The organism is Flavobacterium sp. (assembly GCF_040402955.1).
Taxonomy (GTDB): Bacteria; Bacteroidota; Bacteroidia; order Flavobacteriales; family Flavobacteriaceae; genus Flavobacterium.
The window spans coordinates 115343-173013 of sequence record NZ_JBBALQ010000003.1 but is presented as its reverse complement, the minus strand read 5'-3'; the positions used below and the strand labels follow the sequence as shown (position 1 = coordinate 173013).

General features: G+C 30.9%; 48 protein-coding genes and 1 other RNA gene (2 of these 49 running past the window's edge). 25 read left to right on the top strand and 24 right to left on the bottom strand.

Annotation, left to right across the window (positions count from 1 at the left end; translation table 11 throughout):
• Together ABWP78_RS03050 and ABWP78_RS03045 are read right to left on the bottom strand one after the other, a co-directional pair.
• On the bottom strand, positions 1-579 hold the beginning of the coding sequence (locus ABWP78_RS03050) for an MFS transporter (protein ID WP_353169020.1). The gene continues 714 nt to the left of window position 1, outside the view; 579 of the gene's 1293 nt are visible here — the first part of the coding sequence; its start codon is at positions 577-579; the stop codon falls past the left edge of the window.
• Positions 580-636: 57 nt separating this feature from the next.
• Positions 637-1452, bottom strand: a complete 816-nt coding sequence (locus tag ABWP78_RS03045) for a M48 family metalloprotease (RefSeq protein WP_353168907.1) — start codon at positions 1450-1452, stop codon at positions 637-639.
• Between the two features lie 96 nt (positions 1453-1548).
• On the opposite strand from ABWP78_RS03045, the gene ABWP78_RS03040 reads away from it, so the two are divergent.
• The 4 genes from ABWP78_RS03040 to ABWP78_RS03025 are packed head-to-tail and all read left to right on the top strand — an operon-like array spanning position 1549 to position 4903.
• Entirely contained in the window at positions 1549-2412 is an 864-nt protein-coding gene (locus ABWP78_RS03040) for an alpha/beta hydrolase (RefSeq protein WP_353168905.1), read from the top strand.
• Positions 2413-2466: 54 nt separating this feature from the next.
• Positions 2467-3315, top strand: a complete 849-nt coding sequence (locus ABWP78_RS03035; RefSeq protein WP_353168902.1) for a transketolase — start codon at positions 2467-2469, stop codon at positions 3313-3315.
• Between the two features lie 4 nt (positions 3316-3319).
• Positions 3320-3949 (top strand): hypothetical protein, encoded by a 630-nt coding sequence (locus ABWP78_RS03030; protein WP_353168901.1) that lies wholly within the window; start codon positions 3320-3322, stop codon positions 3947-3949.
• The gene (locus ABWP78_RS03025) at positions 3950-4903 is read left to right on the top strand and encodes a transketolase family protein (RefSeq protein WP_353168899.1); all 954 of its coding nucleotides are present in this window, start codon (positions 3950-3952) and stop codon (positions 4901-4903) included.
• A gap of 69 nt (positions 4904-4972) precedes the next feature.
• Here the strand turns inward: ABWP78_RS03025 and ABWP78_RS03020 are convergent, their stop codons facing one another.
• Together ABWP78_RS03020 and recG are read right to left on the bottom strand one after the other, a co-directional pair.
• Positions 4973-5836, bottom strand: coding sequence for a bestrophin family protein (locus ABWP78_RS03020; protein ID WP_353168896.1), 864 nt, complete (start codon positions 5834-5836; stop codon positions 4973-4975).
• 60 nt (positions 5837-5896) lie between these two features.
• A complete protein-coding gene (gene recG, locus ABWP78_RS03015; RefSeq protein WP_353169019.1) occupies positions 5897-8002 on the bottom strand; it encodes an ATP-dependent DNA helicase RecG in 2106 nt (701 codons plus the stop codon).
• 175 nt (positions 8003-8177) lie between these two features.
• Here recG and ABWP78_RS03010 point away from each other — a divergent pair, with 175 nt between their 5' ends.
• Positions 8178-10262: a M1 family metallopeptidase gene (locus tag ABWP78_RS03010; RefSeq protein ID WP_353168893.1), complete on the top strand. Its 2085-nt coding sequence runs from the start codon at positions 8178-8180 to the stop codon at positions 10260-10262.
• A 45-nt stretch (positions 10263-10307) separates the two neighbouring features.
• Here ABWP78_RS03010 and ABWP78_RS03005 read toward each other — a convergent pair whose 3' ends face one another.
• On the bottom strand, positions 10308-10832 hold the full coding sequence (locus tag ABWP78_RS03005; RefSeq protein ID WP_353168890.1) for a DUF7935 family protein: 525 nt from the start codon (positions 10830-10832) through the stop codon (positions 10308-10310).
• 180 nt (positions 10833-11012) lie between these two features.
• Here ABWP78_RS03005 and ABWP78_RS03000 point away from each other — a divergent pair, with 180 nt between their 5' ends.
• Both ABWP78_RS03000 and ABWP78_RS02995 read left to right on the top strand, forming a co-directional pair.
• A complete protein-coding gene (locus tag ABWP78_RS03000; protein ID WP_353168887.1) occupies positions 11013-13346 on the top strand; it encodes an ATP-dependent helicase in 2334 nt (777 codons plus the stop codon).
• Positions 13347-13386: 40 nt separating this feature from the next.
• Positions 13387-14007: an L-threonylcarbamoyladenylate synthase gene (locus tag ABWP78_RS02995; protein ID WP_353168884.1), complete on the top strand. Its 621-nt coding sequence runs from the start codon at positions 13387-13389 to the stop codon at positions 14005-14007.
• A gap of 50 nt (positions 14008-14057) precedes the next feature.
• Here ABWP78_RS02995 and ABWP78_RS02990 read toward each other — a convergent pair whose 3' ends face one another.
• Positions 14058-14990, bottom strand: a complete 933-nt coding sequence (locus ABWP78_RS02990) for a LysR substrate-binding domain-containing protein (protein ID WP_353168882.1) — start codon at positions 14988-14990, stop codon at positions 14058-14060.
• 135 nt (positions 14991-15125) lie between these two features.
• Positions 15126-16199, bottom strand: coding sequence for a peptide chain release factor 1 (prfA, locus tag ABWP78_RS02985; protein WP_353168880.1), 1074 nt, complete (start codon positions 16197-16199; stop codon positions 15126-15128).
• 187 nt (positions 16200-16386) lie between these two features.
• On the opposite strand from prfA, the gene ABWP78_RS02980 reads away from it, so the two are divergent.
• Positions 16387-18618 carry a TonB-dependent siderophore receptor gene (locus ABWP78_RS02980; protein ID WP_353168878.1) on the top strand — a complete coding sequence of 744 codons (2232 nt, stop codon included), beginning with the start codon at positions 16387-16389 and terminating at the stop codon, positions 18616-18618.
• A 202-nt stretch (positions 18619-18820) separates the two neighbouring features.
• Entirely contained in the window at positions 18821-18991 is a 171-nt protein-coding gene (locus ABWP78_RS02975) for a hypothetical protein (RefSeq protein ID WP_353168875.1), read from the top strand.
• Positions 18992-19047: 56 nt separating this feature from the next.
• Here the strand turns inward: ABWP78_RS02975 and ABWP78_RS02970 are convergent, their stop codons facing one another.
• The gene (locus ABWP78_RS02970) at positions 19048-21528 is read right to left on the bottom strand and encodes a TonB-dependent receptor (protein ID WP_353168872.1); all 2481 of its coding nucleotides are present in this window, start codon (positions 21526-21528) and stop codon (positions 19048-19050) included.
• A gap of 151 nt (positions 21529-21679) precedes the next feature.
• Here ABWP78_RS02970 and ABWP78_RS02965 point away from each other — a divergent pair, with 151 nt between their 5' ends.
• Positions 21680-22387: a YoaK family protein gene (locus ABWP78_RS02965; RefSeq protein ID WP_353168870.1), complete on the top strand. Its 708-nt coding sequence runs from the start codon at positions 21680-21682 to the stop codon at positions 22385-22387.
• Here ABWP78_RS02965 and ABWP78_RS02960 read toward each other — a convergent pair whose 3' ends face one another.
• Positions 22388-22729: an ArsC/Spx/MgsR family protein gene (locus ABWP78_RS02960; RefSeq protein WP_353168868.1), complete on the bottom strand. Its 342-nt coding sequence runs from the start codon at positions 22727-22729 to the stop codon at positions 22388-22390. It abuts the gene before it with no gap.
• A gap of 57 nt (positions 22730-22786) precedes the next feature.
• On the opposite strand from ABWP78_RS02960, the gene ABWP78_RS02955 reads away from it, so the two are divergent.
• Positions 22787-23677 (top strand): CPBP family intramembrane glutamic endopeptidase, encoded by an 891-nt coding sequence (locus ABWP78_RS02955; RefSeq protein WP_353168866.1) that lies wholly within the window; start codon positions 22787-22789, stop codon positions 23675-23677.
• Positions 23678-23688: 11 nt separating this feature from the next.
• Positions 23689-24720, top strand: coding sequence for an AMP-binding protein (locus ABWP78_RS02950; protein WP_353168865.1), 1032 nt, complete (start codon positions 23689-23691; stop codon positions 24718-24720).
• Positions 24721-24739: 19 nt separating this feature from the next.
• Here ABWP78_RS02950 and ABWP78_RS02945 read toward each other — a convergent pair whose 3' ends face one another.
• The 4 genes from ABWP78_RS02945 to dnaX form a co-directional block, all read right to left on the bottom strand.
• A complete protein-coding gene (locus ABWP78_RS02945) occupies positions 24740-26368 on the bottom strand; it encodes a M1 family metallopeptidase (RefSeq protein WP_353168862.1) in 1629 nt (542 codons plus the stop codon).
• A 111-nt stretch (positions 26369-26479) separates the two neighbouring features.
• Positions 26480-28108 (bottom strand): acyl-CoA carboxylase subunit beta, encoded by a 1629-nt coding sequence (locus tag ABWP78_RS02940; protein WP_353168859.1) that lies wholly within the window; start codon positions 28106-28108, stop codon positions 26480-26482.
• A gap of 4 nt (positions 28109-28112) precedes the next feature.
• A complete protein-coding gene (locus ABWP78_RS02935) occupies positions 28113-28556 on the bottom strand; it encodes a DUF8439 domain-containing protein (RefSeq protein WP_353168857.1) in 444 nt (147 codons plus the stop codon).
• Positions 28557-28756: 200 nt separating this feature from the next.
• Entirely contained in the window at positions 28757-29842 is a 1086-nt protein-coding gene (gene dnaX, locus ABWP78_RS02930; RefSeq protein WP_353168856.1) for a DNA polymerase III subunit gamma/tau, read from the bottom strand.
• 208 nt (positions 29843-30050) lie between these two features.
• On the opposite strand from dnaX, the gene rnpB reads away from it, so the two are divergent.
• The 4 genes from rnpB to ABWP78_RS02910 all read left to right on the top strand — a co-directional run bounded on the left by rnpB (position 30051) and on the right by ABWP78_RS02910 (position 35444).
• Positions 30051-30363: RNase P RNA component class A (gene rnpB, locus ABWP78_RS02925), an RNA gene on the top strand.
• A gap of 97 nt (positions 30364-30460) precedes the next feature.
• Positions 30461-31105 (top strand): DUF47 domain-containing protein, encoded by a 645-nt coding sequence (locus ABWP78_RS02920; protein WP_353168853.1) that lies wholly within the window; start codon positions 30461-30463, stop codon positions 31103-31105.
• Positions 31106-31114: 9 nt separating this feature from the next.
• Positions 31115-32746, top strand: a complete 1632-nt coding sequence (locus tag ABWP78_RS02915) for an inorganic phosphate transporter (RefSeq protein WP_353168851.1) — start codon at positions 31115-31117, stop codon at positions 32744-32746.
• A gap of 157 nt (positions 32747-32903) precedes the next feature.
• Positions 32904-35444 (top strand): zinc-dependent metalloprotease, encoded by a 2541-nt coding sequence (locus ABWP78_RS02910; protein WP_353168850.1) that lies wholly within the window; start codon positions 32904-32906, stop codon positions 35442-35444.
• A gap of 102 nt (positions 35445-35546) precedes the next feature.
• Here ABWP78_RS02910 and prfB read toward each other — a convergent pair.
• A protein-coding gene (gene prfB, locus ABWP78_RS02905; RefSeq protein ID WP_353168848.1) for a peptide chain release factor 2 occupies positions 35547-36642 on the bottom strand; the annotation gives its coding sequence in 2 pieces (ribosomal slippage) (positions 35547-36578 and positions 36580-36642; 1095 coding nt in all).
• A gap of 46 nt (positions 36643-36688) precedes the next feature.
• On the opposite strand from prfB, the gene ABWP78_RS02900 reads away from it, so the two are divergent.
• On the top strand, positions 36689-37714 hold the full coding sequence (locus tag ABWP78_RS02900; RefSeq protein WP_353168846.1) for a threonine aldolase family protein: 1026 nt from the start codon (positions 36689-36691) through the stop codon (positions 37712-37714).
• Positions 37715-37804: 90 nt separating this feature from the next.
• Here ABWP78_RS02900 and ABWP78_RS02895 read toward each other — a convergent pair whose 3' ends face one another.
• Genes ABWP78_RS02895 through ABWP78_RS02860 form a run of 8 tightly spaced genes read right to left on the bottom strand, consistent with a single transcriptional unit; the run spans position 37805 to position 43744 of the window.
• Complete coding sequence (locus tag ABWP78_RS02895; protein WP_353168843.1) at positions 37805-38527, bottom strand: acyl-[acyl-carrier-protein] thioesterase; 723 nt, start codon at positions 38525-38527, stop codon at positions 37805-37807.
• 2 nt (positions 38528-38529) lie between these two features.
• Entirely contained in the window at positions 38530-39123 is a 594-nt protein-coding gene (locus ABWP78_RS02890) for a hypothetical protein (RefSeq protein ID WP_353168840.1), read from the bottom strand.
• Positions 39123-39755, bottom strand: a complete 633-nt coding sequence (locus ABWP78_RS02885; protein ID WP_353168838.1) for a hypothetical protein — start codon at positions 39753-39755, stop codon at positions 39123-39125. The genes ABWP78_RS02890 and ABWP78_RS02885 overlap by 1 nt, the downstream gene beginning before the upstream one ends.
• A gap of 40 nt (positions 39756-39795) precedes the next feature.
• Complete coding sequence (gene miaA, locus ABWP78_RS02880) at positions 39796-40719, bottom strand: tRNA (adenosine(37)-N6)-dimethylallyltransferase MiaA (protein WP_353168835.1); 924 nt, start codon at positions 40717-40719, stop codon at positions 39796-39798.
• Positions 40720-40736: 17 nt separating this feature from the next.
• Positions 40737-41054, bottom strand: coding sequence for a YbaB/EbfC family nucleoid-associated protein (locus tag ABWP78_RS02875; protein WP_353168833.1), 318 nt, complete (start codon positions 41052-41054; stop codon positions 40737-40739).
• 44 nt (positions 41055-41098) lie between these two features.
• Positions 41099-41656, bottom strand: coding sequence for a hypothetical protein (locus ABWP78_RS02870; protein WP_353168830.1), 558 nt, complete (start codon positions 41654-41656; stop codon positions 41099-41101).
• Positions 41657-41666: 10 nt separating this feature from the next.
• Positions 41667-42785 (bottom strand): GTP cyclohydrolase, encoded by a 1119-nt coding sequence (locus ABWP78_RS02865; protein ID WP_353168827.1) that lies wholly within the window; start codon positions 42783-42785, stop codon positions 41667-41669.
• Positions 42785-43744 (bottom strand): transporter, encoded by a 960-nt coding sequence (locus ABWP78_RS02860; RefSeq protein ID WP_353168825.1) that lies wholly within the window; start codon positions 43742-43744, stop codon positions 42785-42787. Before ABWP78_RS02860 ends, ABWP78_RS02865 begins: the two co-directional genes overlap by 1 nt.
• A gap of 94 nt (positions 43745-43838) precedes the next feature.
• Here ABWP78_RS02860 and ABWP78_RS02855 point away from each other — a divergent pair, with 94 nt between their 5' ends.
• From ABWP78_RS02855 to ABWP78_RS02835, 5 genes are all read left to right on the top strand, one after another.
• Complete coding sequence (locus ABWP78_RS02855; protein ID WP_353168823.1) at positions 43839-44096, top strand: DUF4834 domain-containing protein; 258 nt, start codon at positions 43839-43841, stop codon at positions 44094-44096.
• 58 nt (positions 44097-44154) lie between these two features.
• On the top strand, positions 44155-46596 hold the full coding sequence (locus ABWP78_RS02850) for a YfhO family protein (RefSeq protein WP_353168821.1): 2442 nt from the start codon (positions 44155-44157) through the stop codon (positions 46594-46596).
• A 61-nt stretch (positions 46597-46657) separates the two neighbouring features.
• Complete coding sequence (locus ABWP78_RS02845) at positions 46658-47956, top strand: glycosyltransferase family 4 protein (RefSeq protein WP_353168820.1); 1299 nt, start codon at positions 46658-46660, stop codon at positions 47954-47956.
• Positions 47957-47962: 6 nt separating this feature from the next.
• Positions 47963-48385, top strand: a complete 423-nt coding sequence (locus ABWP78_RS02840; protein WP_353168818.1) for a hypothetical protein — start codon at positions 47963-47965, stop codon at positions 48383-48385.
• An 87-nt stretch (positions 48386-48472) separates the two neighbouring features.
• Entirely contained in the window at positions 48473-49948 is a 1476-nt protein-coding gene (locus ABWP78_RS02835; RefSeq protein WP_353168815.1) for an oligosaccharide flippase family protein, read from the top strand.
• A 48-nt stretch (positions 49949-49996) separates the two neighbouring features.
• Here ABWP78_RS02835 and ABWP78_RS02830 read toward each other — a convergent pair whose 3' ends face one another.
• Complete coding sequence (locus tag ABWP78_RS02830; protein ID WP_353168814.1) at positions 49997-50674, bottom strand: hypothetical protein; 678 nt, start codon at positions 50672-50674, stop codon at positions 49997-49999.
• Between the two features lie 265 nt (positions 50675-50939).
• Between ABWP78_RS02830 and ABWP78_RS02825 the strand changes: the two genes are divergently transcribed.
• From ABWP78_RS02825 to ABWP78_RS02815, 3 genes are all read left to right on the top strand, one after another.
• On the top strand, positions 50940-52682 hold the full coding sequence (locus tag ABWP78_RS02825; protein ID WP_353168812.1) for a M23 family metallopeptidase: 1743 nt from the start codon (positions 50940-50942) through the stop codon (positions 52680-52682).
• Positions 52683-52684: 2 nt separating this feature from the next.
• Positions 52685-55153: a TonB-dependent receptor gene (locus tag ABWP78_RS02820; RefSeq protein WP_353168810.1), complete on the top strand. Its 2469-nt coding sequence runs from the start codon at positions 52685-52687 to the stop codon at positions 55151-55153.
• 124 nt (positions 55154-55277) lie between these two features.
• Complete coding sequence (locus tag ABWP78_RS02815) at positions 55278-55973, top strand: hypothetical protein (RefSeq protein WP_353168808.1); 696 nt, start codon at positions 55278-55280, stop codon at positions 55971-55973.
• 2 nt (positions 55974-55975) lie between these two features.
• Here the strand turns inward: ABWP78_RS02815 and ABWP78_RS02810 are convergent, their stop codons facing one another.
• Positions 55976-57671, bottom strand: the 3' portion of a protein-coding gene (locus ABWP78_RS02810) for an ABC transporter ATP-binding protein (RefSeq protein WP_353168806.1). 134 nt of this gene lie beyond the right edge of the window; 1696 of the gene's 1830 nt are visible here — the last part of the coding sequence; its start codon lies off the right edge, out of view — the gene reads right to left on this strand; it ends in the stop codon at positions 55976-55978.

Sequence of the window (57671 nt, the reverse complement as noted above, 5' to 3'; positions counted from 1 at the left end):
AACAAATGATAATTTCATAGCTTGAATGGCTTCTTCATCTGTTCTTCCAATAATTAAATACAAACAAATAACAAGTAAAATAACACTTCCAATATATCCTAATGAAAAACCTTTTGCGCTTAATTTATCGTGTTGTTCTGTAAAAGCGATATCCGATAAATATGAATTGTAGAATACTAAACTTCCCCAAAAACCAACCAATCCAAAATAGAAACAACACATACCAAAAACTATGTTTTCTTTGGTAAACCAATATAATCCTATACAAGAGGCAGCACCTAAGTAACAAAAAAACTGCATAAATCGTTTTTTGTTTCCTAAATAATCTGCAATTCCTGATAAAATAGGAGATAAAACGGCAACTGTTAAGAAAGCAAAAGCGGTAATGAAGAAAACCAGTGATGTAGCTTTAATTGATGTTCCGAATACATCAATATTTGGGTTTTCTTTAGTAAATAAAAATCCAAAATATAATGGAAAAATAGAAGAAGATATAACTAACGAATATACAGAATTTGCCCAATCATAAAATGCCCAAGCATTCATTACTTTGTTATTTCCTTTTTCTAGTTGTTGCATCATATATAAAATAAAAATCCCGATAAATATCGGGACTAATATAAGATAATATTTTTACTATTTAAAAGTAACTCCAAATTTAGCGGCTTCCGCTTTAGCTTGAGGAAGCAATGCAGTTAATTCATCAATTCTTGTTTGGTTACTTGGGTGAGTGCTTAAAAATTCTGGTTGTGATTTTCCTTCGGATTGTGCCGACATTCTTTCCCATACTTTTACTGCATTAATGGGATCGTATCCTGCAATAGCCATAAGCGTTAATCCTATCATATCGGCTTCACTTTCATGTGCTCTGCTAAACGGCAAAATGCCTAATACTTGTGAACCAGCTCCATAAGCCTGCATGGCTTCATTTTGATATTTTGGCACATATTTTTCGGCGGCTACAGCAGCACCAACACCGACAGCTTGTTGTAATAAACCAGCACTCATTCGTTGTTGCCCGTGATTGGCTAATGCATGTGCAACTTCGTGTCCCATAACGGCGGCAATTCCAGCATCGTCTTTACAAACGGGTAAAATTCCAGTATAAAAAACAATTTTACCACCAGGCATACACCAAGCATTTATTTCTTTGCTTTCTACTAAATTGTATTCCCATTTGTAATCATTTAAATAATCGGATTTTCCGTTGGCTGTTAAAAAGCGTTCAGAAGCCGTTTTTATTTTTATACCAATTGTTTCAATTCGTTTGGCATCTGAAGTTCCTTTTAAAACTTTATTTTCAGACAAAAACTGATCGTATTGTTGAAAAGCAGATGGGAAAATCTGACTATTTGGAACAAGCGCCATAGTGCTTTTTCCTGTGAAAGGATTTTTTGCGCAAGAAGCCACAAGAATTCCTGTAACGATAAGTGATTTTAGAAATATTTTCATAATGTAAAATTTAGTCAAACAAAGTTATTCTATTTTTGTTTAGTTCAAAAATCATACCATACTATAATTGACTACTTTTGCATAAAAATATGACAAATGCCGAATAAAAAATCTTCAACCACTACTCAAGTTCCAAAATTCATAGTTTTAATCGGGCGTTTTTTGTATCGAATTTCTCCAAATTTGGCTGAGAAATTTGCTCGAAAATTGTTTATTACGCCAATAAAACATAAAATTCCGAAAAGAGAGTTTCAAATGGAATCCACTTCGCAACAAACCAAATTAGTTGTTCCAACAATTAATAAAGAAATTGTGGTGTATGCTTATGGAAATTCAAGTAAAAAAATACTTTTGGTTCACGGTTGGTCGGGCAGAGGAACCCAATTGGTTAAAATTGCTGATACTTTAATAGAAAACGGGTATTCTATAATTAGCTTTGATGCACCTGCCCATGGAAAATCAGGAACAAAAACCACATTAATGCTCGAGTTTATCGAATCGATTTTGGAAGTTGAAAAACAGTATGGTCCTTTTGAATTTGCAGTCGGACATTCTTTAGGCGGCATGTCAATTTTAAACGCAGTAAAAAAAGGTCTGCAAATAAAAAAAGCTGTTGTAATTGCTAGTGGAAATAGCGTAATTAACATTGTGAATACGTTTACAGAAAAAATTGGTTTACCAAATAAAGTAGCTGTTTTGATGAAAAATAATTTTGAAAAGAAATACCATTTAGAAATGGAAAGTTTTTCTGCTTATGTTGTAGCTAAAGAAGTGAAAATTCCAGTTTTAGTTATTCATGATAATGATGATGAAGATATATCGGTTTCGGAAGCATATCATTTGGTAGAAAACCTTTCCTATAAAGAAATTTTAATCACAAATAATTTAGGGCATAGGAAAATATTAGGCGATTTAAAAGTTATTGAAAAAATTGTTGAATTCTTCTTGATAAAAAAATAAAATCTCATTAGTATAAACAGATTATTAAATTTATTTTTGCAAAAACTTTTTACAATGACACAACAAATTTCAAATTTAGAACAATTTACACAACAAGTTCGAAGAGATATTCTTAGAATGGTTCATGCAGTTAATTCAGGTCATCCAGGTGGTTCTTTAGGCTGTGCAGAGTTCTTAGTAACACTGTACCAACAAGTAATGAAAAGAAACGAAGGTTTTGATATGAATGGAGCAAATGAAGACATTTTCTTTTTATCAAACGGACATATTTCTCCTGTATTTTACAGTGTTTTGGCAAGAAGCGGTTATTTTTCAGTATCGGAATTGGCAACTTTCCGAAAATTAAATACCCGTTTACAAGGGCATCCAACAACACATGAAGGATTAGAAGGTATCAGAATGGCTTCTGGTTCTTTGGGGCAAGGTTTGTCTGTTGCAATTGGTGCTGCACAAGCAAAAAAGTTAAATAAAGACACAAATTTAGTATATGTTTTAACTGGTGATGGCGAATTACAAGAAGGTCAAAACTGGGAAGCTATTATGTATGCATCTGCAAAAAATGTAGACAACTTAATTGCAACTGTGGATTTGAATGGACAACAAATTGATGGTTCCACTACTGATGTTTTAAATATGGGAAATATTAAAGCCAAATTTGAAGCATTTGATTGGGACGTTTTAGAAATTGCTGAAGGAAATAATATTGAAGCCATAATAAACGGAATGGCTGATGCAAAATCTCGCACAGGAAAAGGAAAACCAGTTTGTGTATTATTACATACAGAAATGGGTAACGGTGTAGATTTTATGATGCACACGCACGCTTGGCACGGTAAAGCACCAAGTAATGAGCAATTAGAAAATGCCTTAAACCAAAATCCAGCCACTTTAGGAGATTATTAATAATATGAAAAAGTTATTTTTTTTTCTATTTCTAATAATTTGTTCATTTAAAAAAGATGGTCAAAATTATATTTATAATTTTAATGTTTTTTTGGAATATAAAGGAAATAATAATTCCGTTAGTTATATGTTAGATTCTAAAGATAGTTTATATTACCTTCAAATTTCACAAGTAGATAAAGTATTAATTGGCTTTATAAATGACAAAAAAAAAGCAAAAGGTTTTTCATATCAAGTTGAAAATTTCAACAACTCGTTACATTTTAGATATTTAAATTCACAAGAATTATTTTTAGAAAAATATAAAAAATATAAAAACAATTTTGTTTTTGACAAAAAATTAATAATTATTGATTCCGTTTTTAGCAATTTAAAAATAACGGTTTTTAAAAATAAACATAAAAAAAATATTGTAAGACAGATTGAAATATTATTAAAAAAGGAAGATTTTACTTTAACTAATGATTTTATAAATCATTTTACTCACGGAACGTTTGTTAATAATGAAATTAAATTTCCTGAAAATTATATTCCTAAAAAAATAGTTATTCAATATAAATATTCTAGTACAGAAAATTTTACATATGATTTAATTCAGTTTAAAAAAATTAACACACAGCTTATTACTAAATAAATGAAAAAATACGAAAACACAGGAAGTAAAGATACTCGTTCAGGATTTGGAGCAGGAATGACCGAATTAGGACAAAAAAATGAAAATGTAGTCGCGCTTTGTGCCGATTTAATTGGTTCGTTAAAGTTTGACGATTTCAAGAAAAATCATCCAGAACGTTTTTTTCAAATCGGAATTGCAGAAGCCAATATGATTGGAATTGCCGCTGGTTTAACTATTGGAGGAAAAATTCCTTTTACAGGAACTTTTGCTAACTTCTCTACAGGAAGAGTGTATGACCAAATTCGTCAATCAGTTGCTTATTCAGATAAGAATGTTAAGATTTGTGCTTCACACGCGGGTTTAACTTTAGGTGAAGATGGCGCTACGCACCAAATTTTAGAAGATATTGGTTTAATGAAAATGTTACCTGGCATGACAGTAATCAATACATGCGATTACAACCAAACAAAAGCAGCTACTTTGGCATTAGCAGATCATCATGGTCCTGCATATTTACGTTTTGGTCGTCCGGTAGTGCCTAATTTTACGCCTGCAGATGAACCTTTTGTAATTGGAAAAGCAATTTTATTAAATGAAGGAACAGATGTGACGATTATCGCAACAGGACATTTAGTTTGGGAAGCTTTAATCGCTGCTGAAGAATTAGAAAAACAAGGCATTTCTGCTGAGGTGATTAATATTCACACCATAAAACCTTTAGATGAAGAAGCTATTTTAAAATCGGTTGCTAAAACGGGTTGTGTAGTAACTGCTGAAGAACATAATTTCTTAGGAGGTTTAGGAGAAAGTGTAGCCAGAACGTTAAGTTTAAATACACCAGCTCCTCAGGAATTTGTAGCTACTAATGATACGTTTGGAGAAAGTGGTACACCAGAACAATTGATGGAAAAATACGGATTAAATAGTAAAGCCATTATTGAGAAATCATTAAAAGTGATGGCTAGAAAATAATATTTTTTATAATTAAAAAAATCCCGTCCCGATATAATCGGGATGGAATTTTTTGTTTTAGTCTATAGGTTATAAAATTTCTTCTACATGTTTTTTAATATTGCTTGCAATTTTTGCTGTAGGTAAATCATTTTCATCTCCGCCAAAAGGATCTTCAATTTCCTCGGCAATTAATTCTAAACTCGCCAACACATAAAAGATAAAAACTACTACAGGAATAATATAATATCCTAAGCTAAATACATATCCAAAAGGTAAAGTCATCACGTAAAAGAAAATAAATTTTTTAATAAACGCACTGTAAGAATAGGGTATTGGTGTGTTTTTAATTCGTTCACAAGCACCACAAACATCGGTAAAAGATTGTATTTCTGAATTTAATATAATTAATTGATTACCAGTTATTTTTTTAGATTTATATAAGTCATTGATTTTGCTATAAATCATTTTAGCCACTTGATTGGGTTTGTGTTTGTTTTGGTCAATTTCTAAATCTAAACCTTCAAATAAAACCTTACCAACTTCTTCATTACTTAAATGTTTTGCTAAGATAGAAGCAAAACTTGGAATCACTTTTCTGAAATACACTTTATCCGCTTCATTATCTAAAATAGCGGCCAATTTAATGGCTAAATTTCTAGAATTATTTACCAAACTTCCCCATAATTTTCTTCCTTCCCACCATCTATCATAAGCGGTATTGGTTCGGTAGGCTAAAAGTAATGACAAAACAAATCCAACAGTTGTATGCAATACGGAAATATTTTTAACATGACTATTTTCTTTTAATTTGAAATAATGTATTTCGAAATAACAGATTGCGCCAGAATAAACACCAATTAAAATCATCATTGGAATTAATTGCCGAAAGGTATCCGATTTATGAAATCGAAAAATAAAAGTAATCCAGTCTTTTGGGTTGTATTGTACCATGGTTTTATGTTTTAAATAAATTATTAAATCTATATTCTATACTCTATATTCTTTTTTTCATTACGAAATATAATTCCAAATACTTTTCTTTTTGCTGATTTCCATAAATACCGCTTTTAATCTGGCGTGTTCAGGTAAATTCATACTTGGATCTGCTTTTAGTAGTTTTACAGCTAAATGTCTTGCCACTTGTAAAATATCACGGTCTTTTACTAAATCGGCAATTTGAAGGTTTAATACACCACTTTGTTGTTTTCCCATTATATCTCCGGGACCACGAAGTTTTAAATCGACTTCAGCAATTTCAAATCCGTCATTGGTTCGCACCATCGTTTCCATTCGGGTTTTGCTGTCTTCAGAAAGTTTATAATCCGTCATTAAAATACAATAACTTTGTTCGGCACCACGCCCAACTCGTCCGCGTAACTGATGCAATTGCGACAAGCCAAAACGTTCGGCACTTTCAATTACCATTACGGAGGCGTTTGGAACGTTTACACCCACTTCAATAACTGTTGTGGCTACCATAATATTGGTTTTTCCTTCCGCAAAACGTTTCATTTCTTCATCTTTGTCGGCAGGTTTCATTTTTCCGTGTAAAATAGAAATAGAATACTGTGGTAAAGGAAAATCACGAGAAATACTTTCATAACCATCCATCAAATCTTTAAAATCCATTTTTTCAGATTCCTGAATTAATGGATATACAATATAAATTTGTCTTCCTTTGGCAATTTCATCTTTTATAAATTTCCATACTACTAATCGCTTACTATCAAATCGATGAACAGTTTGAATTGGTTTTCTGCCAGGAGGTAACTCATCTATCACGGAAATATCTAAATCACCATATAAACTCATAGCTAAAGTCCGTGGAATAGGAGTAGCGGTCATTACTAAAACGTGAGGTGGGATTTGGCTTTTCGTCCAAAGTTTGCTTCTTTGTTCTACACCAAAACGATGTTGCTCATCAATTACGGCTAAACCTAAATTTTTAAATTGAACTTTATCTTCCAATAAAGCGTGTGTTCCGATTATAATATCTAACGTGCCGTTTTCTAATTCTTCGTGAATAATTCTTCGTTGTTTAATTTTCGTAGAACCTGTTAATATTCGAATATTAATATTTAAATCTTTAGCTAATTCGGTAATGCCATTAAAATGTTGATTTGCAAGAATTTCTGTAGGCGCCATCAAACAACTTTGAAAGCCGTTATCTTTCGCGATAAGCATACACATTAATGCCACAATGGTTTTACCTGAACCCACATCACCTTGCAATAAACGATTCATTTGTGCGTGACTTCCTAAATCGTTTCGTATTTCTTTTAATACTCGTTTTTGAGCATTGGTGAGTTCAAAAGGCAAATGATTGTTATAAAAATTATTGAAATTTTCGCCAATTATCTCAAATGGAAAACCTTTAATTTTATGTTTACGAATTAAGTTTTTAGTAATTAACTGCAGTTGAATGAAAAACAACTCTTCAAACTTTAATCGAAATTGCGCTTTAGCTAAAAGGTCTTGATTTTTTGGAAAATGAATGTTAAGTAATGCATCTTTCTTTGGAATAAGTTTTAATTCTTCAATTATTGAATTGGGCAACGTTTCTGAAAATAATTGATGCGTTTCCGAAAACAATTGCATCATCATTTTATTGATAACTTTATTCGTAACACCTTTATTATTTAGCTTTTCGGTACTTGGATAAACAGGTTGCATCGCACTTCGTAACGTGGTTTTGTGTTCTTCCAGCAATTCCATTTCTGGATGCGCCATATTGAAAACCGAACCAAATTGTGTTACTTTTCCGAAAATAACATATAAGGTATTAAGTTTCAAACTTTCTTTAACCCATTTTTGTCCCTGAAACCATACCAATTCCATTTGTCCCGTATCATCTAAAAAAGTAGCGACTAATCTCGATTTTCCTTTTCCTTGGTCGATGGTTTTAATATGAACGACTTTTCCAATAATTTGAACTTCTGAATTGCTATTTACCAGTTGGTTAATTTTGAAATAGCGCGTTCTATCGATATATCGATTAGGGTATAAATTGATTAAATCACCATATTTATGAATATTCATTTCTTTGCGAAGTAAGTCGCCACGTTGAGGTCCAACGCCTTTTAAATATTCTATGGGAGTATCGAGTAGGTTCAAAATGAATTACAATATCAATGTCAAATTACAATATCAAAAACGAAAAATAATGAAAATATATTAATTTTTACAATATGTTTTTGAATTTTGTTATAAAGCGAAGATAGTTATTATTTGTTAAATTAGAAATGAGTAAAATTAAAAATAGTTATATTCGTGTCTAATTTTAAATTAATTTATGAAAGCGCTGTATTTTCTGCTTTTTTCCATTTTTTCCTTTTCGCAACAAACAAAATATGTTGATTTTTTGACGTGTACTGCTTCTTTGTATCCGAATTTTGAAGAAAAATCTATTTCTGGAAGTGTAACATACGAATTTAAAGTAAAGCAGATTGTAGATACTATTAAAATCGATGCCAAAAACATTGTGTTTTCTGATGTGATGATTAATGGTAAAACGGTTAAATTTAAAAATTCAGGAAAAACATTGGATTTATTTGATGGGTTTTCTAAAGGTAAACACAAACTAACGTTTCAATACACTGCCATACCGAAACAAACGCTTTATTTCATTGGACAAGACGATAATAGGCAAATCTGGACGCAAGGTCAAGGAAAATATACCAGTCATTGGTTGCCGAGTTTTGACGATGTAAATGAGAAAGTAATTTTCGGGATAACTATTAACTATTATGTTGATATGGATTTATTTGAATCTGATCCTATTGCATTATCAAATGGTAAATTGAATTTCGAGAAAAAAACTATAAGTTGGAGTAGAGGCGTTAACGATATAACAAGAAATTATCAAATGCAAAAACCTATGTCGTCTTATTTGGTAATGTTGGCGTTTGGAAAATTTGGGATGCAAGAAGTCAAAAGTAAATCTGGAACACCTTTAGAATTCTATATAGATAAAAATGATTATTCAAAATTCGAACCCACATATCGCTATTCTAAACAAATTTTCGATTATTTAGAGCAAGAAATTGGTTTGAAATATCCTTGGAAAATTTATCGTCAAGTGCCTGTTCGTGATTTTTTATATGCTGGTATGGAAAATACAACATCGACTATTTTCTCACAAGATTTTGTAGTGGATTCAATAGGTTTTAATGATAAAAATTACATCAATGTAAACGCCCACGAATTGGCGCATCAATGGTTTGGCGATTTAATTACGGCACAATCTGGTAAACATCATTGGCTTCAAGAAGGTTTTGCTACTTATTATGCGCTTTTAGCTGAGAAAGAAATCTTTGGTAACGATTATTTTTATAACGAGTTATATGATTATGCGTTTCAATTGAGAAGTGCAGCTAAAACCGATACCATTCCTGTAATGAATGAAAAAGCCAGTTCGCTATCATTTTACAAAAAAGGCGCTTGGTCATTGCATACCTTACGTGAAGATATCGGTGCAAAAAATTTTCAAAAGGCAGTAAAAAAGTATTTAAAAAAATATCGATACAAAAATGTAAATACTGATTTGTTTTTAGCTGAGATAAAAAACATTGCTAAAGATTTTAATGTAGAAAATTTCAAAAAGAAATGGTTGGAAACGGCAGGTTTTGATATGGTTTTAGCGGAAAGTTATTTAAAAAAAAATAAATCGGTTGCGGCGTATATTCAACTAACAAAAGAGAAAAAAGATATTGATAACTACAAAGCAATTTTGCAATCTGAAACGTATTTTCCAATCAAACAGTATATTTTTTATAAGTTAGTAAACACACCTTTTGAAGGCAAAAAAGAATTGATTGAAATTGGTATGAGACAAAACGTATATGTTCGCCAATCCATTGCCGAAACGGTGAGTGAAATACCTGTTGAATTTAAATCGAAATATGAAACGTTTTTAGATGATGATTCATATAAAACAAAAGAAATTGCCTTGATAAATTTATGTAATTCTTTTCCAAATCAAGCAAATGAATATTTAGAGAAATCAAAAAATTTGCAAGGAATCAATGATAAAAGTTTACGTATTACTTGGTTAAAAATCGCATTAAATTTAAATAAAAATACGGAATATAAAGAATTGTATTTAAATGAATTATTAAATTACACTTCAAGTAACAATGAAAGTTCAGTCAGGCAAAATGCTTTGGAGGTTTTGTTGGAATTATATCCTGAAAACGAACAAGTAATTCGTGCTTTATTTCAAGCAACCACACATCACAAATGGCAATTCACTCTCTTCGCAAGAGAGAAAATTCGAAATTTGTTAAAACTACCAGATTTTAGAAATCAAGTTGAAAATTTAGTAAAAACTGTTGATGAAAATTCGGCTGCTTTGTATTTAAAATTTTTGAAGGAGTAACAAAATTAAACCTGTCAGGTTTTTGAAACCTGACAGGTTTAATTTTTAAAATACCCTTTTCAATTCTTCTTTGATAAAACTTATCGCTACAGCACTTGCGCTTTCTGTTTGTGTAAGTTCTTGAAGTAGTTTCGTCCGTAATTCTTCACCAGAAGCCACTTCGCCTTCAATCGAAAATCGTCTAATTTGTGTAATAATGCTATTTTTTGCTTTTAAAATAATTTCCCAACTTTCTTGAGTGAAATATATTTGTTGCGCAATATTGTGTTCGTATTCAGTTTGAATAGTGTGTACGAGAAGTGTTGCGTAACTTTGAGGGTCTAAACTGTTAGGCTCTACACGCATCATTAAGTTAATTGGATTAATGCGTTCTAAAAACAATACAATACGCTCGTATGCTTGCAATCTAATTGGCAACCCTAAGCGCTGATTTTCTCTTAATAGTTCAAATTTTCGTTTGTTTTCTTCGTTTTTAAAAAATTTATGTAGCAAACCAAATGTTACTCCTCCAGTAATAATAGCTGGTAAAGTGTAAGTGGCAATTTCAAGTAATTTTGCTTCTATGTTCATTGGATTTTTTTTACAAATCTAAAATATTTTTTTAAAAGTCTATGCAATATTTAATTCTTATGTTATGTTATTACTTTTTATCAAAAAATTGTTGATAATTTACAGTTAAAAGAAAATTAAAAACAGGTAAAATCACTTCATAATCTGTATTTTTGCTTTCCTATTTATTCTTTTTTAGCCATGCAACAATACATAAATCAATTAAATGAGGCACAACGTGCGCCAGTTTTGCAAAAAGACGGTGCTATGATTGTTATTGCGGGTGCTGGCTCAGGAAAAACACGTGTGCTTACCGTTCGAATTGCTAACCTGATGCATCAAGGTGTAGATGCGTTTAATATTTTAGCTCTAACATTTACGAATAAAGCAGCACGTGAAATGAAAAAACGTATTGCTGAAATTGTGGGAAATAATGAAGCTAAAAACCTTTGGATGGGTACATTTCACTCTGTTTTTGCTAAAATTTTACGAAGTGAAGCTGAAAAATTAGGCTATCCTTCCAATTTTACAATTTACGATTCACAAGATTCGTTACGTTGTTTGGGCGGTATTATTAAGGAAATGCAATTGGATAAGGACATTTATAAACCCAAACAAATTTTAGGAAGAATTTCACAATATAAAAACTCGTTAATTACAGTCCGGGCGTATTATAATAATCCCGAATTACAAGAAGCCGATGCGATGAGTAAAAAGCCAAGAATGGGTGAAATTTATAATAATTATGTAGAACGTTGTTTCAAATCGGGTGCAATGGATTTTGATGATTTGTTATTGAAAACTAACGAGTTATTAAATCGTTTTCCTGATGTTTTAGCTAAATATCAAGACAGATTTAGATATATTTTAGTCGATGAGTACCAAGACACCAATCATTCTCAATATCTAATTGTAAAAGCACTTTCAGATCGATTTCAGAATATTTGTGTGGTAGGTGATGATGCACAAAGTATTTATGCGTTTCGTGGGGCAAATATCAATAATATTATAAACTTTCAAAAAGATTACGATGGGGTCAAGATGTATCGATTGGAACAAAATTATCGTTCATCTAAAAATATTGTTGAAGCAGCAAATAATGTTATCGATAAGAACAAAACCAAGTTGGATAAAATTGTTTGGACAGCGAATGATGACGGTCCGAAAATTAAAGTACATCGAAGTCTTACAGATGGTGAAGAAGGTCGTTTTGTAGCAGGAACTATTTTTGAACAAAAAATGCAAAATCAATTACCAAATTCACATTTTGCTATTTTATATCGTACCAATGCGCAATCTCGTGCTATGGAAGATGCGTTGCGAAAAAGAGATATTCCGTATCGAATTTATGGCGGATTATCGTTTTATCAACGTAAAGAAATTAAAGATGTATTGTCTTATTTACGATTGGTAATCAATCCGAAAGACGAAGAAGCGTTGGTTCGAGTTATAAATTATCCAGCAAGAGGAATTGGCGATACAACTGTAGAAAAACTTACAGTTGCAGCCAACCATTATAAACGTTCCATTTTTGAAGTGATGGAACACATTGATAAAATCGATTTAAAATTAAATTCGGGGACGAAAACCAAGTTGCAAGATTTTGTAACTATGATTAAAAGTTTTCAAGTTATTAATGAACAGCAAGATGCGTTTACTTTAACTGACCACGTTACTAAAAAAACTGGTTTAGTACAAGAATTAAAAAAAGACGGCACACCTGAAGGAATTGCCAGAATCGAAAATATAGAAGAATTATTAAACGGTATTAAAGATTTTACTGAAGGTCAGAAAGAAATTGATGGTGCTCGTGGTGCTTTAGCAGAATTTATGGAAGATGTGGCTTTAGCTACAGATTTAGATAAAGACACAGGCGATGATGATAGAGTGGCATTAATGACGATTCACTTAGCAAAAGGATTAGAGTTTCCACACGTTTTTGTGGTGGGAATGGAAGAAGATTTGTTTCCAAGTGCGATGAGTATGAATACACGAAGCGAATTGGAAGAAGAACGCCGTTTGTTTTACGTTGCTTTAACTCGAGCTGAACACCAAGCATATTTAACGTATGCGCAATCGCGTTACCGTTGGGGAAAATTAGTAGATAGTGAACCTTCTCGTTTTATAGAAGAAATTAATGGCGAATATTTAGAATATATGAATCCAATAGATTCGGGTTATCGTTATAAACCTTCTATGGATATTGATATTTTTGGTGATGTGGATAAATCTAAATTACGATTAGCGAAACCAACAGCAGGAACACCACCCGAATACATTACCAAAAACGAACCTGTTTCGTCTTTAAATATTAGAAGATTAAAACCATTAAATAGTGGTGCAAGTGCATCGAAAAACAATGTTACAGATGCTAATTTAGCTGTTGGAAATATTGTAATGCACGAACGTTTTGGAAAAGGCGAAATTGTAGGATTAGAAGGCGTTGGAGCAGACAAAAAAGCAGAAATTCGTTTTGATGTTGGTGGCTTGAAGAAGTTATTGTTACGATTTGCAAAGTTAAATGTGATTGGGTAACGCTGTAAGCATTAAGCTTACGGCATAAAGCAAAAAAAATATGGCAGAATTCATAAAAATATACGAAGACAAACCAAGTGAAACTGCTATTAAAAAAGTGGTTGAGGTCTTAAAAAATGGTGGATTAGTTATTTATCCGACCGATACGGTTTATGGTTTAGGTTGCGATATTACCAATTCTCGTGCGTTGGAAAAACTAGCAAAAATTAAAGGTGTTAAACTGGAAAAAGCGAATTTTTCTTTTGTTTGTAGCAGTTTAAGTAATATTTCCGATTATGTAAAACAAATCGATACAGCTACTTTTAAAATTTTAAAACGAGCGTTACCTGGCGCCTACACATTTATTTTACCAGGAAATAACGACTTACCAAAAGACTTCCGCAAGAAAAAAACAGTGGGAATTCGAGTGCCAGATAATAATATTGCCATTCAAATTGTGGAAATGTTGGGAAATCCAATTGTTTCTTCATCTATTCACGATGAAGATGAGGTAATAGAATATTCCACCGATCCTGAATTAATCTTTGAGAAATGGCAAAACCAAGTCGATTTAGTTATTGATGGCGGTTACGGTGAAAACATCGCATCAACCATTATCGATTTAACAGGTCACGAACCAATTATTGTTAGAGAAGGTAAAGGTGATGTAAATGTGATTTAAATTTCAAATTCCATATTTTAAATCGTAAATCGTAAATCCCAAATCGTAAATTACTTCGGGCTTATAATTTCCACATCACTAAACGCAATTGCGCCTCTAACTACACCCTGAATGGTTGTTTTTAACGCATCAATAATATGAATTTTTAATTCGTTTTTAGAGAAAATTAAACTCACTTCTCTTGATGGTTTTGGGTTGACAAACTGTTTTAGTTTGGATTTGTTTTTGTCGTTTAAATCTAACGTATGTAAATAGGGAAGAAGCGTTGTTCCTAAACCTTCATCAGATAATTTAATTAAGGTTTCAAAACTACCACTTTCCAATTGAAAATGATTTTCGCCTATAAAATTATTGTTTTTACATAGATTCAAAACACTGTTTCTAAAACAATGTCCGTCTTGTAAAAGCAATATTTTCTCTACATCTAAATCAGCAACTTCAATTTCTTTTTTTGCTTTATTAAGACTGTTTTCTGGTATATAGGCTACAAAAGGTTCGTAATACAATACAATTTCCTTAAGTTTTTCTTCATCTAAAGGCGTAGCGGCAATAGCACAATCTAAATGACCATTTTTTAGTTTAGTAATAATATCCGAAGTATTTAATTCTTCTACAATTAAGTTTACTTTTGGATACTTTTTAATAAATGTATTTAAAAACATGGGTAACAAAGTTGGCATTACGGTTGGAATCATTCCAATTCGGAAGTCGCCACCAATAAATCCCTTTTGTTGATCTACAATATCTTTAATTCTATTGGCTTCGTTTACTATGTTTTTAGCCTGAGTTACGATTTTGCTTCCTACTTCGGTTAAACCTATTGGTTTTTTCGTTCTATCAAAAATTTGAATCCCTAATTCATCTTCTAACTTTTGAATTTGCATACTTAATGTGGGCTGCGTCACAAAACATTTTTCGGCAGCTAATGTAAAATTTTTGTTTTCAGCAACAGCTAAAACGTAATATAATTGGGTAATGGTCATCGTATCAATATTTGTGATAAAAGTAAAAATTTCTATTGTAAAAAACTATTGTTTAAGAAAAGTTTATAAAAAAAAACTCTGAAAATAGTCCAGAGTTTTTATAAATCGTAAATCTAAAATTTCAAATCGTAAATCTTAATATACTTCCGACTCTTTTAATTTTTCAGTATTGGCAACCAATTGTAATTCGTCAATAAATTTGTGAATTTTTCCAGACATTACTCCGTCCATATCAAAAACGTCAACACCAATTCTATGGTCGGTTACACGGCCTTGAGGGTAATTATAAGTTCTAATTTTAGCCGATCGGTCACCTGAACTAACTTGAGAAGTTCGCGTTATAGCATCTTCAGCTTGCTTTTTAGCCAATTCTTGTTCGTACAAACGAGAACGTAAAACCGTTAAGGCTTTATCTTTATTTTTATGTTGCGATTTTTGATCCTGACATTGCGCTACTAATCCAGAAGGAATGTGAGTCAATCGTACTGCCGATTTAGTAGTATTTACAGATTGTCCTCCAGGTCCTGAAGAACAAAAGAAATCTACACGAACATCATTCATATCAATTTGTACATCAAATTCTTCCGCTTCTGGTAAAACCATTACAGTAGCAGCTGAAGTATGCACACGACCTTGTGTTTCTGTTTGTGGCACACGTTGTACACGATGTACACCAGCTTCGTATTTTAAGGCGCCATAAACATCTTCTCCGGTAACTTCAAAAATCACCTCTTTAAATCCACCTGAAGTTCCGTCACTCATATCAACTACAGAACATTTCCAACCGCGTCCTTCGCAATATTTAGTGTACATTCTGTATAAATCACCTGCGAAAATAGAGGCTTCATCGCCACCTGTGCCGGCACGAATTTCAACCATTACGTTTTTCGCATCTTCTGGATCTTTTGGAATCAACATAAATTTGATTTCTTCTTCCAATTGAGGCAAACGTTCTTTGGCTTCTTCTAATTGCATTTTTGCCATTTCAACCATTTCGGCATCAGAACCATCTGCAATTATTTCTTGCGCTTCTTTTACGTTAGCATCCAGACTTATATATTCTTCACGTTTTTGAACTAACGCATTTAAGCTTTTGTATTCTTGGTTTAATTGCACATAACGCTTCTGATCGGCAATAACATCAGGTTGAATAATTAAATCTGATATTTCGTCGAAACGTTGTTTTACATATTGTAATCTGTCTAACATGTCTTCATTATTTTGGAATGCAAAGTTACAATTTTACTTTATAGTTTTAAAATAATCCATTCAAAACTTTTTCTTTTTGATAATCAAATAGTTAGAAATATTATTCTTATTTATTCTAAATAAACTTGTTTTTTATTGATTTGCGTTTTACATTTGCACTATTATTTTAATTTATTCTAAATAAAAAATGAAGAAATATATTTTACTTTTTGTAATGTTTGTTGGAGTTCAATTCGTGTTTGGACAAGTTGAAAATAAAATTTCTAATGATTTTGCCTTTGATTTTGAGAATGATACCATTAAGAAAAAAAGCAAAGCAATTGAACAAGTTGTAATTGTAAAAAAAATACAAAAGGGTGCTGTAACTGCTGGAAAGTTGCCAATAAAAGCATTGGATTTGCCACAAGCAGTAGCGATTATTGATAGAACGACAATAGAACAACAACAAATTTTAAGAGTTTCGGATGCGTTAAGAAATACAAATGGCGTGTATGTGTCGGGCGCAAATAATGCTTCTGGAAACAATCAGGAAGAATATGGCTCCAGAGGATTTACCTTTAGTGGAGCAAATACGTTTAAAAATGGTATTCGTTTTAATGGTTCATTAATTCCAGAAACCGCTTCTTTGGAAAGTATAGAAATTTTAAAAGGTAGTTCGGCTTTATTATACGGAAATGTCGCACCAGGCGGAATTTTGAATTTAGAAACAAAAAAACCTAAATTTCAACAAGGTGGTGAAGTAAGTTTTCGAGCATCAGAATTTGATTTTTATAAACCAATTATTGATATTTATGGAAGTTTAGATGAAAATCAAACAGCTGCATATCGATTAGTAACTAGTTATGAAACAGGAAATAGTTTTAGAGATGTTGTAAATAGCGAACGATTTTATATCAATCCGTCTTTCTTATTTAATCTGACAAAAAAGACTACTTTATTAGTAGAAGCGGATTACTTAAAAGATAGCAGAACACCTGATTTCGGTTTAACAACAATTGATTATAAAGTGGTTGCGTTGCCACGAAGTACTTTTTTAAATTTTGATTGGGCTACATTTGATAGTAAACAAGAAAGTGTTGCAGCTACATTAAATCATAAGATTAATACAAATTGGCAGTTGAAAGGAATCCTATCGTATCAAGGTTTTTCCACCAATTTATTATCAAGTTCAAGACCAAACTCTGGAAATCTAACTCCAACATCACCTAACAATAATTTAGTTCAAGCTAATGGAGATTGGGTAAGAGGCGTTCAAAAAGCATATACAGAACAAGATTATACTTTTGCTGAAATAGATGTAACAGGAAATTTTAATACAGGAACAATTAAACATACAATGCTTTTAGGTGCAGATGCAGACAGGTCAAATACAGGAACACTAAATTATGCAACTATAAATTATTTTGATAAAATTAATATTTTTAATCCCAGTGAAGTAATTGGTAAAAATCCAATTTATAATGGCGCAACTATTCCAATTTTAAATCAAAACACGTTTGCTAATGCAGAAATTAAGCGAGCTGGATTTTATATTCAAGATTTTATAGAATTAACTTCTAAATTAAAAGTTTTAACAGGTTTACGCTATAGTTATTTGGAAGGCACTACCAATACAACTACTTTTTCAACTAATAGTGATGTAGAAACTAAAACTAATGACAATATTATTTCATCAAAGTTGGGAATAGTATTTCAGCCTACAAAAACCAATTCAATTTTTGCAAGCTATTCAGATTCATTTGTTTTAAATACGGGAACAGATAAAAATTTTCAAGTATTACCTCATTCGACTATTGATCAATATGAAGTTGGTGTGAAAAACGAATTCTTTAATGGTCGATTAACTGCTAATGTAACCGGTTATGTTATCAATTTTGGAAATTTAGCGCAAACTGATTTTTCAAATGGAAATATAAATACAAATATTAAAGAATTAGCGGGTTCTTATACAAGTAAGGGAATTGAAATTGACATTACGGGTAATTTTAAAAATATAAGAGCGATGGCTGGTTATAGTTTTAACGAAACAAAATATACAAAAAGTAATATTTTCGATAAAGGAACTCAGTTGCGTTTTGCACCGAAAAATACGGCAAATGCAAGTTTGTTTTATACGTTTGTAAATTCAAAATTAAAAGGGTTTGAAATGGGAGTTCAATCCGTTTATATTGGAGAAATTTTAGGTGGAAGATTGCGTCCAAATAACGCATCAACTCCGGCAGAATTAGCAAGAAAGCCAATTCAAGTTGACGGTTTTTTACAATTTGATGCTTCAGTTGGTTACACAACTAATGCTTTCTCAATACGAGCAAAATTATCGAATATTGGAAATGTTACGAGTTATTATGTTTACGATGATAATACGGTTACGCCTATTGCACCAAGAATGATTTCAACAACAGTTTCGTATAAATTTTAAGAAAAATAAATAAAATGAATTAAAAGCAGCAGCATTTTAAATTGATTTAATTATTTCCTTTGCATTTTAGTTCTTTCTTACGAATCAAGAAATGCATTTTCTTACTAAAAAATAAAATTACATTAAAAAAAAGATATTATTTGTTAAAAATAAATTTATGATTTATCTTTGACAAGAATTCACAAATAAAATTCCGGAAAATATGTTTGAATTTGACCAGTATTTAGGCTTTATTCTCTTCTTAACCATTTTAACTATAGGTTTTTGGTTAATGTTTTTTCTTGTAGGATTTGTTCAATATTGGATTGGCGGATCGTTAATAGAATTATACAAAGAAAAGAAAGCAAGAAAATTAGCTGAACAAGAAAAGTAATTTTCTTAGTCATAAAAAATCCCGATTCGTACGAATCGGGATTTTTTTATTTTGTATTAGAATTCTCCGCCACCGCCTTCTTGTTGGTCAAGGCTCTTTGGTCTTATTTCTTTTTCGTTTTTCAATTTATTAAATCTGTATGTAAATGAAATCGTCACTTGTCGAACTCTCCATTGCATTTCGCTGTAAGAATTTACAGTTGGTAATCTTAAATCTTGAATTCTTTTTCTGGAATTAAAAACATCATTCACGTTAAGTGAAATGGTAGCTTTATCTTTAAGTACATCTTTACTAAAAGCTAAATTCATACTTGCAATTCCTAATGTTTTTCCTTGTGCTGTTTTTTGTCCAGCATTATAAGTTCCATTAGTTTGCCAATCAATTTTGTAAGGTAAATTTATTTTAGACGTTAGTCGAGCTGTCCAAGTGCTTGATTTATAATCGAAATTTTGATTTACTACTAAATTATTAGAATTTATAAATTGATAATTTCCTTTTGTTTCATTATAAAAATAATTCACGTTTGAATTTAATTTCCACCATTTTTTTACGGTATAATTTAAGGTAACTTCCATTCCAATTCTATTGTCTTCACCTAAATTAAAAGGTGTGTTTTCAATAACAGGAATTCCATTTATAAACCTTCCACTTTCTTTTCTTACCGTTTGAAAAGCATCTGTTGTGTGATTATAATACGCGGAAGTACTAATTGTGGTTTTATCCCATTTTCTTAAATAACCAATATCAAATGCGTCTGTAAAGGATGGGTTTAATTTTGGATCTCCAATAAATAAATTGATATTACTGGTGTACGAAGAAAACGGATTAATAAATCGATCTCTTGGTCGAGTAATTCTTTTACTGTAGTTTAAGGAAATGTTCGAATCGTTATTTAATTCATACGTTAAAAACAAACTAGGAAAAAAGTTATTGTAATTTCTAGAGTTTAAATCGTTTGTCAGTAATTGATTGATTTCTAAATTGGTATTCTCCAATCGTAAACCTCCTAAAATAGATAATTTATTAAAAAATTTAGTACCTAATTGTGTATAAATGGCACTTACATTTTCAATATATTGAAAATTATTTGTAAAACCAGGAATATTCGTATAAAGACTGTTCTGATTTACGCGTTCCAATACTTCATAATTACTAGTAGAATTTGTGTAACTTCCTCTATATCCTGCCTCAAATTGTAAGTCTTTGGTAATGGGTAAAACGTAATCAGCTTGAATTAAATTTCTTGTTTGTCTACCAATTTTTGAGGTTTTTTCATCTGAAATGAAAGTGCTTGTTTCTAAAATACTTCCATAAATAGTTGAAAATTCATCTTCTTCATTTAAAGAAAAAGAAGCATCTATAGTTAATTTGTGACCTTCTTTTTTAAATTTCTTTAAATAATTTGATGTAAATTCTATAGCTTCATTTCTGCTAATCGATTGATTGTCTCTGAAACGCGTAAACAAAAAGTTGGTCCTATCTAGCGTGTAATTTTTGTAGGTGACATCTTCAAAATTTTTACCATCGTTATTTCTATAATTGATACTATTGGTCCAAGTTGCCGATTTGTCTTTGTTTAAAAATACTTCTATTCCAAAATTACCATTGAATCCATTGCTAAATCTATTGGCTTTTCTACGTTCCTCAATATAAGTATTGGCACCAAAATTTTCTTGATTAATTTTTGTAGCTCCTGGATTGTTTCTATCATTATAAGCCAATGTTGCAAATAAATTATAAGTTTCTGATTTTGAATTTATATTTGCAGAAATACCTTGGTTTTTTGGATCTCCGGCCGTTGTAATTAAAGTTCCGTTGATTCCTTTATTTTTTCCTTTTTTAAGAATAATATTCAAAATTCCACCACCACCTTCGGCATCGTATCGTGCGGACGGATTGGTAATCACTTCAACTTTTTCAATAGCATCTGCAGGTAGCATTCGTAAGGCATCGGCAACATTTATGGCAGTTGAAGGTTTTCCATCAATTAAAACACGTACACTTTCGTTACCACGTAAACTAATATTTCCTTCTACATCAACCGCAACACTTGGTATGTTATCTAAAACATCACTTACCGTTCCGCCCTTTACCATTAAATCTTGTCCAACATTATATACTTTCTTATCTAATTTAATATCAACCGACGTTTTTTCACTTCGAATCACGACTGTCTCAATTTGGTTAGAATCAGATTCTAAGGCGATATTTCCCAAATTTGTATCTGAAGTAATAGTTTGGTTTACTTTTTCTTGAGTTTTAAAACCAGGAAATTCGTATTTAAAATTATAGGTTCCGTTGTTTAATTCGATGCTAAAGTTTCCATTTGCATCTGAAGTGCCTCCAGTGATAATTTTTTTAGTATCTGATTTTGAAATCGTAATGACAGCGAATTCTATTGGTTTTGTAGTTTCTTTATCGATAATTTTTCCAGTAATAATTATTTTTTTTAACGAAATTTGAGAAATTGCAGTAGTACTAACGAATAAGAACGTAAGTAATAGCATTGATTTTTTTAATAACATATAGTTTGACATTTTACAGTACAAACGTAGTGTTATGTATTTAAAACATGTATTAAATCTATGTTAAAAGATTTAATTACATAAATTTAATAAATATTATTTTCGAGTAAGCTTTATCATTAGAAGTGTATATTTTTGTATATTTATACTTATTTTAACCGATATGTTTAGCCACAAAGGAAATACTAGAAATATTAATCACAATATCGGAATTGCTTCTTTGTTATCTTTTGTAGCTGGTATAGTAAATGTTATAGGGCTTTTGTCAATTCAAAAACTAACTACAAATGTAACGGGTCATTTTGCATACATGGTAGAAGAAGCAACCTTATCAGATTTTAACCAGTCAATATTTTATTTCATTTATATTTTTTCCTTTTTTTTAGGCGCTTTTTTTTCTAATTTTATTATAGAAATTACTCAAAAGGTAACGGTAAAACATATCTATGTTATTCCTGTTTTAGTAGAAACTTTTTTATTACTTTTTGTTTCTTTTTTAAACTTCAGTTTTATTCTGAAAAATCCAAATTTAATAGCTTGTTTGTTATTATTTGCAATGGGTTTACAAAACTCTTTAGTGACTACAATTTCTAATTCAGTAGTAAGAACTACACATTTGACAGGTTTATTTACAGATTTAGGAATTGAAATTTCCCAGTTGTTTTTTTATAAATCATCAGACCAACGATTAAAATTATATTCAATAATTAAATTAAGGTTAACTATTATAACTACTTTTTTTATTGGTGGGATTTTGGCTGGTTTGTTTTTTTCAACTTATAAAATGAAAACCCTCTTGATTGCCTCACTTGTTTTAATTTTTGGATTGGTTATAGACTATATTAATGTTAAATTAAACGAAACGAAATAATTACAAAATTGTATTTATTAATTCAGTAGGTCTTGCAATTACTGCTTTTTCGTTATTAATTACGATAGGTCTTTCTATTAGTTTTGGAAATTGCAACATCGCTTCAATAATTTCTTTATCAGTTAAAATTTTGCCTTTAAAATATTCAATCCAATCTTTTTCCTTAACTCTTACCAATTCAATTGGCTTAATTTTTAATTTTTTTAATATCGTTTCTAACTCAGTGTAAGTAAGCGATTTTTCAAGATAATGTATGGTTTCAAAGGGTATTTTAAGGTTTTCTAAAAAACAAACACCTTCTCTGGATTTTGAACATCTTTTGTTGTGATAAATGGTTAACATAAATATTTTTTTTACAAAGGTAATAATTGTAATTTAGTGGACTTAAAAATTCGTAATATGTATATAGAACAATTGCAAAAGTTTAAAATTAATTTATGGTCTTATACTATAATTCCATTTCTTTTTTTAGCTTTAATGGTAACAAATTTTATTTCATCAGAAGGCGTTGATACAAATGAAGTGATAAAAAAAACGATTGAAAAGTATGGAATAAATGGTACGTTTGTAATGCTAGTAGCGCCATTATCATTTTTGTTATTTATAGTTTTATTTTATAACAAATTCATTCAAAATAATTCCTTACGCATTTTGACTACATCTCGTCCAAAAATCGATTGGTCAAGAGTTTTTTTCTCATTTGGAGTTTGGGGAGGCATTACGATAATTACAACTATTATAGGTTATTATACCGCTCCAGAAGATTTTGTAATTCAATTTAATCCTGAAAAATTTGCTGTTTTTGTTGTATTGGCTGTCGTTTTAATTCCTTTACAAGCTAGTTTTGAAGAATATTTATTTCGGGGGCACATGCTACAAGGTTTAGGTTTAGCTACAAAAACAAGATGGGTGCCATTATTAGTAACTTCATTTTTATTTGGAATAATGCATATTGGCAACCCAGAAGTAGATAAATTGGGTATGATTATTATGTTTTATTATATTGGAACGGGTTTGTTTTTAGGAATTTTAACATTAATGGATGAAGGTTTAGAATTGGCATTAGGATTTCACGCTGCAAATAATTTAATTGGGGCTTTGTTGGTCACTTCAGATTGGTCGGCATTTCAAACGCATTCTATTTTAAAAGACGTTTCCTTGCCAAGTGCGAGTATGCAAACTTTTATACCAATTTTGGTGTTTTTTCCTATATTATTATTTGTTTTTTCAGTAAAATACAAATGGAGCAATTGGAAAGAAAAACTTTTCGGAACCATAAAACCAATTTAAGTATCAGAATAATGAATCAAATTATTCATCCCGATTTTAAATTAAACGGAAAAAGTTTTACGTTTATAGAACTTTTAGCCGAAGCTTTATATTTAAAAGAAACCGGGCAATTATTTGAAAAAGAAATCGGAAAATTCCTTTTAGATTGGCTAAATAATGAATCCTTTATTATGGTTCAAACTTCTGGTTCTACTGGAAAACCAAAGCAAATTTTGTTGCAAAAATCGGCTATGATCGCTTCTGCCAATGCAACAGGGTTGTTTTTTGACTTGCAACCAAAAAACACCGCTTTGTTATGTTTGTCAGCCAATTATATTGCTGGAAAAATGATGTTGGTACGTGCAATTACTTTAGGATTACATTTAGATACAATCAATCCGAATAGTGCTCCTTTGCAAACGAAAAAGTATCATTTTGCAGCAATGGTTCCTTTGCAAGTGCAAAAATCGTTATCAAAATTACATTTGGTTGATATTGTATTAATTGGCGGCACAAAAGTGAGTTATAGTTTGTCAGAAAGTATTCTAAAAACCAATTGCAATGCTTTTGAATCCTACGGAATGACAGAAACCATTTCGCATATTGCTATAAAGAAAATAGGCGAGTTGTCATTTACTGTTTTGCCAAATATAACTGTATCTGTAGATGAAAGAAGTTGTTTAGTAATTGAAGCAGTAGAACTTTCTAAGGAAAAAGTCATCACAAATGACATCGTAGAAATCCTAAATGCAACTCAATTTATTTTGAAAGGACGAATTGACAATGTAATTAATTCTGGTGGTATTAAAATTTTTCCAGAAGAAGTAGAAGAAATTCTTGCTAAATTCATTTCAGTTCCATTTTTTGTTGCCAGAAAACCAGATGAAATTTTAGGCGAAAAAGTAATTCTTGTGCTTGAAGCCACTCCGTTTGCTATTGATAATAGCGTGTTTTCAGAATTATCAAAATATCAAATACCTAAAGAAATTCTTTTTTTAGAGTCATTTGAAAGAACAGAAACGCAAAAAATAAATAGAAAGAAATCTTTAGAAAAATTAGTATAAACAATTACTTCTCAATAAATTATTTTCTTTCTACCTTAATATAAAACTGATTGGTTTTTACAGAAACATCATCCAAAACTACCTTTTTATCTACTTTTAGTTCTTGATTTTCAGTATTGGCTTGTAAACGTATTGTTTTTTTGTTAATGATAATATCAACGGGCATTTTAAAATCGGTAGTTACATTTTCCCATTTGTAATTCAGTTTGTTGCCAGATTTTGATAATACCAATTTCGGAATTTTTGTAGTGGTTAAATAGTTCTGAAATACCGAAGTTAAATCGATACCGCTTTCTTTATTAAAGAAATCAATTACTGTTTTTGTGTCAATAATTTGTTTTTTATACGTTTCAGAATAATCATAAAGTAATTTCCACCATTTTACATCATCATTAATAATATGTCTAATGGTATTCAGCATTAAGGCGCCTTTGTAATACATATCGCCACTACCTTCTCGGTTTACACCAAATTGACCAATAATTGGACGGTCGTTATTAACGTTTCTAGCTTGACCGTTAATGTATCTCATTGCTTGGTCATATCCTTTAATACATTCAATAAAAACGGTTTCTGTATAGGTTGTAAAGCCTTCGTGAATCCACATATCGGCGATGTCTTTACTTGTAATGCTGTTACCAAACCATTCGTGTCCGGTTTCGTGAATCGTAATATAATCGAAAAACATTCCAGCACCCGTTCCTGATAAGTCCATTCCAAGATACCCTTTTTTGTACTTATTTCCATATGCGACAGCACTTTGGTGTTCCATACCTAAATAAGGCGTTTCCACTAATTTATAACCATCTTCAAAAAACGGATATTTCCCAAATTTCGATTGAAAGCAATTCATCATCGGTTTTACATCATTGTCAAAATGTTTACGAGCTGTTTCTTCGTTGTATCGCAACACATAATAATCTAAGTCTAAACCTTCGTGATTATCGTGAATATGCACATAATCGCCAATGTTTACTGTGATATCATAATTATTAATTGGGTTTTTCACTTCCCAATCCCATCGCGTATAGCCGTCTTTTAAATCGGTTGAACCTAAAAATCTTCCGTTGGAAACATTCATTAATCCGTTTGGTACGGCTACTTTTATGCTGGCGCCATTATCAGGTTCATCCGTTTGCGAATCTTTACAAGGGTACCATAAACTCGCACCGGTTCCTTGCACTGCCACACCAATCCAAGGGTTTTGTTTTTTGTCTTTTGTAAATACAAAACCACCATCCCAAGGTGCATTTTTAGCTATGATAGGATTTCCACGATAATAAATTATTAATTTATGGGTTTTACCTTTTTTTAAGACTTCTTTAAAATGAACAAAGACGGCATTAAATTCTCTTGTAAAATTAATTTTTGGGAGACCATCTAATTGTATATCATCAATTATCATATTTTCAAACAAATCTACTTGGATTTTATTTGTATCATCGTCTACTTTAAATGTTATCGTGTTGGAACCAAATAGACATTTTTTTTCAGGATCAATTCTGATGTCTAAATCGTATCGCAACACATCATAACAGGTTCTTTCTTCACGAAGTCCACCTTGTAGCGAATCTTTACGAGAAAATTCTTGCGCTTTCATTTGATTGAAACCCAATAGGAAAAGGGTAAATAGAAGTATTTTTTTCATAGTAAAGAAAGTAAAATTAAAATATGAAACATAATTATTAAATTATAAAGATGCTTTCAGCAATACAAGTTTGTGTTTTTTTACTGATTACTTATAACTGAACATTGCCAACTAAACCTGTATCACACCTAAATTAAATTTCTTTTCAATAGGCGAGTGGTTGGCGGCTTCAATTCCCATAGAAATCCAAGTTCTGGTATCTAATGGGTCAATGATAGCATCTGTCCATAATCTGGAAGCGGCGTAAAAGGGCGACACTTGCGCATCATATTTGGCTTTAATTTTATCAAATAATTCTTTTTCAACTGCTTCATCTACAACTTCTCCTTTGTTTTTTAAGGAAGCGGCTTCAATTTGTGCGAGTACTTTTGCGGCTTGCGTACCACCCATAACGGCTAACTCAGCACTTGGCCAAGCAAAAATTAATCGTGGATCATAAGCTTTTCCACACATAGCATAATTTCCTGCACCGTATGAATTTCCAACTACAACTGTAAATTTAGGCACAACAGAATTGGCTACAGCATTTACCATTTTGGCACCATCTTTAATGATTCCACCGTGTTCCGATTTGCTTCCTACCATAAATCCTGTCACGTCTTGTAAAAACACTAATGGAATTTTCTTTTGGTTGCAATTCGCAATAAATCGAGTGGCTTTATCCGCACTTTCCGAATAAATTACCCCACCAAACTGAATTTCACCTTTTTTAGTTTTTGAAACCAAACGCTGATTGGCAACTATTCCTACTGCCCAACCCTCAATTCTGGCATATCCAGTAATGATGGTTTGTCCGTAACCAGCTTTGTATTCATCAAACTCTGAATTATCCACCAAACGTTTGATAATTTCGTTCATATCATATTGATCCGTACGTAATTTTGGTAAAATTCCGTAAATATCTTTTGGTTCTAAAGCGGGTTTTGCAGGAGTTTCTCTGTTAAATCCGGCTTTGTCATAATCGCCAATTTTTGAAACAATACTTTTAATTCTGTCTAAAGCGGCTGCATCATCTTTGGCTTTAAAATCGGTAACGCCTGAAATTTCGCAGTGTGTTGTTGCACCACCAAGTGTTTCATTATCAATAGTTTCACCAATTGCGGCTTTCACTAAATAACTACCTGCTAAGAAAATACTTCCTGTTTTGTCAACAATTAAAGCTTCATCACTCATAATTGGCAAATACGCCCCACCAGCAACACAACTTCCCATAACGGCAGCAATTTGGGTAATTCCCATACTGCTCATAATGGCGTTATTACGAAAAATACGCCCGAAATGTTCTTTGTCAGGAAAAATTTCATCTTGTAGAGGCAAATACACCCCTGCAGAATCTACCAAGTAAATAATTGGTAAGCGGTTTTCCATCGCAATTTCTTGTGCTCTTAAATTCTTTTTACCAGTAATAGGAAACCAGGCACCTGCTTTTACAGTTGCGTCATTGGCTACTACTATGCATTGTTTCCCTTTAATGTATCCTATTTTTACGACCACACCTCCAGATGGGCATCCGCCGTGTTCTTCGTACATGCCATCTCCAACAAAGCCCCCAATTTCAATACTTTTGGCATTGTTGTCCAATAAATAATCGATACGCTCTCTGGCTGTCATTTTGCCTTCGGCGTGCAATTTATCAATACGTTTTTGTCCACCACCTAATTTTACTTTCGTAAATTTTTGCAGCATATCTGACACCAAAAGTTTGTTGTGGTCTTCGTTTTTATTGAAATTAATATCCATTTTTTTATAAGTCTAATTCGAATGTTTGTCTAAATAATTCAATGTTAGGATTTAACTCCTTAAAATGTTTGTATTTTTCTTCGTTGGTATAAATTACTTTAGGTTTGTAGGTTTCAATTACCGTTATTTTAATTTTCAAATCGTAATTTCGTAAATTTGTTTTTAGGTAACTTACTAATTCAGAATTCGTATTTTCAAAATCTTCTTTAGAACCTTGATTTGGAAATTCTAACAATATATTGGTGCCCATTAATACAGGTTTGCTCAATCGCATATAACTTGCAAATAATTTTTTCCCTTTATTTTCTAAAATATCTATAAAATCATTCCAATGTTTTATGGCATCTTCCTGTGTGAATGGATCGGCTAAATGTTCACCTACAGATAAAGTTTCTGATTTTGCTAAATTAGAAACATCTGCTTTTTGTTTTAATCCTTTAATAGACAAAGAAGAAATTCGATTACTAGTATCTAGAATAGGAGTGAAATTTTGTTGAATTTGTTCAATTTTTGCTTCAATTTTTTCTTCCGCTTTTGGAAATTCTTCTTGAATTACTTCTATTATTTCAGGTGCTGAAACAATTTGTGGCTGAATTGATATTTGTGGCGATTGACTTTTTTGAGTTGAATCAAAGAAAGTAGAAGGTATTATATAGTATTTAACTTTTTTTTTTCGGCATCATGTGTTAATGAAGCCAATTGCATAAGCGTAAGTTCAACAAATAATCGTTGGTTTTGACTAACTTTATATTTTAAATCACATTCATTGGCAATAGAAATTCCTTGTAATAAAAACTCTTGAGACGCTTTTTGTGCCTGAACTGCAAATTCTTGTTGGGTTTGTTCGCTGACTTCTAATAACGAAAGCGTTACAGGATTTTTACTAACTAATAAATCTCTAAAGTGCGAAGCTAAACCTGCAACAAAGTGATGTCCGTCAAATCCTTTCGCTAAAATATCGTTATACGTTAAAAGTAATTGAGGAATATTGTTCTCTAAAATTAAATCGGTAACTTTTAAATAATAATCGTAATCTAATACGTTAAGGTTTTCAGCAACAGCTTGACGCGTTAAATTATTTCCACAATACGAAACCACTCTGTCAAATATAGACAACGCATCACGCATGGCACCATCTGCTTTTTGCGAAATGATACGCAAAGCTTCTTCTTCAAACTGCACATTTTGATTTTGAGCAATTTCCATTAAATATTCTTTTGTGTCGTTTATGGTAATTCGTTTAAAATCGAATATTTGACAACGCGACAAAATAGTAGGAAGAATTTTATGTTTTTCAGTCGTAGCTAAAATAAAAATAGCGTGCTTTGGTGGTTCTTCTAATGTTTTTAAAAACGCATTAAATGCAGAAGGAGAAAGCATGTGTACTTCATCAATAATGTACACTTTATATTTACCAGTTTGTGGAGGTATTCTGACTTGGTCAATAATACTTCTAATATCATCAACACCATTATTAGACGCGGCATCTAATTCGAAAACATTGAAAGAAAAATCTTCATTTGGATCATCATACCCTTCTTGGTTGATTTTTCTAGCTAATATTCTGGCACAAGTTGTTTTTCCAACACCACGAGGTCCTGTAAAAAGTAATGCTTGAGCCAAATGGTTGTTTTCAATGGCATGCAACAAAGTAGTAGTAATAGCAAGTTGCCCAATAACATCTTTAAATGTTTGAGGTCTGTACTTTCTTGCTGATACTATAAATTGTTCCATATTAAAATATTGATAGCAAATATAGATTTAAAAAGTGAAAAGTCAAAAGTGAAAAGTGAAAAGTTATTAAGAATTTGTACCACAACTGTTTTATAACATAGATTAAAAAATTATATAAATTTTTAAATTTTTTTTAATCTGTGTTTCTAAATATAATTCAGAAAATCAATTTAATTATTAAAAAACGCTCAATTTAAATTATATTTGCAGTGCAGACCGCCTTATCGCTCCGATTTATCGGGGAGGAAAGTCCGGACACCAAAGGGAAGCATAGCGGGTAACGCCCGTCTGCCGATATGTATCGGTAAGGACAAGTGCAACAGAAAGTATGTACAGGTGAAGCTGTAGTGAAACCAGGTAAACTCTATGCGGTGAAATTTCAAGTATATCAGCATGTAAGGGCTTCTCGTCCGTTGTTGAAGGGTAGAAAGATGGATTCCGCGAGTAATTTCGGAACTAGATAAATGATAAGGCTCCGATTTTATCGGAGACAGAATCCGGCTTACAGGTCTGCTTTTTTTATTAAATGAATTAAAAATTTATTAATATCTTTTTATGACTTAACTTTAAGTTAATATTAGAGTGTTAGTTTTGCAACGAATTTTAATAACAATAAAAATGGCTTTAAAAGATATTTTAAATTTTTTCTCTCCTAAGGACAAAACTTTCTTCCCTTTATTTGATCAAGCAACTCATAAATTAACAAAACTTTCCGAGTTTTTACACGAAGCAACTAATGCTACAAAAGAAGAAAGAGAAGTTTATTTCAATAAAATTGATGAATTAGAAGAGCATATTGAAAAAATATCTCATACTATGAATTTAGAGTTGAGCAAAAATTTTATTACTCCTTTTGATAGGGAAGATATACATGCTTTAATGAGTGCTATTGAAGATGTTTCTAGTAATTTACAAGAAGCATCTAACAGAATTAGAATGTATCAGGTGGAGAAAATCAGTAAATCTATTCGAAAAATCACGGAAATCAATTTAGAAGCTTGTCAACTTATTACAGAATCTGTAAAAGAGTTAAAAGAAATGAAAGATTTTAAAAACGTATTTGAATGCGTGAAAAAAATCAACAAATTAGATAGAAAATCAGATTCTGTATTCGAAAAAGCCATTTCAGATATTTTTGAAAACGAAACAGATGTTAAAAATATTATTAAATATAAAGAAGTATTAGCATCCCTAGATAAAGCTACAGACAAATGTAAATCTGTGGCAAGAGTTCTAGAAGCGGTTGCAGTAAAACATTCTTAATTAAGTACTATGTTTGCACTTTTAATAGTAATTATAATAATTGCTTTGTTATTTGATTTGGTAAACGGATTTCATGATGCGGCCAATTCAATAGCAACAGTTGTTTCTACAAAAGTATTATCTCCAACTCAAGCAGTGGTTTGGGCAGCTTTTTTCAACTTGGTCGCCTATTGGGTATTTGATATGAGTGTAGGAAATACGGTTGCTAAAACAGTTGATAATTCTGCAATTACATTATGGGTTATCTTAGCCGGACTTATAGCCGCAACGCTTTGGAATTTATTAACTTGGAAATTAGGTATTCCATCTTCTTCTTCTCATACACTTATTGGTGGATTTGGAGGTGCTGCAGTGGCTCACGCTGGTTTTGATGTTTTAAATTCAACCGAAATTTTAAAAACAGTTGCATTTATATTTTTAGCTCCTGTTATTGGAGGTCTGATTTCTTATTTGATTGCAATGGTTACCATCCAAAGGAAATTTGTGATAAAAATTACAATTTCAACTTTACTATCACTACTTACTGTTTATATTACCTATAGTTTAAAAGATGCTTTAGATATTAAGCCAATTATGATTTGGATTATTGGAGTACTACTAGGACTTTTCTTAGTGGTGTATTGTTGGTACGAAATAGTACATGGTAAAAATCCTTCGCATACAAAAGAAGGAAACATGTACAAAAAATTACAATTACTTTCTTCAGCTGCTTTCTCTCTAGGACATGGTGGTGCCGATTCTCAAAAAGTAATGGGTATTATTTGTGCTGCTTGTATTGTTTATGCAAATTCATATAGAGGCGGAACAGATACGGATATGCCTAATTTCGTTAAAGAATATAACTTATTAAATACCACCGAAATTTTACAAATAAAATACAGCAATGAAGAAGGGAATTTGAAAAAATTTAAACCTTCTGTTGGTGTTTTTGGAAGTGATATAATTTACTTAGATGGTAAGAAAATAGTAGATGTTTCCTCGAACGAAACTATTTATTCCGATGAAAAGTTAAATACTGGAGTTTCCAAAACAAATCCATTTTTAATGGCATTGGAAAACGAAAAAGTAAATACAAACAATTTTGAAAAAGCTTCCAAAAAACTGGCAAAACTTGAAGTATATTCAGATAAAAAGGAAGTTAAAGATGTTGTTACTAATGAAGTGATTTTTAGTGACAATAAAATTAATCCGAAATACAAATACGCTAAAATTTTTGCTAAGTATATTGATGAAGATGGAAAATTATTAGAAGGACACAAGTTAGAAACGAAAGTTACTAAAGAAACTATGCCAACTTGGATTGCTTTTGGTTGTTATTTAATGATTGGTACAGGTACTTTAATGGGTGGTTGGAAAATTGTTAAAACGATGGGAACCAAAATTACCAAAGTAACTCCTCTTGAAGGCGTTTGTTCTGAAACCGCTGGTGCTTTAACCTTATTTACTGTTTCACAAATGGGAGTGCCAGTATCAACAACACATACTATTACAGGTTCTATTATTGGAGTAGGAGCGACCAAACGTTTAAGTGCGGTAAGATGGGGCGTAACCATTAGCTTGTTATGGGCTTGGATACTAACTATCCCTGTATCTGCAATTATTGGGGCGTTACTTTATTATGTTACTACCTTCTTTTCGTAAAAATAAAATTTTAATAAAAAAGCCGATTTTCAAAATAGAAAATCGGCTTTTTTTATGTTTCATCATTTGTTAAAATTAGCATAATTTTTTTAGAATTTAAGTAACATAAATGTATATTTAGTGTCTTATATAATAACTAACCAAAAATAATATCATTATGTTGAAAAAATCAATACAAATTTTATTTTGCTTTTTGCTTTTAGGCACCTTTGATAGTGTGGCACAAAAGAAAGACCAAAAAAGTAAAAATGCACCACCACCACCACCAGCAGCAGAAGCAAAAAAACCAGAGGCTAAAAAAGAACCAAAACCGTACAAAAAAGTAATTGACTCTACAGCCGTTACGCAAAAAGGTCTAATTGATGTGCATAAAGTGGCAGATAAATATTTATTTGAAATTTCTGAATCATTAATCGGAAAAGAAATAATGACGATAACCCGATATTCTAAAACGCCAGCTGGAGGAGGAATTTTTGGTGGAGAAGAAATTAACAGACAAGTTGTTCGTTTTGAAAAAGGGCAAAATAATACCATCATTTTACGTTCAATTACGTATGTAATTACGACTCCAGATGAAGATAAACCAATTACAAAGTCAGTAAAAAATTCTAGTGCCGACCCAATTATCGGTATTTATGATATTTTGGCTTATAAAAAAGACGAAACTGGAAAAAACAATATTGCAAGCGTAATCGATATGAACGCGGCTTTTGATTCTGATTTACAAACGTTTTCTTTGAATTCAATTAACAAGCAAATGTTAAGCATTCAGGCATTTCAAAAAGACAAATCATTTATTCAGTTTATAAAAAGTTTTCCAATCAACACGGAAATTAGAACTACAAAAACGTTTACAACTGTAGCGCCTCAAATTTCAAGAACGCCAATGCCTAAAATTGGTGTTGATTTCCCAGCAGCTCTTGATGCGGGTGTAGTTACAATGGAATTAAATACATCGTTTATTTTATTACCAGAAAATCCAATGCGTAAAAGAACCTTCGATAAAAGAGTAGGATATTTTGCAAACGGATATGATGTTTTTGAAGAAGATTCTCAAAAAGCAGATACAGATGTTTTTGCTGTTAGATGGCGTTTAGAACCAAAAAATGAAGAAGACGCTCAAAAACAAAAAAGAGGCGAATTAATTGAACCTAAAAAACCAATCGTTTATTATTTAGACCCTGCTACGCCAGATAAATGGAAACCGTTTATCAAACAAGGTATTGACGATTGGCAAGCTGCATTTGAATTTGCAGGATGGAAAAACGCCATTCGTGGTGAATATTGGCCAGAAAACGATCCAACTATGAGTTTAGAAGATGCTCGTTTTTCTGTATTAAGATATTTTGCTGCAGAAATTCAAAATGCATACGGACCTAATGTTCACGACCCAAGAACGGGTGAAATTATGGAAAGTCATATTGGTTGGTACCACAATATTATGAGTTTATTACGCGATTGGTATTTAATTCAAACGGCTGCAGTAGACCCAAATGCAAGACATAAAAAATTGGATGACAAATTAATGGGTGAATTAATTCGTTTTGTGGCGGCTCACGAAGTAGGTCACACGCTAGGATTACGTCATAATATGGGCGCAAGTAATGCCACTCCAGTAGAAATGTTGAGAAATCCAGAGTTCCAAAAGAAAAACGGACATACATCATCAATTATGGATTATGCACGTTTCAATTATGTAGCACAACCTGAAGATAATGTAAAAGATTTATTTCCAAGAATTGGCGATTATGATAAGTGGGCTATCAAATGGGGGTATTCCTATTTTAAAGATGCTGCCGATGAAAAAGTGGAAAAAGCATTGTTAAATGAAATGACAAAAGACGCTTACAAAGATAGAAGACTATGGTTTGGTACAGAAACAAATCCATACGATCCACGTTATCAAACTGAAGATTTAGGAGATAATTCTATGAAAGCGTCTGCTTATGGAATTAAAAATTTGAAAAGAATTTTGCCTAATCTAACGGAATGGAGTAAAGAAAACGGTGAAGATTATTCAGAATTAGAAGGATTATATAATTCGTTAGTAGGACAGTTTAGAAGATATATGGGGCACGTAACTAAAAACGTAGGTGGTGTTTATGAAAATCCAAAAACCTATGATATGGCAGGAAATGCATACGAAGTTACACCTTCTGTAATTCAAAATGAAGCAGTAGCCTTCTTAAATGAGCAATTGTTTAAAACGCCAACTTGGTTATTAAATCAAAATATTATTTCTAAAATAAAAGGCGATGTTGGTGTAGATGCCATTAAGAGTATGCAAGATGCAACACTTTCAAGTTTATTATCAAATGATAGATTGGTTCGGTTAATTGAAACATCATCTTTAAACAAAGCCAATTATTCAGTTGATGAATTAATTTCAGATTTAAGAAGAGGTATTTTTTCAGAATTAAAATCGAATGCTGCTATTGATATGTATAGAAGAAATCTTCAAAAAGTATTTGTAAGTAGAGTTATTGATGTTGCCTTAGCTGATAAAACGGCTACTGGAAATTTTGATGGAAAAAGAATTAGTGTTTTAGATACCGATATTCCTTCTATTGCTAAAGGACAATTGGTGGAATTGAAAGCACAATTGAAAAAAGCAAGTGCTGTTTCTACAGATCGTTTAACTAAATTTCACTTAAATGATTTGGTTGCGCGTATTGAAAATGCTATGAAACCAAAGTAATAAATTTCGATCTGTTAAACTTTTAAACTCGACCTGTCGAGTTGTTTAATTCGACCTGTTAAGTTTTACAACTCGACAGGTCGAATTTTTTTGTCTAATTTGTTAGTCTTCTTTTTGTCCCATCATCATTAAATAGGCCTTTAAAAACCCATCAATTTCACCGTTTAATATGGCTTCAGAATCAGAAGTTTCAAATCCGGAACGCACATCTTTAATTAGTTTATACGGATGTAAAACGTAATTTCTAATTTGCGAACCCCATTCAATTTTCATTTTACCGGCTTCAATATCATCACGTTGTGCCAATTGTTTTTTTAATTCAATTTCGTATAATTGCGATTTTAACATTTGTAACGCACGCGACCTATTGTCGTGTTGCGAACGCGTTTCCGAACATTGAATCTGTATTCCAGATGGCTTGTGATACAGTTGAACCTTAGTTTCTACTTTATTTACATTTTGACCACCAGCACCACTTGAACGAGCGGTAGTGATTTCAATATCTGCAGGATTAATTTCAATTTCAATGGTATCATCCACTAATGGATACACATATACGGAAGCAAATGAAGTATGACGCTTGGCATTACTGTCAAATGGAGAAATTCGTACCAAACGATGCACGCCGTTTTCACCTTTTAAATATCCAAAAGCAAAATCGCCTTCAATTTCTAATGTTACGGTTTTTATTCCAGCAGCATCGCCTTCTTGATAATTTAATTCTTTTACTTTATACCCTTGTTTTTCTGCCCACATTAAGTACATCCGCATCATCATACTTGCCCAATCGCAACTTTCAGTTCCACCTGCACCAGCAGTAATTTGAAGCACAGCACTTAAATTATCACCTTCTTCCGAAAGCATATTTCTAAATTCTAAATCTTCAATATGGTTGATTGTTTTCTCAAAAATGGCATCTAATTCTTCTTCCGAAACGGCTTCTTCTTTATAAAAATCATAAGTCAGTTGCAATTCTTCAGCTAAATCTTCACAATTGGTGTAGTCGTCTACCCATTTCTTTTTCGAACGTAAATTTCTAACTACAATTTCTGCTTGTTTGGCATTGTTCCAAAAGTCGGGAGCAAAGGTTTTCTCTTCTTCGTTAGATATTTCTACAAGCTTGGCATCAACGTCAAAGATACCTCCTTAACGCACCAAGGCGATTAATAATGTCTTTTATTTGTTCGGTATTTACCATTTTATTTGTAATTTTACAGAACAAAAATAGACTATTTATACGATTTATGGAAATTAATTTATTCAGCGATACAGTTACCAAGCCCACTCCAGAAATGTTACAATTTATGTTTAACGCGAAAGTGGGTGATGATGTTTTTAAACAAGATCCGACAGTTAATGAATTGGAAGCATCTTTAGCTGATTTATTTGGTAAAGAAGCCGCTTTGTTTTTTCCTTCCGGAACGATGGCAAATCAAACCGCTATAAAATTACACACTAATCCAGGTGACGAATTAATTTGTGATAAATGGGGACACGTTTTTTTATATGAAGCGGGAGGAGTAGCTTTTAACAGCGGTGTTTCGTGCAATTTAATTGACGGAAATCGAGGTATGATTACCGCCGAACAAGTAGAAAACGCTATAAATGATCCTGAGTTTTATCACGCGCCAATGACGAAATTAGTTTGTGTAGAAAATACTACAAACAAAGGCGGCGGCGCTTGTTATGATATAGAAGAATTAAAAAAAATAAAAGAAGTTTGCACAAAACACAATTTAAAATATCATTTAGACGGCGCCCGACTTTGGAATGCTTTAGTTGCCAAAAAACAACATCCAAAAGTATATGGCGAATTGTTTGATACCATTTCTCTTTGCTTGTCAAAAGGCTTAGGTGCGCCCGTTGGGTCGGTTTTGTTAGGTACAAAAGAAGATATGAAACGAGCACTCCGAATTCGTAAAATATTTGGGGGTGGTATGCGTCAAGCGGGTTATTTAGCTGCAGCTGGAATGTATGCGTTACAAAATAATATTACTCGCTTAGAAGAAGACCATAAAAAAGCTAAAGAATTAGGAAGTGTTTTAGAAACCCTGCCTTTTATTTATAAAGTGGAGCCAATTGAAACCAATATTATTATTTTTAAACTAAAAAGTGATGTGAACGAGACTCAATTTATTGATATACTAAAAGCCAAAAACATCAATATCAGCAATATGGGGCAAGGCAAATTACGAATGGTTACTCACTTGGATTACAAACAAGTAATGCACGATTATGTAATGGAAACATTACGTAAAATAAATTTTTAGTGAGGTACGCAGTTTTTACAGATTTTGTAGATTTACACAAATTAATATAAATAAATCTTTTTAATCCGTTAAATCTGTGTTGCCATCATTTTAAATCTCAATCTCTAAAGCAAAACAGCTTTTTCCCTCTTTAGTAATTAAGAATGAATTTTCAATATGATGAATTTCAATAACATCATTATAATTTAATTCTTGTAAGTAGTTTAAATTTAATGCTTTAATTGAATTACTTAATACCATTTCTACGTTTGCAACATCCAAACACCATTCTAAATACTTTACATTGTTGGCATGATTTACAATATCAATATCAGATAAAATAATTTTTCTTTCGTTTTTATATGTAAATACTTCTGGGATATTTATTTTCTGTATTGGTTGTAAAATACTATCGGTATCATATTTTTCAAAATGAGTATGTGGTAATGCTAAATTATCTGGTCGTCTGGTTTTGGTATTAATAACCACCCAAAATGTTTCGCAACCTATTAGTTTTTCTTCATTCAAATACATTTCTAAACATCGAACGGAACGCGAATTATCTAAGGTTTTAATCCAGGTTTTAATAGTAATAACATCTTTCCATTTTGGTAATTTTGATATTTCAATTCGCATTCTACTCAACACCCAAGCTTGTTGATGTTGTTGCATATCTAAATAACTAATACCACCTAAGTCGGCGTGAATGCCCGCAACTATTTGAAATAAATTACAAATTTCGGTATGTTTTAAAAAGCCGTTAGGGTAGCAATGTTGAAAACCAATTTCAAAATTTTGTTTGTAAATAGAGGTAAAGTTAGAAGAAATTGGCATAATTAATTAAATTCAAATCCAAGAGTTAGTTGAATAGCATTTGAATTTCCAAAAAATTTCTGGTCAGCATCATTCGCATTTAAACTATTAAAATATTTTATGTAGTTTATACCAAAATAAGCAGTATAAGTCGAATTAAAATTATAATCTAAATAGGATCCAATTTTTATTTCATTACCGTTTTGTTTTGCAATAGTTTTTCGTTCTTCATTTTTAAATTTAATATTTGCTGCTGCAAATTGTATAAATGGAACTATTGAAAATTTAGTATTTAATGTTATATTATGCGAAGCTTCTATAAAATAACAATGTTTCTTCATGTATTCAAAATTACCAATTACATCTTTATTTTTTAGTTTGAATTGATTGTATTCATATCCAAATGATAAATTGGTTTGATATACTTTAATAAATGTGAAATTAGAACTAAAACCTATGCCACCGCTAAAATCTTTGGCAAAAAAATTAGTTCCAAAATAAATGGGTGAGTTGACACCAAGTCTTAAACTAGGTTCTAAATTAATAATTTTAGTTTCTTTTTTAGTTTGTGAAAAGGATGAAACTGAAAATAATACAAGTACAATTATTTTTTTCATTAGTAAGTTATAATATGATATAATGTATTATTAGCGATACTCAAATTTTCAATAAAATTTTGTTTTGAATTATTATTTAAGTCTTTAATTGTATACTTTAATGTGAAATTTTGATTTTTCTTTAAAGAATAGTTAAAAGTTGGATAATATACTTCAGGTGTTGAAAAGTCAATTATATTGTTGTATTTTACTGCGACAACTTCAATTTTATCAATTATTTTATTAGAATTTATTTGATTTGGAGTAATGTTAAAATCAGCTAAATCTTCTAATTTAAACATTGTGATTGTACCAAAATCAAAATTATAATTTTGAATTGTATCAGCGGTTATATTAATAATGTCATATGATAGATATGAAGAACTATTTATGTGTATTGCAAAAGTTGAAACGGGTTTAAACATTTTTAATTGCAGTCTTCCATTTTCATCTGATTTTTTATTATACACATCATCATCAACATTATACACAACATAAGAGTTGAAATCAGAGCTAATACTGGTTTCTATATTTGGAGTGGGTATCGCGTTTTTATCTTCAAATTTAAAAGAAAGATTTATTATAGTCTCTCCATCATAAGGGATACCACAAGAGGACAAAATAAAAACCAATAAGATTATTATTTTTTTCATTTTTTTCTTTCAAAAATAATTAAAATTAGATTTTCAACCCTTAAATTACTGTTAATTTATCAATATCATTAATAATGGGTTCTATTTTAGTTTCATAATCAAACCAAATGGCATTTTCTGTAAGCTTAAACCAAGTCATTTGTCGTTTTGCAAATCGGCGTGTGTTTTGTTTGATTTGTGCTGTAGCAAATTCAAGTGTGCTTTTGCCTTCAAAATAATCAAATAATTCTCTGTATCCAACGGTTTGTAAGGCATTTCTTTCTTTATGAGGAAGTAATTGTTTTACTTCTTCAACCAAACCTGCTTCAAACATTAGGTCTACACGTTGGTTAATTCTTTCGTACATAATTTCTCTATCTGATTTTAAACCAATAATAATAGGTGTGAAATTGCGTTTGATGTTTCTTTTTCCAATAAAATCTGAATAGGGTAGACCACTTCCAATACAAACCTCTACAAAACGTTTCATACGTTGCGGATTTTGTAAGGTTTGCGGATTTTCTATTTCCAGTTTTTTATAATAATCGGGGTCTAAATTTTGTAATTGTTCTTGAAGAAATGTGATGCCTAAAGTATCAAATTTGATGTTAATTTCTGTGCGAACACTTTCTTCAATATCTGGAAATTCATCGAAACCTTTTAAAACGGCATCTACATACAAACCAGAACCGCCCACCATAATTTGTATGTTGTTTTTTTCGAAAAGTTCATCTAATTTTTCAAGCGCTTCTTTTTCAAAATCACCCACAGAATACTTCTCAAAAATCGATTTATTTTGAATAAAATGATGAGGTGCAGCGGCTAATTCATCATCCGACGGCACTGCTGTACCAATTTTCATTTCTTTAAAAAATTGCCTACTATCGCACGAAATGATTTCGCAACCAAAATGTTGTGCCAAAGCAATACTTAAGGATGTTTTTCCAATAGCAGTGGGTCCGATTATAGTAATGAGATAGTTCAATTTTTAAGAAAAAAAATTTATTTAAACATATCCATTCCAGGAATACTTGGCATCCCTGACTGGGCTACTGCTGCCATTTCTGCTTCGTTTACATTTGTTGCTTTTGCAATTGCTTTGTTTAAAACAGTTACCAAATAATCTTTTAACATTTCTTTATCTTGAAGTAATTCATCGGAAATTTTGAAGTTTTTAATTTCTCTGTTGGCTGTTAAAGTTACTTGTAATAAACCGTCGTTACTTTGTTCGTCCACTAAAACGCTGTTTAATCTGTTTTTAGTTTCTTCCATTTTTTGTTGGGTTTCTTTTAATTTACCCATCATTCCCATTAAGTCCATTTTGTATGTATTTTTGTTAAATCTATTTTCTTTTTTATTAATTTCTATTTTTTATGAATATCTAAATCATCATTAACATTTTCTTCATTTGAAGTTGGAAACATTCTTTGTAATTTTCTTATTTGATTCTGTCTATTAAAATATTCATCATAATAATAGGCTATTGGAAAACATATTAGCCAAAGTATTATAGAGTTGTCTGAAAGATGAAGAAAATTACCGATAAATGTGGTGATTGCGAAGGTTATGAAACCAAACCAAGAATAATAATTTGCTTGTATTAATTTAAGTTCAGCTTCATCATCTAAAAATCTTCTTTTAATAAAAAAAGTTATATAGGGAATCCAAATAAAGAAAAAAATGTTTTTTTGAAAAAGTGATAAATCGTCAAAAATATTTTTTTTAATTAATTCATTAAATTGAATGATTTTTTTTTCTTTAAATTGTATGATGTCTTCTTCTGTAATTTTTCTTTCAGAAATTTCTTCAATTGCAACAATAACTGCTATTTCAGTATAACTAAACTTGTTTTCTATAATTTCTAATAATTCTTCATTAGATAAATTACTATATCTTTTTTTAAGATCTTCTTTTGTTACCATAGCAATTTTATTACAATTCTTTTATAAACGTACAACGTTTTTTATGATATTCTGGATCAAAATTTTTCCATAAATTATGAACGGCGTGATTATCCTCTAATTCCGGAGTTCGAATGCAATTTACTACTCCTATTTTCTTAAAACTGATGTGATTTTCATTAAATAAAATAGCAGTTACGCCTTTACTTTGGTATTCGGGTAAAACGCCAATTAAATAAAATACCGCAGTTTTACATTTGTTTTTCGCTTTTAATAAATGTAAAAATCCTGTTGGAAATAGTTTTCCTTTTGCTTTTTGTAACGCTTCAGCAAAATCTGGCATTACAATACTAAAAGCTACCATTTTGCCTTCTTTATCCATCACGAATTTTATAAATTCCGGATTGATAAACGAAATGTATTTCTTTTTAAAATACTCAATTTGAATATCGTTAATAGGCACAAATGATTGTAAAGACGCATAACTTCCGTTAAATAACGTAAACATTTTGTCTACATACGGCATAATGTCTTTGGTTTTTGTAAAATTCAAATGGGTTAAATCGTATCTTTTTTCAATCATATCTGCCACGCGCTGAAAATTTGTAGCATCAATATTTGAAAAAGGAAACTTACTTTCTAAATATACTTTTTCTTTAGCAAAACCCAATTGTTCAAAATGTGTCGCGTAATAAGAAAAATTATACCAAGTAATCATTAAACCTCTTTCTTCGAAACCATCAATTAAGCATCCCACTTTATCCAAATTTGAAAACCCCATAGGACCTTCGATATTTTCTAAATTATGTTCCTTTCCAAAAGCAATTACTTTATCTAAAAGTGCTTTCGTAACGTCGATATCATCTACGACATCAAACCAACCAAAACGCACTTTCTTTTTGCCTAAAATATTCACTTCATCCCAGTTGATAATTGCCACCACACGACCTACAATTTTATTGTTCTTATAAGCCAAATAAAAATGAGTATCAGCGGTTTTAAAAACAGGATTTTTGGTTTTGTCAAACGTCTCTAATTCTTCTTGAATAAGTGGCGGCACCCAATTTTTATTATTTTTATACAACTCGAAAGGAAAGGTTACAAATGCTTTCAGTTCTTGTTTCGAGAAAATTTCTTTAATTTCTATCATTATTCCACGCCGTCTTTTCTTTTGTTTTTCGCTGCTTTTTTATCCATTTTCTTGTCCATTTTACTTCTTGTTCCTGGTTTGGCCATTTTAACTTCTTTGTAATTTTTAGTAAAACGCCAAGTGAAGCCCACACCACCATAAAATATACCTGGAGTATTTTTAATACTGGTACCAATAGAAGCATCAAATTGCATATCTTTTTTATGTAAATATGCTGCACCTAATCTGAAAATACCATCACTGTAATATTTGCCATTGTAACCTTGATTTTCAAGAAATACCGATAAATTTTGGTTGATTCCGTGTGTTACGGTTAAAATATAATCGATACTGGCAAAATCAGTTCCTATTTTGTTGTAAATTAAGTTGGTTACTAAAACCGTTCTGTCTCCAAAATGATTTTGTGCAATAGCCATAACTTTCGGACTAAATTTTGCTTCTACCACGGACGTATTTGCAAACAAATTATTTTCAGAAAAATTTAAATTGGCTCCTGCATAAGCAGAAAATGCAGAAATAAATTGTTTCCATTTGAAACGATGATTGGCTTTCCAACTGTAGATACTTGGTTTTTCGGGTCCTTTTTTAAACGGATCATAAATTAAATATTTTGCACCAAAAGTGGTTTGACGTAAGGCACTTCTGTTTGAAGCAACATCAAATTTTTGATACGAATCTTTTTGGTATTGAATTTCGGCAATAAGCTCCAATTCTTCTTTAAATAATCCCCAACGTAAAGCTAAATCGGCAAAATATCCTTTAGCGTTATAGTTCAGTTTATCGTGGTTTTCACTAATATAATTTACACCAGTTTCTGTTTGAATGACACTTTTACCAACCGCAAAGGCCATCATAGATTTTCCAGGACGGTTTGAGTTGACTTCATCGGTATATTGAGCCGCGCAAATAGATGAAATTAGTAATGTTGTAATTAAAACAACTTTTGAGGAAAACGTCATAATGATTCATTTAAAACCCAAATGTAAATATTTTATCATAATTTTAAGTATTAGATTTGATATATTCCTTATTTTTGACAAAAAAAATACAATTATGGATACAGCAAGTGTGCCGGGATTTATTAGAACCATTTTCTACATCATTTTGTTTTATTATTTATTTAAGTTCGCAATGAGGCTATTAGCGCCATATTTGATGCAAAAAGTGGCTAAAAAAGCAGAAGAACATATTAAAAGACAGTTTGAGCAACAGCAACAAAACTATGAGTCAACAGCAGATAACAATAAGGAAGTTCCAAAAAAAGATAAAAAAGTAGTTGGTGATTACATCGATTATGAAGAAGTTGAATAATAATTTCCCCCATTTGGGGATTTTTTTATTTTTGTAGGATATTAATTTAAGAAATAAAATGAAGAAATTAGAAAAATTTGCACCACATTTATATGCCATTTTTGGTTTTATAGTAATTGCTATTATTTATTTTTATCCTGTATTGTCTGGGAAACAAATAATGCAATCGGATATTGCACAATATACCGGAATGGCAAAAGAACAAAACGACTTTAGAAATGAATTTCATCAAGAGCCGTATTGGACAAATAGCGCATTTGGTGGTATGCCAACGTATCAATTAGGTGCGAAGTATCCTCATAATTATATTAAAAGTTTAGATAGTGCATTACGATTTTTACCACGTCCTGCCGATTATTTATTTTTATATTTCTTAGGTTTTTATATCTTATTAATGAGTTTAAGAGTGAAACCCTTGCAAGCTTTTTTTGGTGCTTTAGCGTTTGGTTTTTCTACCTATTTGATTATTATTTTAGGAGTAGGGCATAATGCAAAAGCGCACGCGATTGCATATATTCCAATGGTTTTAGCAGGAATTATCTTTGTTTTTAGTAAACGATATTTGATTGGAGGTATTGTAACGATGCTTGCTGCTGGATTAGAAATTCAGGCGAATCACTTCCAAATGACGTATTATTTCTTGTTCTTATTTGCTTTCGTAATTGGGTTTTATATCTACGAAATTGTTAAAGAAAAGGATTTAAAACATTTATATAAATCATTTGCAATTTTAGGTTTAGGTGCCGTTTTAGCTATTGGTGCGAATGCTACCAACTTGTTAGCCACTGCCGAATACGCTAAGTATTCTACGAGAAGTAATAGTAATTTAACTTTAGATGAAAACGGCAAAAAGAAAACCGATACGAATGCAATGAGTTACGACTATATTACACAATATAGTTATGGTGTTGCTGAAAGTTTAAACTTAATTGCACCTAAGTTATTTGGAGGATCCAATGCTGAAGATTTAGGAGATAAATCATCAATGTATCAGTTTATTGTGGGGCAAAATGTGCCTGAAACTGAGGCAAGAGATTTGGTAAAACATATGCCAACGTACTGGGGTAATCAACCCATTGTTGCTGCACCAGCATATATAGGAATTGTGGTATTATTCTTAGCAATTTTGGCACTATTTTTAGAAAAAAGAAAAATTAAATATGCTTTTGCCGGAGCAATCGTGCTATCTTTATTGCTTTCATACGGTAAAAATCTTTCTGTACTAACAGACTTCTTTATTAATTATATGCCTATGTATAATAAATTTAGAGCAGTTTCTTCCATTCAAGTTATTTTAGAATTATGTATGCCTGTGTTAGCCATTTTAGGGTTGTCGGCATTTTTAAATGCTGATGAAGCTGAGAGAAAAAAACCTTTATTATATTCATTAGGGATTGTAGGTGGAATTTTAATACTATTGTTCTTTGGAAGCGGTATGTTTGATTTTACTTGTGAAAACGATAAAATGTATGCCCAACAATACGGTCCTGAATTTATGAAAGTCTTAAAAGAAGACAGAGCGAATATGTATATGTCTACCATTTATCGTTCATTAGGATTTTTAGCAGTAGCATTTGGAATATTATTTTTCTATACGAAAAAAACGTTTTCACACTTAACTACAGTTATACTAATTGGATTAGTAATGGTGTTAGATTTATTTGTTGTCGCAAAAAACTATGTAAAAGCAGACGATTTTGTTTCGAAAAGCCAAATAGAACGACCATTTGGCGAACCTACTGAAGCTGATGCAATTATATTAGAAGACACCACTCATTTTAGAGTTTTTGATGTAGATGGGAATATGAATAGTGCAAGAACGTCTTTTTATCACCAATCTATCGGAGGATATCACGCAGCGAAACCTAAGAAAATGCAAGAAGTATTCGATTATCAAATTGCAAAAAACAATTTTGAAGTCTTGAATATGTTAAATGCGAAATATATTTTAAAAACTAATGAAGAAGGCAATCCACAATCGTTAGAAAATCCAAATGCGAATGGAAGTGCTTGGTTTGTTTCAAAAGTGAAAGTGGTAAATTCTGCTGATGAAGAAATGAAAGCTTTAGATAAGTTGAAAACGAATGATGAAGCTGTTATTAGTTTTGCATCAAATGATGCAATGTCGATTAAATCAATGGGTAAAATTTCAAAAGATTCCACTTCAATTATTGAGCTGATGTCATACAAACCAAATCATTTAAAATATGTTTCTAATAACTCTAAAAATGGTTTTGGGGTGTTTTCTGAAATGTATTACGAAAAAGGTTGGAAAGCTACAATTGATGGAAAAGATACTGAAATATTAAATGTAAATTACGTATTACGTGGTTTAAAAATTCCAGCAGGAAAACATAAAATCGAGTTTAAATTTGAACCAGAAGTTGTAAAAACAGGAAGCATAATTGCTTTGATATCCACTCTTTTAATGCTTATCGCTATAGGATTAGGGATTTTTTATTGGAGAAAACAAAATAAACAATTAGCTGAAATAAAATAAATTCATATTAAACCTGACAGGTTTCAAAAACCTGTCAGGTTTACATTATAAACAAAACATTTTGAATACAAATAAAGTTTTAATCATCACGTATTATTGGCCGCCAGCTGGTGGGCCTGGCGTACAGCGTTGGTTGAAATTCGTAAAATATTTGCCCGATTTTGGTATAGAACCCATTGTATATATTCCAGAAAATCCAAGTTATCCGTTACTTGATGAAAAATTACTTTCTGATGTTTCTGAGAATACGATAATTCTAAAAAAAAAAATATTCGAACCTTATGCTTTGGCTTCATTTTTATCCAAAAACAAAACAAAGAAATTAGGAGCAGGTATCATTACTCAAAAGAAAAAGCAATCGATTATTGAAAAAATAATGCTTTGGATTCGTGGAAATGTTTTCATACCAGATGCTCGCGTTTTTTGGGTAAAACCTTCGGTAAAATATCTTAAAAAATACATTCAAGAAAACAATATTGAGACCATAATTACTTCAGGTCCGCCACATAGTTTACATTTAATAGGCTTGGATTTGAAAAAGCAACTTAATGTAAATTGGATTGCTGATTTTCGAGATCCGTGGACGACCATTGGCTATCATAAAGAGCTTAAATTGTCAAAGTGGGCGAGTGCCAAGCACAAAGCATTAGAAAAAGAAGTAATGACAACTTGCGATACGATTTTAGTAACTTCACCCACTACAAAAACCGAATTTGAACGAATTACAAATCAACCTATTGTAGTCATTACAAATGGTTATGATGTGGAGCAAATTGAAAAAAAGCCATTAGATAAAAACTTTACTTTAGCGCATATTGGTTCGTTTTTATCGGAAAGAAATCCGCAAATTTTATGGGAATCTTTATCAGAATTAATTCAAGAAAATGAAGCATTTGCAACTCATTTTAAATTAAAATTAATTGGAGCGGTTAGTAAAGAAGTTATACAATCAATTTCAGATTATAAATTAGATAATTTTGTGCAAAATTTAGGTTATGTTTCGCACGAAGAAGCATTAGTACATCAAAGAAGTTCGCAAGTTTTATTGTTAATTGAAATTGATTCTGAAGCTACCAAATGTATCATTCCAGGAAAACTTTTTGAATATTTGGTTTCAGAAAGACCTATTTTAGCCATCGGACCGAAAAACTCCGATTTTGAAAATATCATAAAACAGACAAATACAGGTGTTTTTTATCTATATAACGAGAAAAACGAGCTAAAAAGTCAAATTTTAAGCTATTTTAATCAATATTTGGATAACAGCTTAAAAGTAAATGCAGTCGGTTTACAAAAATATAGCAGAAAAAGTTTGACTGAACAATTAGCAATTACAATATCAAAATTCAATAATAAATAGTGTAAAATGATGTTCTTTGTTTCTAAAATTTATTATCTTATATATTCCGTCATAGGATTTGTAATTTCTATCGTTTTTATTTTTTCACTTTGGAACGAAATAATTTACAGAAAGAAAGGTTATCAAATTATTATTTTTATTTCATTAGTTTTTTTATCAATTAGTATTTATTTTTATTTAAAATCTATAAGTAAGAAAGCACTGCTAATAATTGATGATGAAAAAATTTCAATTATTAGTAAATCAAAAAAATATTATTTTGAAGATTTGTGTTTTTACAGGAAAGAAAAGATTTTAGCCAGAAGTTCATTTGAATTTATTCATTTTTATGATAATCAAAAAAATAGAGTTTTTTATTTTAATTTAGATGAAATAGGTAATAAAGAATTGCTATTAGCTTTAATTGATGAAAAATTAATAAAACTTTAATAAATTCAATAACAATGTCAAAATTTAACAGCAAAAAACAATATTAACAACACAAATCTAACAATCCAAAAATCCAAAAATCTAAAAATGGGTATCGTAATCAAACAATCTATTAAAAACACCATCATTACTTTCATTGGTTTTGTAATTGGTGCGGTTAATTTTTTGTACATGTATCCTGTTTTTTTAGGTAAAGAATATTTAGGGTTGACCAATTACATCTTATCTGCAGCAAGTATTTTGTATCCAATAATGTCATTCGGTATTCAGAATACATTAATTAAATTTTTTGATGAAAATAATAAATCGGAAGCAGAGTTAAGTAGGTATATTAGTTACATGCTTTTGTTGCCATTGCTCATAATTATTCCGTTTTTTGCTTTGTTTTATTTTTATTATGAAAACATTGCATTATACGAATCTGCAAAGAATAGTATTGTTTATGATTTTGTGTGGGAAATTCCAATAATCGCTTTGTTTATTGGTTATTTTGAAATTTTTTATGCTTGGTTACGTGCGCACATGAAATCAGTTTTTGGTTCATTTGTAAAAGAAGTTTTTGTCAGAATTTTAGTAACTATTTCGCTGTTTTTGGTATACTTTAAATGGATAACTTTACCACAATTTGTTCATTCTTTGGTTTTGGTTTATGGAATTAGTTTATTAGTAATAATTTATTATGCAAATAAGGTTAAACGCATTCAACTTAATAAAAAATTTCCAAAAAATATAAAGTCCATTTTTGTATTCACTATTTTAATTCTTTTTTCCGCTAGTGTGGCCAATATGTTATTAGATATTGATAAATATATGATAAATCAGTTTTTAAAAATTGATAATATTGCATTTTATTCAATGGCGGTTTATTTGGCAATGGTAATTTCGGTTCCTCAAAGGGCGATGCATCAAATTACCTATCCAATTACGGCCAAATTAATTAGCGAAAATAAATGGCAGGAATTAAATGAATTGTATAAAAAATCGTCTGTAACACTTCAAGTAATTGGTGGTTTAATTTATATTGGTATTCTAGTAAACATCAATCAAGTTTATAAAATTTTGCCTAATGAAGGTTATGATCAAGGATTGTTTGTTGTTTTTACAATTGGTTTATCAAAATATTTTGATGTGATTTTAGGTAATAATAATGCTATTATTTTTAATTCAAAATATTATAAAACGGTTTTACTTTTGGGTGTTTTATTGGTTTTTGTAATCGTAGGATTAAATTTAATTTTCATACCAAAATACGGAATAAACGGCGCTGCTTTAGCGACTTTAATCGCAATTGGAATGTACAGTTTAGCCAAGCTATTATTCGTGGTTTTTAAAATGAATTTATTTCCGTTTACTAAAAAAACTTTTATTTCAATCGCAATTACATTAGCGTTGTTTTTCGGTTTTTACTATTGGGAATTTCCTTTTCACCCAATTATTAATATTGGTTTAAAATCGGTACTCCTTTCAGTTTTATATTTGGCTTTACATTACTATTTCAAGGTTTCAAGTGATATTAATTTTGTGATTAAAAATGTATTCAATAAGGTTTTTAATAAAAAATAAAAAATCCCGCTTCGTAAATACGGAACGGGACTTTTAACAAACTAACATTTAATTTCTTTTTCGTTCTTCGGTATCTTTTTTAATTTCGTCAATGTCTTCTTTTTTCATTTTTTCTTTGCTACCATCTTTTTTGTAGTAGTAATAATCGTCATCGTTTCCAACATCATCATTATGATAGTTTCCACCATTATATCCTGCTGGGCAAGGATTGTAGGTATAACCATAACTCATTCTGTTAACAAAACCCACAACTCCAACAATTTGTCCGTGGTAATTATAAAATAGACGCATACCTCCAATTCTGGTTAAAGCAAAACTGTTATAAGTCATAAATACACTTCCAATTCGTTTAATTCTTCCATAATAGTCATAATTCACGAATACCGTTCCAATTCTTCTGATTCTACCATAATAGTCGTACTCAATTTTAATTCCTCTACTACTTCTTTCGTCAATATTTGTTGTAGCTGGAATGCCTCCACGTCTTGCTAAATAATTGTTGTTTCCAATATTGAAATCGAAATCGCCACTTGGAAAAACATAAAACAAAATGCCTCTTTCAAAAAACTCAATTGGCTCGGCATCCCTGTAATCAATTGCGTAATAATTAGGATACCCATTTTGATGTTCATTTCTGCTTCCACGTCTTTCGGTGCTATCTTGTTGAGCATGAGCTGCGTTTAACAGGATTAAAAAACTGCCGACTAAAAATGTAATTTTTCTCATGATTTCTAAGTTTTAAAGGTTCTACATTTTCTAATTGTTATTGTTATTTAGTTATTTTCAATTGTTATGCCAAAAGAAAAAATGTATATGATAACGATTTGATAATAACTTGTTAATGATTTCTAATGAATTGATATATAGCGTTTTAATTTGAATGTTTAAAAAAAATCAACCAATTTTTCATCTGTTATTTACAACACAGATTATACTAATTTTAAAAATTTCTAAAATCGGTGTTTCAAAAAAGTAAAAAATTAGAACGAAATTGAATTTAGTTTTTGCTGTTGCCTCTGAATTTACTATTTTAGCACAAATCAGAATCAGTATGCGGAAGTTATTCTTTTTATTATTTTTTATAAGCCACTTAGTTTTTGCGCAATATCCAACGGATTACTTTCGTTCTCCTTTAGATATTTCTATAAATTTATCAGGTACTTTTGGTGAATTACGCTCCAATCATTTTCATTCAGGGTTAGATATTCGCACCAATAATATTGAAGGATTACCTGTTTATGCTGCAGCTGACGGAATGGTTGTACGAATTAAAGTATCGCCATTTGGTTATGGAAAAGCTTTATATATTGCCCATCCTAATGGATATACAACTGTTTATGCACATTTGCAGAAGTTTAACGATAAAATTGAAGCGTACGTAAAAGAACAACAATACCGTCAGAAAAGTTTTGAAGTAGAATTATATCCCAGCAACATAAAAGTATCACAATCAGAAATTATTGCTTTGACAGGTAATTCTGGCGGCAGTGGCGGACCCCATTTACATTTTGAATTTAGAAATACGGCTACTGAAAAGATTATCAATCCAATGGCTTTTGGAATGAATAAATTGATTAAAGATCAAACAAATCCAGTAATTTCCAGTTTAATGGTGTATCCTGCAAACGATTCAATATCAGTAAATAAAAGTAGAAATCCAGTTAGTTTGTCGTTACAAAAACAAGTGGACGGTACTTTTTTGGCTACAAAAGTCGTAGCCAGTGGAAAAATTGGTTTTGCACTGAATTCGTATGATATATCAACCAATAATTACAATAAAAACGGTGTATATAAAGTAGAAAGTTATTTAAATGGTTCGCCAAATTTTAAATACGAATTTGAAACGTTTGCTTTTGACGAATCGAAACATATAAATTATTTTATCGATTTTAAAACGTTTAAAAAACTAAAGCAACGCTTTCAAAAATTATTTATTAAAGAAAATTATCCTTTATCTATTGTTAACGGGAATACTAAAAATGGTTTTATTGATATTAAACCCTATGTAAATTATACTTATAAAATTGTAGTTTCTGATTTTCACGGAAATACTACTGTGGTAAATGTTCCAATTTCTTATGAAAAAGCAATTCAATTTTCTGAAACATCAAAACCAGTAGCAAAAGAAAACTATTTTATAAAACACAAATCGGAATATAATTTTGAATTTGATAAAACGGCAGTGTACTTTCCACCGAATGCTTTGTATGAAAATGCTAATTTAAATATTTTAGAGAAAGATGGCGTTTTAGATATAGAAAATAATTTTGAAGCCATTCAAAATGCGTTTACTGTAACTTTAGATATGTCAGATTTATCTGAAGAAGAAAGAAAAAAAGCATTTATTGGTACCGTTTCGGGGTATAAGTTAGAGTACAATTCTTCTTTCAAAAAAGGAACAAAAATAGCAGCTAAAGTAAAAGCATTTGAAAAATATAAAGTTGGTATTGATAATGTGGCACCTCGAATTTATAATCCTAATTTTATTGAAAACAGCAATATTTCTAAATTAAAAACGTTAAGTGTATCTATTAACGATTTACTTTCAGGCATAGATAGTTACAATGCTTATTTAAATGATCAATGGATTTTAATGGAATACGATTATAAAACTAAAAAATTAATTCATAATTTTGAAGATGGTAAAGTGATTACGGGAAACAATATCATTAAAATTGTGGTTACAGATAAATTTGATAATACAGCCACATTTACATCAAATTTTATATATTAAGTATGCCTATAAATAGTAAGTTATTTCAAATTATTCTGTTTTTTATATTTATTTCTACCTTTTCGTTTGCTCAAAAAGCCAGAATTAAAGGTGTGGTTTTAAACGAAAATCAGTTACCTATTGAAAATGTTTCAGTAAGTTCACCTACTTCGAATACCATCACCAACAAAAACGGATTTTATGAATTAGAAATTTCTGCGAATGTGGAAGTTACAATTTCGTATTATAATTCGTCATTTAAAAAATCAACGTATAAAGTCAATTTAAAACCGAATGAAGATTTTGAATGGAATCCTATTTTAGGAACTTTTACAGAAACTATTGAAACCGTAGTAATTTCCGGTAAAAACAGAAAAATCAATGGAGCGACAGCGCTTTCGCCCGTTTTATTAAGACGAATTCCTGGAGGAAATGCGGGTGTTGAAAATTTAATAAAAACCCTTCCAGGAGTGTATTCAAATAATGAATTAAGTACTTCGTATGCCGTTCGTGGCGGAAATTACGATGAAAATTTAGTATATGTAAACGAAATTGAAGTCTATCGTCCGTTTTTAGTTCGTTCTGGACAACAAGAAGGTTTGAGTTTTACCAATACCGATATGGTACAAAATATCGATTTTTACGCAGGTGGATTTCAAGCCAAATATGGCGATAAATTGTCTTCTGTTTTAGATATTGCGTATCGAAATCCAAAAACATTTCACGCCGGTTTTGAAGCCAGTTTTTTAGGTGGAAGTATTTTTGCAGAAGGCGTATCAAAAAATCAAAAGTGGAGTAATATAACTGGAGTTCGCTATAGAAATAATGCACTTTTAGTAAAAAGTCAGGAAACTCAAACCAATTATAAACCTTCATTTTTAGATGTACAATCGCTATTTAATTTCAATTTAAACACCAAATGGAATTTTAGTTTTTTAGGAAATATCGCACAAAATAATTATAATTATCAGCCGACTTCTCGTCAAACGAATTTTGGTACAATTAGCGAGCCAATTGCTTTATTAATTCAGTATGAAGGACAAGAAAAAGATTCGTATACTACCTTTTTTGGCGCTTTAAAATCTGTTTTTGAACCTAATAAAAATAATATATACAAACATATTTCATCAGTTTATCATACTGTAGAACAAGAATATTATGATATTTTAGCACAGTATCGATTGGGTCAAGTAGACGCAAATATTGGTTCTGAAACTTTTGGAAATGTTGTTTTTTCCCGCGGAATTGGTTCGCAACTAAATCACGCAAGAAATAATTTAGATGCTTTAATTGTAACCAATGAAATAAAGGGAAATCATAAATTAAATGATGACAACGCGATTGAGTGGAGTTTTAAACATAATTTCGAAAATATTAGAGATAGGGTAGTAGAGTGGGAAGTTATAGATTCTGCAGGATTTTCATTACCAAATCCAGAATTAGAATATATAAATGACCAACCTTATAACCCATATTTTGGACCTTTAGCACCATACCAAAACGTACGAGCTAAAAATAATACCACAATAAATCGATTCAATTCATATTTAAATTGGAATTATGAAGGGATGATTGGTTCGCATACGTATTATGTAAATGCTGGAGTTCGTGGGCAAAGTTGGATGGCTTCAAATAATGGAATTTCTGGAAATAATCAATTTACATTTTCGCCAAGAGCGCAATTTATTTTAAAACCAAATTGGGACAAGGAAATGGTTTTTCGCTTTTCGGTCGGTGTTTATAATCAGCCTCCTTTTTACAGAGAATTACGAGCCAGTGATGGTTCTTTAAAGCCAAATGTAAAAGATCAAAAATCAATACATTTTGTTTTTGGACACGATTATAGTTTTCAAATGTGGAACAGACCTTTTAAATTGGTGAGTGAAGCCTATTACAAAACGATGACAGATGTAAATGCGTATACAATTGATAATGTACGAATTAGATATGAAGCAAATAACGACGCAACGGCATATGTATATGGAATTGATGGAAGACTTAATGGTGAGTTTGTTCCTGGCGTAGAATCTTGGTTTACGTTTGGGTATTTAAAAACAGAAGAAAATCAGGGTGGTAAAGGTTTTATCGCACGTCCAACAGACCAACGATTAAAATTTGCTATTTTATTTCAAGATTATATGCCAAATATTCCAAGTTTAAAAATGTACTTAAATTTAGTATATAATACAGGTTTACCAGGTGGTTCGCCTGCTTATGCAGATCCCTATTTATATCAAACACGATTAAACGATTACAGAAGAGCCGATACCGGATTTTCTTATGTTTTTAAAGATGCAAAATTAGGTGGACACAGAAAATGGTTAGCTAATTTTTCTGAATTTAGTGTAGGTTTTGAAATTTATAATATGTTTAATAATCAAAACTCCATAACCAATACTTGGGTGCGAGATGTCTATACCAAAACACAATACGGTGTACCAAATTACTTAACCACACGAACGTTTAATTTGAAATTAAGTATGAGAATTTAAGTTTGGGAACACAGATTTGATAGATGTAACGTTTTTTGTATATTTTGTAAATGTTTAATTCAAGAAAATAAAAACAAAGAATAATTGTATTTTTTAAGTATATTTGATACTCAATATAAAAACTATGAAAAATTATATATATATCCTTTTAGCTTCAAGTGTGATGATTTTTTCTTGTCAGGAAGAAAAAGCCAAACCAAAAGTAAAATATACTGGTAAAGTATCCAAATCATTACAAAAAGACACCACCAAGTTAGAAGTAGTTGATTTACCCATTCAGTTTGAAGGAAGTAATGTGTTGTTATATGCTATTGGAAATTTAACCGTTGGCGATATAAATAAAAAAGGAAATTATGAAAGTGCTTCTGCGTATGAAGGTGTTTCAGGTTTTCAAGTTTCTAATTCAATGGAAAATGAAATTACAGGTTATTTGCAAAATCTAAAATTTCAAGAAATTGGTACCGATTCTTTGCATATATTAACAGATAAAGTAATGCTAATTGAGCGTGTTTCTTATGTAAAGAGTAATAAAACGTTAGTATATGTTTTGTCTGATGCCGATACCAATCAAGATGGTCTTATTGATTCTAATGATATTAAATCGCTTTATATTAGTACAGAATTAGGTAAAAATTTCACTAAAATTTCTACAGAATTACAAGAATTAATTGATTGGAAACATATAGAATCTGCAAATAAAATTTACTTTAGAACTATTGAAGACGCGAATAAAAATGGCGAATTTGATAAAAAAGACACCATTCATTATCACGTTGTAAATTTAAAAGACAATAAAGTTTCAGAATATTTTCCTTTATAAAATTATTCTAAACTCTGTAAGGCTACTAACCTAGCATACATTCCGTTTTTTGCAATTAATTCTGCGTGTTTACCTTGTTCTACAATTTCACCTTTTTGCATTACAATTATATTGTCTGCTTTTTGAATGGTCGATAAACGGTGTGCAATTACAATAGATGTTCGGTTTTGCATCATTTTTTCTAAAGCATCTTGAACTAATTTTTCACTTTCAGTATCTAATGCAGAAGTAGCTTCATCTAAAATCATAATTGGTGGATTTTTCAACACGGCTCTTGCAATAGATAAACGTTGTTTTTGTCCACCCGATAATTTTCCACCAGCATCACCAATATTGGTATCAATTCCATTTGGTAATGCAGCTACAAACTCATAAGCATTAGCAATTTTTAAGGCTTCAATAATTTCTTCATCAGTAGCATTTGGCTTTCCAATAAGTAAGTTGTTTTTTATGGACTCGTTAAATAAAATCGAATCTTGAGTAACCAATCCGATTAAACCACGTAAAGCGTGCATATCCCAATCTCTAACTTCTACACCATCCACTTTAATTGAACCATCTTGTATGTCGTAAAAACGGGTTAATAAATTAGCAATCGTACTTTTTCCAGAACCCGATTGACCAACTAAGGCAATTGTTTTTCCTTTTTCTACCTCAAATGAAAAGTTTTTCAGTACATTATCATCTTGGTAAGCAAAGTTGATATTTTTTACAGAAATTTTATTTTCAAAAGTATGTTTTACAAAGGCATTTGGTTTGTTAATTACAATATTATCTTGTTCTAACAACTCAAAAACTCTTTCAGCCGCAGCTAAACCACTTTTCACTTGGTATGACGCTTTAGAAATTGCTTTGGCAGGAGTTAGAATTGCGTAAGCTAAACCAATATATGCAAGAAATTGTGGACCCTTTAGAGTTCCTTCCTCCAAAACCATAATTCCACCAACCCAAAGTAAAACTGCAATTGTAACGATACCTAAAAATTCGCTAACTGGTGAAGCAAGATTATTTTTGTTGGCAATACTGGTTGATAGTTTCAATAATCTTTCTAGCGAATCGTTAAATTTTTGTATAAAAGAGTTTTCTGCATTAAAACTTTTAACGACTTTTAATCCCGTTAAAGTTTCATCTAATGTAGAAATAAAAATACCTTGTTCTTGTTGAGCTCTTGTTGATTTTGCTTTTAAATTTTTACCAATTCTTGAAATAATAAAACCTGAAATTGGAATGAATACAAAAACGAATAAAGTTAATTTTACACTTATAGATAACATCAAAAAAATTGAAAAAATAATCGTCATTGGTTCTCTAACAATTAATTCTAAAATTTGGAAAAAGGAATTTTGAACTTCACCTACATCGCCTAACATTTTCGTCATTACATCCCCTTTTCTTTGGTCAGAATAGAAGGATATTGGTAAATGGATAATTTTAGCATATAACTTTTCACGTAAGTCTTTCAAAACACCATTTCTAAGAATTGTAATTTGAAAAGAGGCCAAATAATTAAAAATATTCTTTAATAGTGCAGTTACAATTACTATTCCAACTACCAACATTAAAGCATATTTTGCTCCATAATCGTCGTTTAATTTTGTAATGTAGAATCCTAAATATTCTTGAGCATAATTATTAATATCTAAAATTCCTGTAAACTTGGGTTTTTCAAAAACTTCTTCTGTTTGTTTGAATAGTACG

Bases quoted from the DNA above. Each gene is read 5' to 3' on its own strand.
- ABWP78_RS03045 (WP_353168907.1), bottom strand. From the start codon at position 1,452: ATGAAAATATTTCTAAAATCACTTATCGTTACAGGAATTCTTGTGGCT.
- ABWP78_RS03040 (WP_353168905.1), top strand. From the start codon at position 1,549: ATGCCGAATAAAAAATCTTCAACCACTACTCAAGTTCCAAAATTCATA.
- ABWP78_RS03035 (WP_353168902.1), top strand. From the start codon at position 2,467: ATGACACAACAAATTTCAAATTTAGAACAATTTACACAACAAGTTCGA.
- ABWP78_RS03030 (WP_353168901.1), top strand. From the start codon at position 3,320: ATGAAAAAGTTATTTTTTTTTCTATTTCTAATAATTTGTTCATTTAAA.
- ABWP78_RS03025 (WP_353168899.1), top strand. From the start codon at position 3,950: ATGAAAAAATACGAAAACACAGGAAGTAAAGATACTCGTTCAGGATTT.
- ABWP78_RS03020 (WP_353168896.1), bottom strand. From the start codon at position 5,836: ATGGTACAATACAACCCAAAAGACTGGATTACTTTTATTTTTCGATTT.
- ABWP78_RS03010 (WP_353168893.1), top strand. From the start codon at position 8,178: ATGAAAGCGCTGTATTTTCTGCTTTTTTCCATTTTTTCCTTTTCGCAA.
- ABWP78_RS03005 (WP_353168890.1), bottom strand. From the start codon at position 10,832: ATGAACATAGAAGCAAAATTACTTGAAATTGCCACTTACACTTTACCA.
- ABWP78_RS03000 (WP_353168887.1), top strand. From the start codon at position 11,013: ATGCAACAATACATAAATCAATTAAATGAGGCACAACGTGCGCCAGTT.
- ABWP78_RS02995 (WP_353168884.1), top strand. From the start codon at position 13,387: ATGGCAGAATTCATAAAAATATACGAAGACAAACCAAGTGAAACTGCT.
- ABWP78_RS02990 (WP_353168882.1), bottom strand. From the start codon at position 14,990: ATGACCATTACCCAATTATATTACGTTTTAGCTGTTGCTGAAAACAAA.
- prfA (WP_353168880.1), bottom strand. From the start codon at position 16,199: ATGTTAGACAGATTACAATATGTAAAACAACGTTTCGACGAAATATCA.
- ABWP78_RS02980 (WP_353168878.1), top strand. From the start codon at position 16,387: ATGAAGAAATATATTTTACTTTTTGTAATGTTTGTTGGAGTTCAATTC.
- ABWP78_RS02975 (WP_353168875.1), top strand. From the start codon at position 18,821: ATGTTTGAATTTGACCAGTATTTAGGCTTTATTCTCTTCTTAACCATT.
- ABWP78_RS02970 (WP_353168872.1), bottom strand. From the start codon at position 21,528: ATGTCAAACTATATGTTATTAAAAAAATCAATGCTATTACTTACGTTC.
- ABWP78_RS02965 (WP_353168870.1), top strand. From the start codon at position 21,680: ATGTTTAGCCACAAAGGAAATACTAGAAATATTAATCACAATATCGGA.
- ABWP78_RS02960 (WP_353168868.1), bottom strand. From the start codon at position 22,729: ATGTTAACCATTTATCACAACAAAAGATGTTCAAAATCCAGAGAAGGT.
- ABWP78_RS02955 (WP_353168866.1), top strand. From the start codon at position 22,787: ATGTATATAGAACAATTGCAAAAGTTTAAAATTAATTTATGGTCTTAT.
- ABWP78_RS02950 (WP_353168865.1), top strand. From the start codon at position 23,689: ATGAATCAAATTATTCATCCCGATTTTAAATTAAACGGAAAAAGTTTT.
- ABWP78_RS02945 (WP_353168862.1), bottom strand. From the start codon at position 26,368: ATGAAAAAAATACTTCTATTTACCCTTTTCCTATTGGGTTTCAATCAA.
- ABWP78_RS02940 (WP_353168859.1), bottom strand. From the start codon at position 28,108: ATGGATATTAATTTCAATAAAAACGAAGACCACAACAAACTTTTGGTG.
- dnaX (WP_353168856.1), bottom strand. From the start codon at position 29,842: ATGGAACAATTTATAGTATCAGCAAGAAAGTACAGACCTCAAACATTT.
- ABWP78_RS02920 (WP_353168853.1), top strand. From the start codon at position 30,461: ATGGCTTTAAAAGATATTTTAAATTTTTTCTCTCCTAAGGACAAAACT.
- ABWP78_RS02915 (WP_353168851.1), top strand. From the start codon at position 31,115: ATGTTTGCACTTTTAATAGTAATTATAATAATTGCTTTGTTATTTGAT.
- ABWP78_RS02910 (WP_353168850.1), top strand. From the start codon at position 32,904: ATGTTGAAAAAATCAATACAAATTTTATTTTGCTTTTTGCTTTTAGGC.
- ABWP78_RS02900 (WP_353168846.1), top strand. From the start codon at position 36,689: ATGGAAATTAATTTATTCAGCGATACAGTTACCAAGCCCACTCCAGAA.
- ABWP78_RS02895 (WP_353168843.1), bottom strand. From the start codon at position 38,527: ATGCCAATTTCTTCTAACTTTACCTCTATTTACAAACAAAATTTTGAA.
- ABWP78_RS02890 (WP_353168840.1), bottom strand. From the start codon at position 39,123: ATGAAAAAAATAATTGTACTTGTATTATTTTCAGTTTCATCCTTTTCA.
- ABWP78_RS02885 (WP_353168838.1), bottom strand. From the start codon at position 39,755: ATGAAAAAAATAATAATCTTATTGGTTTTTATTTTGTCCTCTTGTGGT.
- ABWP78_RS02875 (WP_353168833.1), bottom strand. From the start codon at position 41,054: ATGGACTTAATGGGAATGATGGGTAAATTAAAAGAAACCCAACAAAAA.
- ABWP78_RS02870 (WP_353168830.1), bottom strand. From the start codon at position 41,656: ATGGTAACAAAAGAAGATCTTAAAAAAAGATATAGTAATTTATCTAAT.
- ABWP78_RS02865 (WP_353168827.1), bottom strand. From the start codon at position 42,785: ATGATAGAAATTAAAGAAATTTTCTCGAAACAAGAACTGAAAGCATTT.
- ABWP78_RS02860 (WP_353168825.1), bottom strand. From the start codon at position 43,744: ATGACGTTTTCCTCAAAAGTTGTTTTAATTACAACATTACTAATTTCA.
- ABWP78_RS02855 (WP_353168823.1), top strand. From the start codon at position 43,839: ATGGATACAGCAAGTGTGCCGGGATTTATTAGAACCATTTTCTACATC.
- ABWP78_RS02850 (WP_353168821.1), top strand. From the start codon at position 44,155: ATGAAGAAATTAGAAAAATTTGCACCACATTTATATGCCATTTTTGGT.
- ABWP78_RS02840 (WP_353168818.1), top strand. From the start codon at position 47,963: ATGATGTTCTTTGTTTCTAAAATTTATTATCTTATATATTCCGTCATA.
- ABWP78_RS02835 (WP_353168815.1), top strand. From the start codon at position 48,473: ATGGGTATCGTAATCAAACAATCTATTAAAAACACCATCATTACTTTC.
- ABWP78_RS02830 (WP_353168814.1), bottom strand. From the start codon at position 50,674: ATGAGAAAAATTACATTTTTAGTCGGCAGTTTTTTAATCCTGTTAAAC.
- ABWP78_RS02820 (WP_353168810.1), top strand. From the start codon at position 52,685: ATGCCTATAAATAGTAAGTTATTTCAAATTATTCTGTTTTTTATATTT.
- ABWP78_RS02815 (WP_353168808.1), top strand. From the start codon at position 55,278: ATGAAAAATTATATATATATCCTTTTAGCTTCAAGTGTGATGATTTTT.